Raw genomic sequence first — 57,671 nt, 5'->3', positions numbered from 1 at the left:
TCACCGCGGAGCGCGAGTAGTAGCCGCCGGACTGCAGCAGCACGAGCCCGATGGTGTGGCTGCGACCGGAGGCGAGCACCCGGGCGGCGTTGTTGAACCGGTAGCCGAGTTGCCCCGCCGCGGCGAGCACGCGCTTCCTGGTCTCGGGTCTGACGTTCGGCGAGTCGCGGAGCGCACGCGAGACCGTCTGCGCCGACACCCCGGCACTCCGGGCGACGTCAGACATTCTCGGCGGCCTCGCGGGACGCGCGGTGGCCTCGGCCATGGCGCTCCTCTCCCGCGGCCCGACCCGCGATGTCGCCACCAAATGTTATCCACTCGAGGAGAATGGCATCGGTAACATCGCCCGCCGGCGACAAGGACGCCACCATCGCGTGCGCGACGATCACCCAGCAGCCCGCTGTCGCGCCGCCTTTCCTGGCAAGGGAGCGGCGTCACTGAACGTTGCCATCTCCGGACAGAACACGTTGACGGCACGTGCGCCTCGACTAGCCTCGCGTCGAACGGAAGCTCACTTCCGTACCACGGAATGGTTCCGTGAGCGGATCGATCCACGGGGATGACTACCGTCCGTCCCGCCCTGAGACCGATTCGGCACACCGAGGCAACGTGCTGCCCTGTCTGGGCTTTCCGGTCCGTCGACGGGTCCATGCCACCGCCGTCCACCGTGCCGGCCCTGGCAGGTGGTCCCGCCAGTCCGATATCCAGGCAAGGCCACGAGTCGAACGGGCGCAGCGGATGGCTGGAGGGAGACCGGACGAATGACGTCGGCCAGACTGACTCGGCAGGAGTTCCTGAGGCTCGGCAGCGGGTTGGCTTCAGGTGCACTCCTTCTCAGTGGCTGCGACCTGCTCTCCACGCAGCCGGGGGAAGGTGACAGGCAGCAAGGATCACGCGCCAAAAAGGGTGCGGAAGCGCCCATGCTTGCTCGACAGGTCAAGGACGGCAAACTGCCGCCGGTGAAGGACCGGCTGCCCACGCGGCCGCTCGTGCTCGAGCCGATCGATCGAGTCGGCACGTACGGCGGGACCTGGAACAGCTACATGTTGGGAGCCACCGACACACCGATCCTCGGCCGCACGTTCTACGACCGCCTTGTCCACTGGGATCCGACGTGGCAGGAGATTGTCCCCAACCTCGCCGAGAGCTTCGAGGTCAACGACCTGGGGACCGAGTACACCTTTGCCCTCCGGGAAGGGCTGAAGTGGTCGGACGGCAAACCGTTCACTGCTGACGACATCATGTTCTGGTACGAGGACGTCTTCCTGAACAAGGAGTTGACGCCTGCCTACGCCTTCTCTCTCACCGCTGGCAGCGAGCTGGATCCGGTCTCCGTCGAGAAGCGCGACACCACCCGCTTCCGCTTCGTCTATCCGGAGCCGAACGGTCAACTCCTGCACTGGCTCGCGACCTACGACACGGCGTTCAAAGAGCTGCCCGCCCACTACCTGAAGCAGTTCCACAAGAAGTACAACCCCGAGGTGGACACGCTCGCCGAGAAGGAAGGTTTCTCGGACTGGATCGGGCTCTTCTTCGCCAAGGCAGACTGGTGGGCCAATCCGGACATGCCCCGGCTCCACGCCTGGATCCCCACCAACGCCGTGGGCGAGGGCGGCGGAGGACGCGTCGAGTTCGTACGCAACCCCTACTACTTCAAGGTCGACCCCGACGGAAGCCAGCTGCCCTACATCGATCGGGTGGTGTTCAGCATCTTCACCGAAGAGGAACCCATGTTGCTGAGTGCCTCGGGTGGAGACATCGACCTGACGTTCCGCACGATCAACACCTCGAACAACAAGCCAGTCTTCGCACAGAGCCGAAGCCAAGGCGAGTTCGAGTTCTTCGAGATGGAGCCGAGCCAGCTCAACACCACCTGGATCACGCTCAACCTCACCCATCAGGACCCGGTCAAGCGCGCCATCTTCCGCAACCGGGACTTCCGCATCGGACTCTCGTACGCCATCGACAGGGCCGAGATCATCAAGTCCGTCTACCAACGCCAGGGCGAGCCGTGGCAGATCGCCCCACGGCCCAACGCGCCGTACTGGGACGACGGCGGGGAAATGGCCAAGCAGTACACCGAGTACGACCCCCAGGAAGCGAACAAATACCTCGACCGGGCGGGGTACGCCAAGCGAAACCCCGAAGGTATCCGGCTCGGACCGGACGGAAATCCCATCACGTTCGTCATGCTGACCAAGACCTTCTACTTCGGCATGATCGACACGATGGAAATGGTGCGGAAGTTCTGGCGCGAGGTCGGCATCGACATGCGGGTCAGGGCGGCGGAGGACTCCTACTTCGAGGCCACGACAGAGGCCAACAAGCACGACGGGGCAGTGGACACCGGGGACATCGGCTACAAGGACGTCCTCATCGACCCGCGCTGCTTCATACCGGGATTCCTGCAGGGCGCGTTCTGGGCGATGCTGTGGTACCGCTGGTTCGTCGGCGATCCGGGAGACAAGGAAGAGCCGCCACCTCCGATGCTGAAACAGATGGAGCTCTACCGGCAGACCTTGCGTTCCAAGGTGTCGGTCGACGAGCAGTACGAGGTGATGTCGCAGATTCTCCAGATCTCGAAGGACCAGTTCTGGAACATGGGGATAGCGCTGCCGCCCGTCGGCTATGGCACCGTGACCAACCGCATGAAGAACGTGCCCACGCAGATGTGGGATGCCTTCCGGTGGCCCACGCCCGGGCCGACGAATCCCCCGCAGTACTTCCTGACCGAGTAGCGGCTGGGCGCCATCTCAGGCGGGCATGGCCGGCACACGGCGACGAGGGCGCCGCGACGAAGAGTTGGTGACATGACGGACGCAAACAGGCAGTGGCACGACCGGCCCCTGAGAATCGTGCAGACCGTCCTCAGGGAAATCGACATCATCGGCTACGACCCGCAAGCGGTCGTCGACTACGTCAAGCGGCTGCACGGCAACGTCCTGATCGTCAACGGTGGCGGTCTGTGGGCGTTCTATCCGAGCGACGTGCCGGGCCACCACCGGGTCGCCGGCATGGCCGGCGACATCCTGCGCGAGCTGCGGGACCTGACCGCCAGCGAAGGAATCCGACTGCTGGCCCGGGTGGACTTCCGCGGTGGGCACCCTGACATGTTCGAGGCGCACCCGGACTGGTTCACCTACGACCGCGACGGCCAACCACTGATGCTCAGCGGGCTGCACGCGTCGACACCATGCAGCCCGTTCCGCAACGAGGGTTACGGTTTCCCGATCGTGCGGGAGATCCTCGAGCGCTATGACGTCGACGGAATCTGGGAGAACGCACCGTCGTTCGGTCCGCTGGCCTATGGCCCGGACGTCGAAAGGCGCTTCAAGGACGACACCGGCCACGAGATGCCCGCCGGTGAGTCGTGGGACGATCCCGCCTATCGGGCCTGGCGGGAGTGGCGCATCGCCTGTGTTCAGCGCCATTCCGAAGACATCCACCGGCTGATCAAGGAGTTCGGCGACGACAAGGCCTACGTCGCCGAGGGACCGTCGGGGTTGGACGCTGGCTGGTTGGACCGGTCAGCCCTGGATCTGCAGGGGCTCGGGCCCTTGTGGGACATCGTTGCCGCCCCCACGTTCGACCTGATCAAGGGATCGTACGGGTCGGGCCTGTTGCCGACGCCGGTGTGGCGGGCGGAGGAGGCGACGAAGTACCTGCGCGCCGCCGCACCCGGCAAGCCCGCGACGATCCTCTTCGGACCCTTCGACAACTCCTCGCGCTACACCTCCGTCGTCACGCCCGAGCTTCGGCTCTGGCTCGCGGGTGCGCTGGCGAACGGCGGCGGGTTCTGGGACTGCACGTTTGTCGGTACGCATGGCTTGGACTTTCTCGACCAGCGTGGCCAGGACGACATCGGCGAGTTCTTCCAGCTGCTCGAACGTCATGAGGACGTGTTCGACGAGGTCGAGTCCGTCGCCGACGTGGCGGTGGTGCACTCCAGGCTGTCGCAGGAGCGGTTCGGATCGAACGATCCGAAGAATGACAGCTACATCCAGCACGTACGCGGTGTGGAGCTCGCCATGTTGGAGAACCACATCCCCTTCGACCTGATCCTCGACACCAGGATTTCCGCGGAGACGCTCGGCAGATACAAGGTCGTGATCCTGCCCAACACCGCCGTACTCACGCCCGAGCAGGAGGCCGCGGTGCGCGCGTACGTCCAGTCTGGCGGTGGCGTCGTGGCGACGTACGAGACCTCCCTGTACGACCAGGACCTCCAGCGCAGAGACGACTACGGGTTGAGCGACGTGTTCGGTGCCCGCAGTCTCGGGGTGAAGCGCGGGCCACTCGTCTACGGCTACTCGTGGATCGCCGAACGAACGCCGCTGACCGAAGGCCTGGAGGAGACCCAGGTCTGCACCAACAACGGCTACATCTGGCTCACGGCCGCCCACGGCGGCCAGGTCCCCGTCACGCTTCTCGCCGAGTTCGTTCCACAGCCGCCGGAACGCGGTTGGAGCCCGGCGGTGGCCGACCGCAGCGAGTCGCCGGCACACGCACCGGTCCACGCGTCCCTGCCCGTCCTGGTCAACCATCGGTTCGGGGCCGGCCGATCGGTGTTCTTCCCCGGACAGACCGACAAGCTCTTCGCCGCAGACGGTCACCCCGACTACGGCGTCCTGCTCCACAACGCCATCCGGTGGGCCGGTGGAGAGTCGGAGCCGCTGGTCGAGACCGATGCGCCGGCGGCGGTGCACGTGACCGTGATGCGGCACCGCGACGGGCGGCTGATCGTCCACCTGCTCAACTACTGCGGCGGATACCGCCGCCCCATCACGGCGATCCAACCAGTCACGAACGTCACGATCGACCTACGGTGTCCCGAACCGCCGGGTGCTGCTCGGCTGCTCCGCGGCGGCCGTGAGGTCGAGCTGAAGCACGCGGGCGGCCGGGCGAGGTTCACGGTTCCGGTGATCAACGACTACGAAGCCGTCGTGCTGGGGCTGGGCGAGGAGGACGCGTGAGGATCACCGAGGTGCAGGTGTTGCACGTACACGGACCGGCCTACGATCGCCCGGCCACGTACCGGCAGCACAGGATGCTGCACCACTATGCCGAGTACGCCCCGACCTCGGAGTGGCAGAGCGGCGGCGACCAGCCGCAGGTGTCGGCGTACTACCTGAGAATCGAGGCCGGCAGCCAGTTCGGGCTCTACGGTCCGGTCGACCGCGCCGCGGCCGACCTGGTGCTCTCCGATCTGCGCGAGTTCCTGATCGGCAAGGACCCGCGCCAGTTCTCGATTCTCTGGGACCAGCTCTATCGCATCGACAGACACGCCAGGTCGAGCCACCCGATGATGGCGATCAGTGCCGTCGACAATGCCGTGTGGGACCTGCTCGGGCGTCACTACGACGCATCGGTGTGCCAGCTGCTCGGCGGTCCACGGTCAGCCGAGATCGAGGCGTACGCGAGCACGCTGGGATCCTCGCTGGCACCCGGTGACGCGGAGGAGATCGCCAACCGTCTGCGGGGGAACGGATTCCGGCACCAGAAGTGGTTCTTCGGCTACGGTCCGCGCGACGGCGCGGAGGGCCTTGCCGCCAACGTCGACCTCGCCCGCCGGCTACGTGCCGCGGTCGATGAGGATGTCGAACTGTCCTTCGATGCATTCATGAGCTGGACCGTGCCCTATGCCAGGGAATGGCTGCGCCGGGCCGCGCCCTATCGCCCGTACTGGCTCGAGGAGCCGCTGCCGGCCGACCAACTGGAGGCGATGGCGGCGCTGCGGCGCGAGACCGACGTCCCACTCACGGCCGGCGAGCACCTCTATGGCCGCTGGGAGGCCTTCCGCTACATCGAGGCCGGCGCCGTCGACGTGATGCAGTCGGACCCGGAGTGGTGTGGTGGGGTGACCGAGCTGGTCCAGATCTGCACGGTCGCCTCGCTCCGCGGAGTACCGGTCATCCCGCACGGGCACGGAGTGCGCGCCGCGCTGCACGTCGTCGCGAGCAGGCCGCCGAGTGTGTGCCCGAAGATCGAGTACCTCGTCAACCGGGTGTACCAGAAGCTGCACTTCGAGAAGGACTTTCCCACTCCGGTCGACGGACGAGTGGCGGTCGGGACCGCGCCCGGCTTCGGGATCGAGCTCGACGAATCGAAGATCGAGACCGTCGACACCCTCTGACCGCCCACGCAGAGCGGAGCGCCTCACCTCGCCTCGCGAGGGGTCGGCCTGGCGTACGGATCGGCGCGCATATTCCTCGGCTGCGCGGTCGGCAGTCGCCGATGTCAGCTCGATGCATCCCCCACCGTCGACGTGCCCGAGGACCCACGCTCACCGGTCTGCGCCAGCCGGCGAGGAGGCGTCGTGTACGCCGGCGCCTTACGTCCCCCGCCGTAGCCGATGGGGTGCACGGGTGGCCGGGCGATCAGGTCGGCGATGAACATCCTTCGGGCCACGATGACCAGCAGGGCCGCGACGGCGAACAGCATGGCGGCGACCCGCCAGGCAGTCTCGTATCCGCTCGCGGCGACCACCGCGCCGAAGAGTGCCGGTCCTGCTGCTCCACCAACGAAAGCTCCTGCCTGGAGATAGCTGCTCGCAGCGCCGGGCGCGTCCCTGCTGACCCGGACGACGGCGTACAGCAGCAGCCCCGGCCACGACCATCCGAACGCAAACGCGATCAGGCCGGCCGCCACCACGGTGGGTTCGGACGGGAACGACAACACCGCCAAGGCCGCCGCACCGATGAGCATCTGGGCCGCGACAACCGGCAGGTTGCGCCCGTGCCGACGGTCGGCGAGGTGCCCGGAGACCACCCGCACGACAAGGTTCACCGCGCTACCCGTCGCCATCAGCAGCCCTGCTACGTCCGGAGTCAGACCCACCCGGAAACCCCAGGAGGCCACGAAAGCGCCGAGAGAGTTGCCGGCAGCGCTGGCCAGGCTGACCGCGATCATCGTGGTCACCAGCGCCGCCGTGGAGGGACGATCGAGCGCACCGAGTGGGCGAGAGCCGGCGACCGTGGCGCTGGGAAGGCGCAGGCTCACGAGAGCGATCGCCAGGCCGCCGAAGCCGGTGAGCGCGAAGGTCCACCGCCACCCGAGCAGCGCGCCGACCGTCGGAACGGCAAGACCCGCGAGGGTGATCGCGAGTGGGATGGCAGCTTGCTTCACCCCGAAGCCGAGCCCCTGACGATGCGGCGGCACCACTTTGGCCATGGTGACGTTCGACGTCACCTGACATGCCGCGTTGGCGACCCCAAGGATGACCATCGCCACGGTGAGAACCAGCCATGACCGAGCCGCCCAGGCGACCCCGAAGCCACCGGCCGCGGTGAGAAGCCCTGCGACGGCGGTGCTGGTCCGACGTCCCCATCGATCGACCAGTCCACCACCAAGCAACACCGATGCCGCAGCGGCCACGAAGAACGCGCTCACCGCGACGCCGAATCTGCGTTCGTCGAAGTCGAGGTCCGCGCGTACGAACACAGACTGGGAGCTGAGCAGGAACACCGGCAGGATGCCCACCGTCGTCATGGCGCTGGCGCCAAGCACTGTCCAGGTCGTCGGCGGCACCCAGGAACGCTTCATCAGAAGGCGTGTCCTGCGCGCGACCCGCTGGCTCGGCGTGACGTCAGTTCCCCCGGCTGATGCGTACGACCACCTGGGAGTCGGTCACGCTCTCCGCGGAGACCGACAGACCACCGACCTCGGTGGCCGGCTCGCCGACGGTCAGCGTGACCCGCTCTCCGGCGACCTCGACGGTCGCCCGGTCGCCTTCTGTTCCGACGAACCGGGCGTCGACTCCGAGGACGCTCGCGTTGCCCTCGACGCCTCGATCGAAGGTGACCGTGCACTGGTCGAGACCACACTCGGTGGCGGCGCCTTCGGAGCTGCAACCGGCCAGGAGCGCTACGCCGAGGGCGGTGACCGCGACGAGACGCACGATCGTGGCGACGGGCGGCCAGGACATGGGGGGCATGTGCATTCGGTTCGTCACAGCGCCCCAGGCTACAAGGACGAGGTTGTTCGACCCGACGTGCTCCGGTCGGCGGCGAGTTGCTTGGCCAGGGAGGGGATCTCCAAGGCCCGTTCCCCGGCCGGGGTCGCGTGGTGAAGCAGGTTGTCCAGCTGATAGGGATCGCGGGTCAGGTCGTAGTACTCGCGGAAGAAGATCCGCCCGCTGCCCACCTCGTCGCCGGCGGAATTGGTGTGAAGGTCGTAGTACTCCACGTACTGCCTCGTGGTGCTGAGATAGGACGCCCAGGTCGGCCGTCCACCGCGAACATCGTCGGACCACCGCCAGCTTTCGAGCAGGATGTGCTCGCGGCGAAAGTTCGACAACAGCGACCGGCCGTCTTGTGGTGTCGTGGGGGCGACCTGCACGGCGTCCAGGATGGTCGGCGCGAGGTCGATGTTCGCGGCGATGCGATCGTCGACTGTGCCCGAGTCGAGGCCGGCAGCGGGCCAGGACAGGTAGAGCGGCACCTGGTGTGCCGGGCCGTAGGGAAGGGCCTTGTCCAGCAGCGCGTGGTCGGCCCAGAGGTAACCGTGGTCGGAGCAGTAGATCACCAGCGTGTTGTCGAGCTGACCGGTTTCGACCAGCTTGCCCCTGACCGCTTGGAGCGCATCATCGACCGAACGCAGCGACTGTAGCTGCCGCGCCCGCAAGTCCTCGCCGTCGGCGAACGTGTAACGCGAACTCCGAACGAATGGCGGCTTGTCTCGCTTGTCCTTCTCCAGGACCGAGGGCCGACCGCTCCAGGACGGGACCTCGCTTCCTTCGTACGGCGCGTCGGCGGTGGAGGGCCGGTGCGGAGCGTTGGGAGTGAAGACCGCGAACCATGGCCTGCTGTCGGCCGCCGCCCGATCCAGAAATCCCAGGAGCCGATTCTTCAGCACCGTGGTGGTGTATCCGGGAACCATCTGGACGACGCCGTCGACGTTGTAGTGGGCGTCGACGTAACGGGGCCGCACAACAGTCCACTCGTCGAAGTGTGGTGGCGGGTTCTTCACCCCCCAGTTGTTGACGTACTTTCCAAACAGCGCGGTCCGGTATCCAGCCTGTTGAAGCTGCCGCTGCACTGTGGTGTTCTGATCCAACTTGGACGGATGCCCGTTGTCCAGCACTCGGTGGTTGTGCGCATAACGACCGGAGAAGATGGACGCACGAGACGGCGCACAGAGCGGCGTGGTGGCGTGGGCGTTGCGGAACCGAATTCCTTGACCTGCAACCCAGCTCACGGCAGTCGGTGTCGCCCACTCCGTGTGCAGGGGTTGGTCATCGGTGATGATCAACAAGACGTTTGGCTTTTCCGATGCGCCGCTTCCCGTGACCTTGGTGGAGATGTTGGGTCTCGTGCTGGCCGAGTACAGTGGCCACGCCACCGTGGCCGCCGTGGCGGCCGCCGCGATGCCGGCACCTTTGAGCAACCGTCTCCGGCTGACGTGTCGCCGACCCACGAACCTACGGTCCCCCGACATGCACACCGTCCTGACAGCTTCGTTCGGCACCCCCGCTACCACGGGACACCCGAGTACCAGGTGGGTGGACCCCATGGGCACGGCCCTCGTTATATCAGCGGGGCAGCCAGCCGATGACGGCGGCGTTCACTCCTCGACCCACTCCAGCAGGTCGCCGGGCTGGCAGTCGAGCACCCGGCAGATGGCTTCCAGGGTGCTGAAGCGCACCGCCTTGGCACGGCCGTTCTTCAGTACCGCCACGTTTGCCGGCGTGAGTCCGACCTGCTCGGAGAATTCGCCGACGCTCATCTTGCGCTTGGCCAACTCGACGTCGATGCGCACCACGATGGGCATCAGATCACCGCCTCCATGTCGGTCCGCAGCGTGGTGGCCTGCCGCAGCAGCGCACGCATCACCACCATCAGGAGACCGAGCACAGTGACACCTATGACCATCAAGAAGAGCAGGAGCGGTACGCCCGGGTCGTCCGCGTTGAGACCGACGTAGACAAACACGCCCAGAAGCACGATCCACGCCGCGGCGATGGCCCACACGATCGCATCCACCCAGGCCAAGGAGCCCGGACTGAAGATGCGGTCGTGTTTGACCATGGTGAGCAACTTCCAGGTGGAAACGATCACGACCTGAACACACAGCACCCAGAACACCGCCACGGCGGTCATCGGCCACCTCAGGTACGCCTGGTCCGGGGACTCCTCGGCCATGTGCGCGAACTGTCCAGGCAGGGAGAGGACCTGGAACACGACCAGGACGCCGAACAGCAACACGAGGAAGACTCGGAGAGGGGCTACCGCCCGATGCGCCGCAACCATGTATCGAGTATGGGCTGTTCTATATCGACTGTCAATCGATACCTGCCGTTTCGCGTCGGCTCCCCTCGTACGGAAGCGGCGGCCGCTCCGGTTTCCTCGACTTCGGGCGGTGCGGAGCGGTGGAACCCAAGTGGAAGTCGGCGATCCGGAAGGCCGACGGCAGGCCTGCGCGACGCGGTGGTTCCTGATAGGCGACGGAGAGTACGCCGTCGAGGGCCAGCCGCGAGCGGTCGATGATCAGCTCCGACACGTTGCGGACGTCTCCGGCGGCGAAGACGGTCCGCCAGTCGGTCCACCTGCTCGCTGCCGTCGCGGCCATGATGCGTGCGTCGGGCAGGATCACGTAGGCGGTGTCGTCGTTCCCAAAGACGATTTTCGTCCGTCCGGAACTCCCCTGCCGGGTGGGCAGCGAGGTCTCGTGCCAGGCGCCGTCATCGTCACGCCAGGCGTGGTACGGGCGGGCGAACCGCCTGCGGTCGGTGTAGAGGTCGCGCGCACAACCGCCGAGTTGATCGAGATCGCTCGCCCGCACCCGGCTGGTCATCACATGGAGACGCCCCTCATTGTCGAACGCTTGGGACTCCTGGTTCATCAGACCGCGGTCGATCGGGATGCCTCGCACGATGTGCGGGTCGTGGACCGCGATCAGGTCCCGGGTCCCGGTACGCCCGATCACCCGGCCGTGGTTACCGGTCCAGGTCATTCCGCCGTCATGGCTGACCGCGTAGCCGGTGTCGTGGTTGCCGACACTGGCGCCGTCGCATGAGCCGCTGGGATGTTCCCGCCAGGTCCACGTGATGGCCAGGTCACCGGTTGCTGGGTCGGCGGTGAAGCCGTGCAGGTAGGCGTTGCGCGTGGTGCTCGTCCCGTATTTCGAGCTGTAGGTGCCCTGGCTGGACGTGTAGCTGCCGAGGAAGGACCAGGTGCCGGCAGGCGTGTCGTCGTAGCGCAGCAGCACCTGCTGGCCGTTGCCCGAGATGCCGTCGCGGTACGTCAACAGCATGCGGCCACGGACCACCTCGAACCGCGGATAGGTGAGAGTCTTCGGAGCCTCCGGTGCGCCGGGCCACGATGGTCGCGTGCGCTCGAAGACTCGCGACGTCCACGGGACCTCGCGCGGCGCGCTGGCGACCCCTGGACGTGTTCGCGTGTAGCGGATGCCCTCGTTGTGCGTCGGGAGCGCGACATGCAGGCGACCATCGGACGCCGTCACGGCCATGGCGATCGTGTTGTGCGAGTCGTCGCGGTAGAGGTCGACGTCCAGCTCCGTACTCTGCCAGCGTCCGGAGGGGAGCTTACGACGTGCGATGACGGCGCGTTCGCTGTCGCGATACCAGCCGGTGTACTGCCAGCCGCGGTAGGTGAGGATGCCGTCCTGCTGGTAGCTGGCGATGTTCGCGGTGTTCTCGTACGTGATCACGCCGCGTGCCGCCGGATCGAGGATGGCATCGCTGCGCCGCGAGACACCGGGCTGGTGCGGACCTTCCGACGTGGATACGACGATGAGGAACGCCGCGAGCACAGCGCCGAGGAGCAGGCACCCGCGGTGGAGCCAGGCCATGCGTGTGAACCTCTCGCCTTGAACACGACCAAAAGAGATCGATCGGCACTGCACAAACGTCGGTACCCATGCGCGGCCTTCTGCGAACCAGAAAGGGTTGTGCGCGTGTTATTCGACCTTTGCGGCCGGCGCCGCGCCCTCCTCGGCCTTGCGCCACGGCCACCGCCCCGTGACCTCGAGTTCGAGCGAGAAGCTGAGGAACGTACGGATCGCCACGATCAGGGCAAGCACTCCGACGCTGGTGAACGTCGGTTGGACCGCAACGGTCCGGATGATGTCGCCCGCGACGAGGAACTCCAGGCCGAGCAGGATCGACCGCCCGATGCGGCGACGGTAGACGCGGTACGCACCTGCCTCGTGGCGAGCGAGCTGGATGGCCGCGAGGACGGTCGAGACGAGCGTTCCCACCACGATCGCGGCGACGCCCACGCAGTCGACGCCTATACCGACGAGCGTCACGACCTACTGGAACTCCACCATCCCCCCTCTGTTCGCCCGTGCTCGACTTGTACCCGTCCATAGGTGTCGACGATCCGCGGACCAGCGGACCAGCGGACGAGCCCGCCCGACAGGAACCCTTTGAGGTGTGGCTGATGCCCAGAAGGGCATCCCGTAGTCATGAACGAGCGGTTCGATGCGATCGTGATCGGAATGGGACCAGGCGGGGAGACCGTCGCCAACAGGCTGATCGCGGGGGGTAAGCGCGTCGCCGTGGTGGAGAAGCAGCTGATCGGCGGGGAGTGCGCTTATTGGGCGTGCATGCCGTCCAAGACCCTGCTCCGGCCGGTCGAGGCCCGGGCCGAAGCCTCCCGCGTCGCCGGGGTTGGCAAGCCCTCGATGGAATGGGCCAAGGTGCGGGACTATCGCGACGTCATCGTCCGTCACCTCGACGACAGCGCCCAGGTCGAGGAGTACCGCGCGAATGGTGCGACCGTGATCAAGGGTGAAGGTCGACTGGCTGGGCCCGGCCAGGTCGCGGTGGACGGAGAGGTGCTGACCGCGGAAAACATCATCATCGGTACCGGATCCAAACAAGCCTGGCCCGACGTCGAGGGGCTGGACCAGGTACCAGTCTGGACGAACCGGGAAGCCACCAACCTGAAGGAGATCCCCGAACGTTCGTTGCTCATCGGCGGCAGTGCGGTCGGCGTCGAACTCGGCACCTTCCTCCACCGGATGGGCAGCCGGGTCACGATCGTCCAGCGCGGACCGCATCTGCTGGGCCGTGAGGTCCCGGAGCTGGGTGAGGCCGTCGAGGCCCACCTGGCCAAGGAGGGCGTCGACGTCCGTACGAACTGCCAGGTACGCGCGGCCCGCCGCGACGGGTCCGACACCGTGGTCGACCTCGACGACGGCACCAGCGTGCGGGTCGACATGATCGTGCTTGCCTCCGGCCGGACGGTCGCCACCACCGACCTCGGCCTGGACACCGCCGGCGTTCGTACCGGCCCACGCGGCGAACTCCAGGTGGACCAGCACTGCCGGGTCGGCGACGGCTTGTGGGCGGTCGGGGACATCACCGGCGTCGCGCTGTTCACCCACACGGCGCTGTACCAGGGTCGCGTCGTTGCCGACAACATCCTCGGCAAGCCCCACCCCGCCAACTACACCGGCATACCGCGGGTCGTCTTCGGCGAGCCCGAGATCGCCGCCGTCGGCCTCACGACCGACGCGGCCCGCCAGCAGGGAATCGACGTCGCCACCGCGCAGATCGACCTGGCCGAGTCGATCCCCAGGCCATGGACGTTCGAGACCGAACCGCGCGGCACCCTCGGCCTCATCGCCGACCGGCAACGACGAATCCTGATCGGGGCGTGGGCCTTGTCGCCCCTCGCCGGGGAATGGATCCACACGGCCGTCCTGGCCATCCGCAACCAACTGCCCATCGACGTACTGCTCGACGGGATCGCGCAGTTCCCCAGCTACAACGAGGCCTACTACGAAGCCGCCGCAGCCCTTGGACTGTGAGCGGACCAGTCCTGCACCTCCCGAGGTTTCAGGCGTACACCACGATGAGGGTCGCGTCAGTGGCCGCGGGTGAGGTCGGTGAGCGCTCGCCGTAGTGGTACGACCCCGGATTCGAGATGTCCTGTCTGGCCACTGGTGAGCAGCCACCGCAGGTAGCCGATTGCCCTCATCATCAGTGCCCGCGAGATGGTTTGACGTAGCGCGGGATCGCGAGCCTCGTCTCCGCTGTGCCCCTCGAGTACGGCGTCGAAGTCGGCCCTCGGGTGGCGCATGGCGACCTCGGCCAGATCATCCTCGGCGGCCCCGGCACTCCACATTCCCCAGTCGATGAGCCCATGCACCCGAAACTCCTGGTCGACAAATATGTGGTCGGGCGACAGATCACCATGACAGAGCACGGGTGCGGGTCGACGGACCGGTTCTCCCAGCGCCCGGTGGAGTAGACCACGAGCGTCCTGGATCTCCGTGTCGGTCAGTCCAGCCTCGCCCAGGTGATCGCAGGCGGCGATCACATTCGTGATGTACCGACGCTGGTCGGTGGCCTGGTCGGGCCAGTCACCAGTGCCGTCGGGCATGCCGCGGCCGGGCATCGAGACGGTGTGAAGCCTGGCCAGGACGCGGCCGAGGTCGCGCATGGTGCCGGCCCGCCGACCGGTCGGCATCGACGGCAGCAGGCCAGTGAGTTGCCGGCCGCCCGCCGCGGCGACCACCATGGCGTGCCGGTCCCCTTCGTTACTGGCGATCGGCTCCACCGTCAGGACATCGGGGACGGGAACGCCTGCGCGGCGGGCGTGTTCCATGGCCCACGCCTCCCGATAGAGGCTGAGCGCGGGTGTGTCTGGACGGCCTATGCGCACAAACACCGTGCCGCCTTCGGCGAGGTCGGCGCGGTAGACCTCATTCTCATCGCCATGGATGAGTCGCTCGATCCCTGCGACCTTCTGTCCGCAAACGCGCTGGATCAGCTCCATCACCGCCGGACGTGGGACGGCGAACTGCGCGTGCAACTGGTCCAGGAATGCGGTTCGATCCATCGACATTCGCCTCCGTGGCGAAGCTTGACCGTCCAACTCAACGGCTAGGCGGCAACGCATGGCGGAACGCATGACGGTACCCCGCATGGCTCTCTGGCACAGCAGCCCGCCGCTCCCGCCGGCCGACTACCGCCTCGATCTCAGCGGCGACTCACGCAACTCGTCCTGGCCCCAGCCCCAGCCCCAGCGATCGATCGTCGATCCAACCATTGCGCAGACCTGATACCTGGAACTACTATGCATCGTACTTCTAGGGTAGGTACGGTGTGTGGAGGTCTCGTGAGGATCACCAAGGATCTTGTCGCCGCGTCGGCGACACCGATGGTGCTCGGCATCCTGGCCGAGGGCGAGAGCTACGGCTACGCCATTCTCAGGAGGATCAACGAGCTGTCCGGTGGAGAGCTGGACTGGACCGAAGGACTGGTCTACCCGTTGCTGCACCGGCTCGAGCGGCTCGGGCATGTGGAGTCGAGTTGGCGGTCGGTCGCTGGGGAGCGGCGGCGCAAGTACTACCGCGTCACCGACAAGGGCATGGCCGAGCTTGCCGAGCAGCGGCGCCAGTGGGGCACCGTCGTGGACGCACTGGACGAGATCTGGATCGGCCGCGGCGATTTTGTCCGGCAGTTGACGGCGATCCCGATGGGGGGCCGGGCATGACAGCACTAGGCGGTCAGGACGAGCTGGAGGCCCAGTTCGCGCAGTGGCGTGACTACGTACGACGCCGCCCAGAGCTACGGCAGTCCGACGCCGACGAGCTCGAAGACCATCTCCGAGGTTCCGTCGATGAGCTCATCGCCGTGGGCCTCCGCGCCGACGAGGCATTCCTGGTCGCGGTCAAGCGCATGGGTAGCTTGGACGACTTGTCCCGCGAGTTCGCCCGGGAGCATTCGGAACGGCTGTGGAAGCAACTGGTCCTGACCGGCGAAACCGGCGGCGAGGTGGCGAACGCCCGTTCGCGGCGTGACCTCCTGGTGATGGTCATCTGTGCGGCGGGCGCGGTGGTGTCCATCAAGGTGCCGGCCCTGTTCGGGTTGAACTTCGACGAGGACGCCGCGTTCTACGCACCAAACTTCAGTCTGTTCGCGCTGCCCTGGCTCGCGGGCTTCCTGGCCTGGCGCCGCCAGGTCAGGCCCCAGCTGATCGGGGTACTACTGGCGTTGTTCGCGCTCGGCGCCGTGGCAGCCAACATCTATCCGCTCGCGGAGGACTCCCAGTCGGTGGTCCTGACCGCCATCCATCTCCCCATCGCCCTGTGGCTCGTAGTTGGCCTGGCCTATGTCGCCGACGACTGGCGATCGTCACGCCGACGGATGGACTTCATCCGCTTCACCGGCGAATGCTTTGTCTACTTCGTTCTCATCGCCCTCGGCGGTGGCGTGTTGACCGCGTTCGTGGTCGGCACCTTCCAGGCCATCGGGATCGAGCCGGAAACCTTCATCTCCCAATGGCTTCTTCCCTGCGGCGTCGTGGCCGCCGTCGTGGTGGCCGGGTGGCTCGTCGAGGCCAAGCAGAGTGTTGTCGAGAACATTGCCCCCGTGCTCACGCGGCTGTTCACACCGCTCTTCACCGCCGTGCTGCTGGCGTTCCTTGTCGCCCTCGGGTGGACCAGCGCCACCATCGATGTCGGGCGGGAAACGCTGATCCTATTCGACCTCCTGCTGGTCGTCGTACTCGGTTTGCTGCTCTACTCGCTCTCTGCCCGCGACCCGCTGGCCACACCCGGCCTGTTCGACAAGCTTCAGTTCGCCCTCGTGGTCAGCGCGCTGGCCATCGACGTGCTGGTGCTCCTGGAAATCACCGGACGCATCACTGAGTACGGCGCCACACCCAACAAGGCGGCGGCCCTCGGGGAGAACGTCATCCTGCTTGCCAATCTCGCCTGGTCGGCGTGGCTGGTGCTGGGTTTCGTCCGCCGACGTACTCCGTTCGCCACGCTCGAGCGGTGGCAGACCGGCTACCTCCCGGTCTACGCCGCGTGGGCCTGGATCGTGGTCCTGGTCTTCCCTCCGTTGTTCAGCTACCTCTGATCGACTTCACGGTGGCTTCCAGCGAACCTCTTGCGGCTTGGCCCTCGGAGGCCCTGCCTCAGGTCGATTCGTTCATGAACGTGGTGAGCACAGGGCGAAACCGTTCGAGGTGCGCCGTGAGCAGTCCACCGGATGGAACAGCTCAAGTCGGCCAGCCAACCGGTCGGCCCACTCCTCGGCCACCCGCGCGGGATGACCCTGGTCGCCACGCTGACCCACCACCAGGACGTCCGTGCTCGTGGTGGCGACCCGTGCCGGCTTGACTGTCGAGAGCGTTTCCAGCCATGACCGGTACCGACCGGCCGCGGTGCCGCCCGGGGGAAGTATCAGCGCTACCCGGTCGAAGCGTCCCGGCTCCTCGGCCAGCACTCCGAGAATTGCTCGTGCTCCCCTGGACATGCCCACCGCCTGGGTCGCGTGGTAGTCGTCGGCCACGGCACGTAGCTCGTCCGCGTCGCGATCGGCTTCGCGGCGTGGGCGCTTCGGCGTCGAGAAACTCGCGGAGATGGGGACGTCCCACGGGGCGATGCTCTCGTTGTCGAAGAATGCGGGTCAGTGGAGCGCGTCCTGGAGGCGGTTGCGTTCGCGGGCGAGCCGCTCGACACTGGCCTCATGGTTCGGGGTGGAATGACAGCCGCATCACGGCCCGCTTGCCGGTGTCGCGGATGGTGACGAACCCGCGCGCCTCGAACGACTGGCGGCGCCCCATCCAGCTGGCGTTCTCCTCTGCCCGCCGGTCAGTCAAGGCGTGCTGCGCGACGTCGACTTTCGGAAAGGCGTCGACAGCCGTGGCGCCCGAGGCACGGGCGTATTCGATCGCCGCGTCGAGCAGCGCGCTCGACACCCCCGTCCCGCGCAGTGCACGATCGACGTAGAAGCAGGTCACGGCAAAGACGCCGCGGTCTCCCGGGCAGGGCCCGTACCAGCGAGATCGCTCGAGGCTGCTGTGGTCCTCACGTGGCGCGACCGCGACCCAACCAACCGGGCGACCGTCGGCGTACGCGATCAGGCCAGGGACGCGGCCATCGTCGACGGCAACCTTGAAGGCTGCCTTGTTCAGCGCACGTACGCCCTGCCTTTCACGCCAGCACGAGCACCAGCAGGACCCGGGTATCGGCGTGCCGCCGCGCGGGCCCTTACGCTCGAACAGCTCCACGAGGTCGTCCCAACGATCGGGCGTGACCGGATGGATCTCCACGCCGGTGTCGTTGTCTCGAACCGTTCGCCACACGCCCATCGCCCTACTGCTCCCTTCCAGCCGAAGCAGCGCCACGTCCTTCGTCCCGTAGCAGTCGGGCAGCGAGCTCGGCATTGCGTTGCGCGAACGCACGCCAGCGGGCGTGGGTCGCCGCCACCCGGTCGCGTGCCGCCTTCTCGGCGGTGGCTCGTTGCGTCCACCTGCACAGTCGGCCTGCGCGCATCGTGAACCGTACGAGAATGCCGTCGGCCCAGCCGTACACGTCGGCATCGTCCGGCTCGAGTAACGACACCTTCTGCTCGGCCATGATCCAGTCGAACGCGGTGATCTCGTCCTGCAGCTTCGCCGCGAGCTCGAATCTGAGCTGCTCGGCGGCGCGGTCGCGGCGACGCACCAGCTCCGCTCGCAGCGCCGTCACCGCCGCCGGATCGCGTTCGAGCACGGCGATCGCTGTCTGTGCGAGCGTGTCCCGGTCACTCGGACCGATGCCGAGCTGGTGAGCGAGCTCGCGTGCCGAACCGTTGGCGGCGGTCGCGTACGACAGGGGCAGCACCCGGTGGAGCGCGGAGATCGCCTGCCGGATCCGCAGGCCGCCGAGGAAGGGGCCGAAGTGCGGTGCGGCCGTCGTCGCGTTGTACGCGAGCCGCAGGCCTGGTCGGGACCGCCCGGCGTCGACGCGGATGTATCCGACGACTCCCAGGCCGCCTTCGGCGCGGTTCCAGCGTGGTTTGGACCGCTCGAGCAGGTTGCGTTCCAACCAGGCCGCCTCGTGCTCGGAATCGCACCAGACTGCCTCGACTCGCCCGATGCGGGCCACCATCGCCGCCAGGTGCGGGCGATCGCCGAGGTTGGTCCAGTACGACTGCACGCGGCGGCGCAGGCTGCGGGCCCGGCCGATGTAGAGCACCTTGCCGGCCCCATCGCGGAAGCGGTAGACCCCCGGCTCCAGGGGAAGCCGACGGGCGACGGCGCGCGGAGACGTCATGCCACCTCCACCTGCGGCCGCCGGAGATCCCGCAGCCGGGTGGTCTCGGCGATGCGCGGCTGCTGCATCCAGATACCGGAGCCGGTCATGCCCGGACAATAGGCCGCTTCGCGGTCAGATCTCGGCCGCGAAGCAGGAGAGAATGACAGCCATGGATCCGGCCGTCCGCCTGCTGCGGCTGTTGTCACTGTTGCCGTCCCGACCCTGGTGGCCCGGGCCAGACCTGGCGACCCGCCTGGACGTCTCGCCCCGCACCCTGCGCCGCGACATGACGCGGCTGCGTGAGCTGGGCTATCCCGTCCAGGCGACCGGCGGTCAGGCAGGCGGTTACACGCTCGGCGCGGGCGGTCGCCTGCCACCGCTGCTGCTCGACGACGAAGAGGCGGTCGCGACCACCCTGGGGCTTCAGCTGGCCGCGGCGAGCGCGGTCGCTGGCATCGAGAACTCTTCCGTCGCAGCTCTGGCGAAGCTCGACCAGGTGTTGCCGCCGCGGCTCCGCGAACGGGTGCGGGCGCTGCAGGAGGCGACTGTCCAGCTGCCCGGGCCGGTACTGCCGGCCGTCGATCCCACCGTGCTCACCGCGCTGGCAACGGCGTGCCGACGTACTGAAACGCTCCGGTTCTCCTACACCGACCATGCCGGCCGGATCAGTGCACGCATTGCGGAGCCGTACCAGATCGTGCAGGCAGGTGAGCGGTGGTACCTGGTTGCCAAAGACCGCGACCGGCAGGCATGGCGGACGTTCCGGATCGACCGAATCACCGGCCCGGTACCGACCGGGGAGCGCTCCCGGATCACCGACCCGCCAGACGCCGCCGCTCTGGTCTTGGAGTCAACCAAGCTCGCCGTCTACCGCTACGAGGCACGGATCCTGCTCGACCTGGCCCACGAGAAGGCGGCGCGTGCGTTCCGCGGCCGCATCGTCGAGCCAGCACCACACGGGCGGTCCATCCTGAGAGTGGCGGCCGACGACCTCGCCTCACTCGCGTCCTACGCGGCCGGCCTGTCCTACGACTTCGAGGTGCTCGACCCGCCCGAGCTACGCACCGAGGTGCGACGCCGGGCGTGGGAGATAGCCGCCCGTCACGCCGGGTCGGGCCCCGCCGACAAGTAGCATGTGCCGCCACCGGCGGCGGGTCCTAGACGGAGGAGAGACATGTCTGAAGCTTCCGCGCAACGACGTCCGGTGGCCCGCCCCAGGATGGACGGCGTGGTCGCTGTCCTCGTGACGCCCTACCTCGACGGGACGCGCGCGGTGGACGAGCCCGCCGTACGTCTGCTCACGCGTCGACTCGAGGTGGCTGGTATCCGCACCCTCACCGCCCTGGGTAACACCGCCGAGGTTCACCAGCTGACGCCGGACGAGCGGGTAAGTGTGCTGCGGGCCGTCGCGGCGGACCGGCAGGAAGCGACCTTGATCGCCGGACTGGCCGGCAGCCTGGGTGGCGCACTCGATGACGCCGCCCGCGCCCGCGATCTCGGATACGACGCCGTCATGATCCACGAACCAGCCGAGCCGTTCGGTGACGGCGGTGGTGTCGCTCGCTACTTCCAGCAGATCTGTGAGCGCGTCGCGCTGCCGGTCGTGTTGTACGTACGCTCGACGAGACTCAGCCGTGAAGCTTTGACGGAACTTGCGTCGAGCCCGTCGGTCATCGCGGTGAAGTACGCACGACCGGACCTGACCACCTTGGCGGAAATGCTCGACGGTGGTGCGGCTCAGCACTGCGCGTGGATCAACGGCTCGGCGGAGGGACGGGTGGCGGCATTCGCCGAGCTTGGTGTCACCGCCTTCACCTCCGGCATCGCCAACGTACGACCTGATGTCGCCTTGGCCGTGCACGCCGCGGTGGCTGGCGGTGACCAGGTTCGGCTTCGCCGGTTGATCGACCTCGTCGCCCCGGTCGAGGCCCTTCGCACCGAGGAACATGGACGCTTCAACGTCGACGTTCTCAAGGAAATGCTACGTGTGGAGGGAATCGAGGCCGGTGACGTCCGTCCTCCCCACTCACCGCTGACCCCCGCGGCCAGGGAAAGCCTTCGTTCCGCTGTGGCGACGTGGCCTACGGAGGCGGATCTTCCTGCGTGGCTCGCCGGCGACGCGACGACGTTCCCACAAGTGGGAACTTGATTTACCACTTGTGAGAATGTCGGTAGTGCCCGTTCGGGCACACCCGCGGAATCACGCACCGACAAGCCGTGGTCCACATCAGGAGAGGTGATCGCCGCGTGTCCGACCGTCCGAACATCGTGTTGATCGTGGGGGAAGACATCGGTCGGATCGCTGGCTGCTACGGCGCCGACTATGTGCACACACCCCACCTCGACCGGCTGGCGGCGCGCGGGTGTCGCTACGACGAGGCCTACTCCACCTACCCCGTCTGCGCTCCGTCGCGGTCGACGATGGTGACCGGTCAGTACCCGATGAAGATCGGCACGCACCACATGCGGTCCACACTGGCAGACCCGCCGCGGCTGTTCACCCACGAACTCCGTGACGCGGGCTACTACGTGAGCTGGCCGACGAAGCTCGACTTCAACCTCGAACCGACGAGCGGCTGGCGCGATGACGACCAGCCGTGGATCGACAGACTGCGGGCGGGCGCGATGCCGGACCAGCCCTGGCTCGCCTACATCAACATCGCGATCACGCACGAGTCGTCCATGTGGCCGGACGAGGGTGAGTACCCGGGCCGGGACCACCTGGAGCACTGGAGCCACGAGAAGCCACGCCCGGCACGCATCACCGCCCCGGCCGCCGTGCCGGTGCCGCCGTACCTCCCCGACACACCGGTCGTACGCGGCGACATCGCACGGCATGCTGACAACATCGCGGAGCTCGACCGGCAGGTCGGCGAGATCCTCGACGCGCTTGACACCTCCGGCGTTGCGGACAACACCGTCGTGGTGTTCCTGTCCGACCACGGGCGCGGCCTGCCGCGGGAGAAGCGCTGGCCCTACAGCGCAGGGATCCACATGCCGCTGCTGATCAGCTGGCCCGGCGTCCTCGACCCCGGCAGTGTCAGCGATCGGCTGGTGTCATGGGTCGACATCGCGCCCACCTTCCTTTCGGTCGCGGGCGCGCCCATCCCGGCCGACTACGACGGTCAGGCGTTCCTCGGTGCCGCCGAAGCACCACCGCGCGACTACGTGTTCGCCGCACGCGACCGGATGGACGAGGCGTTCGACCGCGTCCGGGTCATCCGCGATCGACAGGTCCACTACGTGCGCAACTTCTATCCGCAGATCCCGTACTGCCAGCGCAACCAGTACATGGAGAACATGCCGACGATGCAGGAGCTTCGCCGGCTCAATGCCGCCGGAGCCCTGAGCGGCACCGCAGCGGTCTTCATGCCGCCGGCCAAGCCCGCCGAGGAACTGTACGACCTGCGCACGGATCCCGAGTGCGTGCACAACCTGGCCGATGATTCCCACCACACTGACGTGCGCGACCGCATGGCCGCAGAGTTGGACCGCTTCCTCACCGAGATCGATGACCTTGGCGCCTACCCGGAGCGCGAGCTGGTAGCCAAGGGTGTTGTCACCGACCGGATCGAGGAGTTTCGCGCCCGGCTCGCGCCACTGCCCCCAGAGCAGCAGCGCGGCTACCCCCTGGCGGTCTTCGCGCCGGCCGACCTACCAGGCGCCGAACCTGTCGATGTGACCACCCGGTAGACGTCCGCCGGACCTCTCAGTGCGTAGAGGTCAAGTCGTGCCGATCACGACCCACATCTGCCTTGGCGAGCGGGGCGATCCGATCCCGATAGAAGAGCTGCGACAGACGCACCTGCAGTCGCTGCGGCAACCTTGTCTGCCCGTGCACATCGCGTTGGAGGGGGACCGGCGGGTGGTCCTCGTAAGCAGCCAGACGCTGGCGCTCGCCCGCGTCGACGGCCAGGTGCACCTCGACGTACCCGCCGCTTCGCGTCCGGACGAGCTGTCCGGTCTCACGCCCGTGAAGCACGATCGCCCGGTCCCGTCGCTGCAGGCCGATGCAGATCCGCCTTGCGATGTCGAACCCCGCCACCGGGCCGAGAACGAGCAGCACCTGCAGGGCGTGCATGAAACCCTCGACGGAGATGCCGAACACGACGGCGATGGTGTTGGAGCCGGCGGCCGCCCACAGCACGCCGTAGAAGACGATGCCGGCCACACCGATACCGGTACGAGTGGGGTTGTTGCGCGGGCGCTCGAGCAGGTGATGGTCCTCGCTGTCTCCGGTCACCCATTGCTCGAGGTACGGATAGGCCGCCACGATCGCGAAGAACAGCGTGCAGACAAGCACCGGGAGCAGGACGGCAACGGACCAGGTCCGGCCCATCCAGACGAACTCCCACCCGGGCGCGAGGCGGAGCGCGCCGTCGAGGAAGGCAAGGGACCAGTTCGGGCTCGATCCGGCCGTTGCACTTGCGGGGTCCGCGGGGCCGTACTGCCAGATCGGATTGACCGTGAGCGTCGCGGCCATCAGCACGATCACGCCGCTCATGGTGAGGAACAGGCCCACGCTCTTGGCCACGAACGCTCGGTGGGTCGTGCCTCTTGGGTTGTCCTTCGTTCGCTCCCGTCCAGCGTATTCCGCGGGCTTGTGGCGGAGTCCGACGATTGCCTTTGCCACCAACGCGATCGCCAGCGCCGCGGGCAGAACCACCACGTGTACGGGGTAGAAGAGCGCGTTGACGTCGCCGGGGAACGCGCCGCCGAACATCAACCCCGACAGCCACGTACCGACAACGGGCGTTGCGGTGAGCACGCCGTCGAGGACAGCCATGCTCGTGCCCGACAGCAGGTCGTCAGGCAGCGCCAGGCCCGTCATGCCAGCGGCCATCGTCACGACAAGGAGCGTGACGACGATCAGCCAGCTCCGGCGCCTGGGCCCCCGGAACGCGCCGGCGAAGAACAACCACAGCAGATGCAGGACGATCGCGGCCGTCATCACCAGTGAGCTCCACAGGTGTACCTGACGCAGCAACAGACCGCCGCGGACCTCGAACGAGATGTCCAACGTGGACGCGAATGCCCGCGACATCTCCACACCGGTGAGCGGTCCGTACGACCCGGCGTACGTCACCCGCTCCATCGACGGATCGTAGAAGAACGTCAATACGACCCCACTGATCGTGACGACGACAAAGCTGAAGACACTGATCTGCCCAAGCAGGACAGACCAGTGATCGGGGAATACCTTCGCCCGCATTGTGGCGAGAATCCCCGCCATGCGAGATCTAGGCCAGATGTCCTGGAATCGGCGCACCACGGCCTCCCATCGTGAGCAACGTCCGTCATCCCTAGGACGAGATTCACGACCGGAACGTGACAGCCGATCGGCCTACCGGAGGGAGATCCACCTCACACGTCGGCAGGCGCGTCTTCGCCGACGAGCCCGTCCACGGACTCGCGGATCAGGTCGGCATGTCCGGTATGCCGGGCGTACTCCTCGATGAGATCCGCCAGGATCCGCCGCAGATTGAGCGTCGCGCCCCAGTGCGTGGGCTTGGTGGCGAGCGTGCCGAGCCCGCCACCTGCGAGCGCCTCGGCGACGGCCGCGCGCGACCGGGCGATGGCGCCGCGCCACAGTGCCATCAACTCCTCGGGGGTGTCATCGGAAGCCGTGCGCCACTCCCAGTCATCGCCGCCGTAGGCGTGCCAGACGTCGGGCATCTCTCGGCCGGCGAGCATCGCGGTGAAGTAGTGGTCCTCGATGAGCGCCATGTGCTTGACCAGGCCACCCAGCGTCATCGTCGACGGGCTCAGGCGCGCGGCCATGCCTGCGGCGTCGAGCCCGCCACACTTCCAGGCGAAGGTCCGGCGGTTCCGGTCCAGAGTGCTCACCAGCGTCTCGGCCTCATCGCCGGCGGGGGTGAACGGCACGGGCTCGTTCGGGTCGATCTCGCTCATGCGGCTGACCCTACGATGGTTTCCGGACGTTCTACCTCCGGATTGGCGCCGACGATGGCGAGAGGCAAAACGGTCCCCACCGGCGGCACCGTTGTGCTCCGTGATCGCGGTTTGTCAGCCGAAATATGAGGGTCCGCGGTCAGCCCTCATTGCGAGTGGAACTTTTCCCGCAGGGACTTCATGAGAGAAACGTCCGACACGTGGACAGCAGTCGGGTTCTGTCCGTTTGCTGTCGCCACCACGCTCACCTGCTCACCTTCCCTGATCGAACCGATGCCTTCCCGGCCAGAGTTGACCAGGGTGTCCTCGCCGACGAGGTAGCTGTCGCGGAAGCCGTCAGCGCTTCGCAAGGTGATCTCGGAGGAGCTCACCTCTTGGACCGATCCTCGCTGGATCACCATGGTCTGGTACCCACCACCAGCCTTCGGAAGTACGAACTCACCGTGCAACATCCGACCGAACATGCCGTGCATGTCATGCATGTCTTGCATGTCGCGGCCCGCGAGAAGTTCGGGGCTTCTTGGGGCAGTCTGTGCCGTCAGAGTGGTCTGGGCGTTCGTACCCGCAGCCGAGTTGTCCGCAGGGGCAGCGCCGCCGACCGCGAGTGCCACGACCGCGACACCGGACCCGACGAGACCGCCGAGAGTCAACCTGTTGAATCTCATGGCGCACTCCTTCCTGTCGCAGGAGTCTCCGACCCACTCTTCCCCATGCCAACCTGATCTCGGACGCGGGTGTTGTTAGCCATGGGCGTTGTCATCTGGCAATGCCTTCTTGTCGGCAGTCCAGCGAAGATCACCGCTTCCATTGCCGGGTGAGGGGAATGTCGACCTTCGATCCGGCCGCCACGTCGTACTGGTAGCCCTTGCTGAAGTCGTCCGGGTCGACGTAGCCGCGCACCGTGGTGATGTCCCCGATCTCGAGCACCACTGTGGTGTCGTCGATGAAGCGTGCGCTGTGGATGCGGTAGACGGCGTTGCGAGCGCTGCTGCCCTCGCCGGTCGCTCTGGGGTTGATAACGAAACTCGGCGAGTTCGACTCCGGCCGCCAGGCGGGTGACTCCGTATCCTCGAAGTCTGCGTTCTCGATGGTCGTTCCCGAGATGGCGACGTCGTCGAACATCGCGGTGACGCCGAAGTTGCCAACGCCCTTCTTGCTGATCAAACGCAGTGTCAGCACCGCGGTGGTCTTGCCGGCCAACTGCCCGGTGACGTCGGCGGTCACCTCCCGCCACTGGGTCGCACCGGCAACGTCCTGCTCGACAGCGACCTCACCGTCGATCAGCACCTGGATGAAGTGATAGCCGGCGGTAGCTCCCGTGAAGTCGTCGTTCACGTTCAACGCCAGCTGGTGTGAGGCCGCCTGCTGGACAGTGATCTGCTGACTCAACGCCCCGTACTCCCCTGCTTTGGAAGGAGTGCTCCACGGGAACGCGATTCTCGCGTGTGTGGACCGGGGGACGTGGACATAGGCGTAGCTGCCGTCGAGCTTGGTCTTGTCCGGCAGCTCGCTGTCGAGCTTCACGACGAGCTCGTTGTCGACCGACAGGTCGCGGGTGAAGTCCTGCAAAGTACCGGTTGCGGCGGCTGGTCCCTGCATCTTCGGCAGTGAGCCGAGGAAGCTCGCTCCGTGGGTCCAGGCGTACTCCGGCTCACTGCCATGCATGGAGTAGACACCGAAGGAGCCACGGAACGTGAACGTCTTGCCGTTGCCCACCTCGACGCCCAGCATCACGTCAGTCCTGGTGGCGTTGACGATGTAGTCGACACGTCCGTTGGTCAGTTCCACCCGCACCGCGGCCACCTCGTGCGGGGCGATCGTGCCGTCCATTGCCCGTACCTCCACAGTGGACACCGACCGCACCACCCGCCGGTCGACGTAGGGCTCGAGCAGCGAGACGAACTGGCTCGCCAGGCTGGTGCCGTGGCGGTGAGCGACGAGGTATCGAAGCTTCTCCGGATTGCCCGGCTTGTTGCGTGGCGGGGTGCCGTCGCAGATCGCCACGTCGTCCACATCGGACAGCATGGTGAGCCGGAGGTGGAGGTTCGGGTCGGGGTCGTGCACCCCCCACGTATCCGTGATCTTCCAGTCCACACTGAACGGTCCGGTCGGGTCGGTGTCGCGGGAAACCTTGTCCAGCCAGTCGAAGCCACTCGCACCTTTGCGGTATGGCGCGTCATCCGGGGGCATCGGCACGTCCGGGCCGGCGTAGGTGCCGGTTGGTTGCTCGACCAGCGTGAGCCCGTCCACCGTCGCGGGGCCCTCCGCGGCGTGGAACGAGAAGTGGTGGTCGGTGCCGCCGACGATGCGGAAGACATCCAGTGCATAGAAGTTCTCGTCGTCGACCTTCACCATCGCCGTGAGCCGGCGGTAGGTGCTGGTCTGGACGTACGCATGGGGCGCCGACGTGTCGCACACCCGCACGCGGTCACCGACCGCGAACCCTTGCGGCGTACCGACCCATTGGCCTGCTTGCGGCTTCTTGTCGACCACCACTGTGTTGTGGGCGATGGTGTTCTGGTTCCACTCCTGGGTGCGAATGCTGGTGTCGGCGAACTCCGGATATCCGAGGTCCGGCAGCAGGTCCACGCCGAAGCCGTGCATTCCGAGGTTGAGTGCGTCGAGGTCCCCGTGCCCGGTGGTGCGGCCGTAGTAGACCCAGATGTCGCGCGCTTTGCTGCCGGACCCGTCCCGGAGCATCGCGAGGCCGTACCCGGTGAGGTTCTCACTGGGTGGCTGCCAGGTCCCGTGCTCGGCGATGACGTCCCGGATCCGTTGCTGGGTACCGGGAACGTCCGGGCTGAACAGGTCACCGTAGAGGTTGTCGGCGTTGTTGCCGCCCATCAGGTAAGCCATCTGGGCGTACTCGGGGAGACCGAGCTTCTCGAAGAAGTAGAAGAACTCGTTCGCGGAGCCGAACAATCCGGGCATGCCGGTGGCACCGGTGTCACCGATCTGCGGCACGTACGCGCCCAGCATCACCAGCGGGTGCATGCCCTGGAACATCTTCCGGAACTTCGGGTGCTGGTACAGGTCGGCCGCTGGGTAGCCCGAGTATCCGGACAGGAGGTCGGCGATGCCACGGATGTGGCCGATCCACAACCGGTTGTATCCCGGCGAAGCCTCATTGCCCATGCCGTCGCGGTCCACGACGTCTACGAGCGTGCGGTACACGTCGCCGCCTGTCACTCGGTAGTCGGGTGCGGGCGTCACGCCACCAGTCTTGAAGACGAAGTCGATCCACTCCTTCGTCTCGGCCGGGGCGTCCAGCACCACACCGGCGAGCGTGGTCGACCGCTGGTGCATGCCGAAGTTGCCGCGGATCTTCCCGGCCTGCACGCTCGGGTACACCTGCCGCAGGATGCCGTTCTCGATGTTTACCCGGATCGCGGCCGGCGTGTCCTTCGCGGACAATCCGTACTGGCGGGCCTTCTCGGACAGGAACGGCACCACGTTCGCTTCGTCGGAGTCAGCGATCGCGGGAAAGAATGCGTCGTACGCATCGCAGATCCGCTGCGAGAGGCCGGTCTCCCAGATGCAACCGACGACCTTCCCCTTGCCACTCAAGCCATCGGAGTGGAAGTAGCCTTCCGATCGCTTGTACGGAGCGGTGTCCATCGACGGGTACACGTCGGCGATCCGGTCGAGCAGGACCAGCCCCGCGTGGGCGTACTGCAGGTCGCCGGTCGTGATGTACGCATCGCGGAGCGCGGGCAGTCCGTTGAAGATGGACGCTGCTTCGGCGTAGAGCGCGGTCGCGCTGTACCAGACCAACCAGTGGTTGTAGTACGGGATGAACGTCCACTTGGCGCCGTTGTCGTCGATCCAGCCGAACCCGTCGTCGACTCCCCACGTCGGGCCCATCTCCGGGTACAGCTCGTTGACCAGCAGGCTTCGGTCAGCACGCGCGCGATCGAAGGTGCCGTGCTCGTCGAGACCGCTTGCATAGAACTTGCCGAAGTCGTTGGTCGGGTAGATCCGCGGCTGCCCGGAGCCTTCCGGCACGGATGGATCGATCAGCTTCCACGGCTGGTCGAGCGGGTCCGCAAGCCACGGGTAGTTGCCGAACCGGTAGATGTCCTTGCCGGTGATGGGCGAGCCGAGGTCCTGGTTCACCGCATAGCTGCGCGGCACACCCTGCCCGCTGACCAGCCGCCAGAGCCACTCATCGCCCTTGGCGACAAGGGAATCGGCCTTCGCGACCGCGGCGTCGCGGACCGCCTTCGCCCATTCGTACTGCTCGACGTTGCGGCGGGCAGCCGCCACCTTCTCGGTGGTGTAGACCGTCGCCTGGGTCTTGGTCGGTACGTCAGCGAGCGTGGGCGTCAATTCCGCTGCGGCGGCAGGACCGGGGCGGAGTGGCGGCAGCAGCGCCGCTGATCCGAGGAGCATGCCGTAGCGCAGCACATCGCGGCGGCTGGCATGGACGCCGGCTGCCGGTGTTTGTCGTGCTGGCCAAGGTGGGAGGAGGTCATTCATGGACACCTCAGTTCTGACCTGGGTTTCGACGTGCCCGGCAGGGTGTTTCACGCAGCCACTTCGTGCATGAACATAGGTGTGACGAGAGTTCCGGTCAAGACCTAAACTGGTCAGCTCGCGGCCCCGGTCGAAAGCAACCGATGACCCGAGATGAACGACCAGACCACAAGGCGTGCCACTACCGGCCAAGCGAAGGACGTCAGGTTGGGCAGACTGTTACCGGCCGTTCGCTTTCGCACGTCAGTGTCAGTGACCGTTCGGTCGGCCACCCGGGGCCGTCCGTCATCGGGAGGGGAACCATGCCTCGCACCGCGCGCCTCCGCGCCGCCGCACTCGCCACATTCGTGACCCTGCTGGCCGCACTCGGCCTCGCCACCCCCGTCGTCGCCGACACCGTCGTCGCCACCCCCGTCGTCGCCGACACCGAGCGGCCAGTCGACGTCATCGCCCATCGCGGGTCGTCCGGCGTTGCCCCGGAGAACACGCTCGCCGCCGTCCGGTTGGCCATCGCGCAGAAGTCGGACGTGGTCGAGAACGACATCCAACGTACCCAGGACGGTGAGCTCGTGATCATGCATGACACGACGCTGACTCGCACCACCGACGTCGAGCAGGTCTTCCCCGACCGCGCTCCCTGGAACGTCCGCGACTTCACCCTCGCCGAGATCAAGCAACTCGACGCCGGTTCGTGGTTCGCACCGGAGTTCGCCGGCGAGCAGGTGCCCACCCTTGCCGAATGGGTCAACGCCGTTGGTCAGCAGGCCGGAATGCTGCTCGAGCCGAAGTCACCTGAGCTCTACCCCGGCATCGAGTCCGACCTGGACAAGGAGTTGCGGTCGCTTCCGGCGTTCAACCGTGCGCTCAAGGCCGACCGCGTGGTCGTCCAGTGCTTCAACCACTCGTGGCTGCGCACCTACAAGGACCTGGCTCCCGAAGTGCCGGTCGGGCTGCTGTACGGCAACAAGCCGACCGAGACCGACATCGCTTCCGCCGCTACGTGGGCGCAGCAGGTCAACCCAGCGCTGGGGGCGATCGACCTGACGACCGTCGAGCAGGTTCACGCACAGGGCATGGAGATCCACGTATGGACCGTCAATGCCGGAACGGACATGCGCCGAGCGATCAACTGGCAGGTGGACGGCATCATCACCAACTACCCCCAGGTCCTACGCGACATCCTCCGCCGCGGCTGAGCCAGGCCGGGGCGGAGGCGACTTGCCCACACTGTGTCCTGGTCCCGCCGACGGCCATCCGCTCATGAGACGGCGTGCAGTGCGTCGATGAGTGCCGTCGGCACAAGCTCGCAGAGCTTCTTCCGGGGTACGACCACCTCGCCGATGTGCGCGGTGTAGGGCTGGTCGAGCACCACGTACACCTGCTGGTGCTCGGCGACGTCCAGCAGTCCGTAGCACGCCCCTGGATCGTTGCTGCGGGCGACGACGGCACGGAGCCCCTCGATGCTGAGCCGCCGAACGATCCGGTCCTCGATGCCCACCGCGGTGTCGAGGAAGGAGTCCACACTCTCATTGGTGACCGCGGTGACACTCAAGGTGATGCCGTCGTCATCGACGATCCCCGTGGCCGTGTACCTGGATTTGCCCAGGCGGAAGCAGTCCGTGTTCCCCGGGAACTGCAGCGACGGCGAGTCCTCGATCTTCCCGGCAGTCGAACCGAACCGGCTCGGTGGGATGGCCCGGCGGATCCGACAGGAGTCCGCCCGGGTCAGCGAGATGTGATGCGGCCAAGTGCGGGTGGGACTCGGTGTGGCGGTCGGCGTCGGACTCGCGGAAGCCGACGGGCTCGCCGACTCCCCTTGCGCGCCGACTTGCACGCCGGTCGGGCCTCCGTGCCCGGCGTCGTCCGTCCCGAGAGCCGCGCAGCCGACGGGAGTGAGCGCAAGGACCGCGAGTGCGGCCACGGCGCGCGTCAGCACGGTCGACTGGAAGGTCCCCGGCACGGCACTGATGGAAGCCATGCCTCGGGACACTAGGCAGGCCCGATCACAGATCGCTGTCATCTGGCTGGTGCAACGACCGCGCGACGATGCCGCCCACCAACGCGCCCGGAACTGCCGGTGCAACGGACGACGGACGGGGTAGTGCGACAGAGGGGTCGCGCACCAAGAGAAGTGCGCGCTGACCCGCGCCGCCGGGCGGCTTACCATCCTCACGCCAACCTGGCCGCGGCCTGCAGCTGGCTCCGCGTCGCATCCTCCGTCAGTCCAGCTTGCATCCTGGCCTGTGGATAACTTCTGAACGGTCTGGGTTGAAGGTGGCAGCATCGCCAGTCGACCGAGTTCTCTCGTCCACGGGGAGCCTGATGACCGAGAACCTGTCGTCGACCGCGATCGACGGACTTCTCTCGCAGACACGACGCGCGTTCTGAGAAATAGATCTGGATGGGAACTCATGGCTGTCACACGCATGATCGTCGGATTCGGCGCTGACGATGAACTGGTCTTCTCGCAGGACTACCCCGAGGAGAAGTTTCTCGACCTCCGGCCGTGGTTCGACTACGGAGACGACGAGCTGATGTACGGAGGATCTTACGAGATCACGGAGGCCAACCGGTCCCGAGTCGCCGCCATCCTTGGCATCGAACTCAAGCCAGACGTCTTCTACTACCTCGAAGCGTGGGAGTCGGACTAGCGCCGCTGTCCATGACAGGTGCCGAGCGCACAATCGACGGCACGACCACCAGCTGCACCACGAGCTTCTCCCGTGCTCGGCTGGGATCGGTCTCTGTGGGCCCCGACCCCGGGGTCGCATCGTTCGCCGCGAAGCTATACCACCGTGGTCTCTTCTCCCACTGCTGGTGTTCACAGGCGCCAACAGCGCCGACACCCTCACCTGGTTCCCTCGCGGCGAAGCGGTGCAGAACGGCGAGTCCGCGATCGAGCTCGGCGTCCCAGCGGAGGCAGTTCTGATCGAACGTGAGGCCACCAACACCGGACAGAACATTTCCCGGTCCCGTGAGCTGCTCACCGATGCCGGGGTCACGGTGGACAGCGTGATGCTGATCTCGATGCCCTACATGCAACGACGAAAAGGTCCCTGACAACGTGCTTGCCACGTACGAGCGCCTCGTCGCCGCCGGCTACACCAGCCGCCATGCCGAGGCGTCCGAGCCAACATGAGCCAGCAACCGTCTTCCTGCGCCGTTCACCAGCTTCCCCCGGTAGAGCCATATGGGTAAGGACGCCATGCCAGTCATCCGTGAAATCGTCGGATTCGACAAGGACGAGGAACTCGTGTTCACCCAGGAGTTCCCGGAGGAGAAGATCACGAACTCCGACCTCTGTTCGACTACGGCGATGACGAGGGTCTACACGCCGGTTCCTACGAACTCACCGATGCCAACCGTGAACGAGTGGCCGCCATCCTCGACATACCGTTGGACCCGGCCATCGACTACTTCATCGAGTCGTCGATGCACGCATAGCCTCCGCTCCCGATACGTCTATGGAAGAAAGCGGAGGTCCGAGATAGCCGTGAGGTCGATGCCGTAGCGGGCGTACACCTTGATCGTGTTCTCCCCCGTCAGGCTGGACTCGTCGTAGCCAAGCATGGCTGCGGTCGTCACAACCTGCTCCCGGTCGTCGGCCTCGATCTCGAGGTAGGCGGGGATACGCGGCCACTGGTCGATCTCGACACGGGCGGTGCCGAGGCGGAAGCTGGTGCGGGTGTTCTCCTGGTACGACTTGGGCGTGTAACCGAGGCGGCCGAGGAGCGCGTTGGTGATGTCGAAGTCGTCGACGGCGACCTCCCACTCATGGGTGCCGTCGATACCGTCGTGCTCGATCTCCTTGACGGTGAGCGTGACCTGACCGCCGGCATCTCGCAGCCGAATCCATCGAGATCGATCGCCGGGAGCGATGTCGTAGACATAGCGACGCATCAGGACCGGCCCCTCGCTGCACTGTGTACCACCGGCCTCGAGGATGGCTGTCGCCAAAGCGGACGGGTCGATGTCGAGGACCTTTGCCTCGAATTCGGTGGGCACTTTGCTTCTCCGGAGCTTCCGCCGCGCCTACGCGGCGTCTGCGGCAAGTTGTCGGTATTCGGCCTCGCGGAGTTCGAGTATCTCAGTCCTCAGATCGCTGCCCGCGAACTCCTCGAGGGTCATGCACAGATCCATGCGCTGGATACACACGCCGACCTGGAAGCCACCGGCACGGTCACGGTAGAGGCGTACGCCGTAGTAGCCCTCCTGGCAGTCGCGGTCGTTGTTGAACCGGCAGCCCGTGCAGGTGACCGGAAGACGGACCGGCCGGATCTGCTTGAAGTAGATGACCCGACCGGAGTCGAGACGGTACGCATCCCGGAAGCCCGACGCGCCAGCGGTGATGTGGCGCTCCACCCGAACGCCACCGAGATCGTCCAGAATTCCGTGGATCGCGTCGATCGAACGCTGGCCGTCATCGAGGGAGTTCAGCAGCCGTACGGACAGATCGGGTGTGAACTCCTCCAGGAGCCTCCGCACCCGCGCAGCGTGGGTCTGATCCGGAACGACGATGTTCGCCGACGCCTTCACCCCATGGTCAGCACATGCCTGGATCGACGCACGCAGAGCAGCGATCTTCGCGGCGGCACGCCTGGGATTAGCGTACTTCGACGCCTGTACCTGTGCCAGTTCGTCCGGTGTCGTGCCGAAGATCGAGAAGTTCACGCGGTCCAAACCTGCGGCGGCGCACGCGGGGATCGTACGTGCACCATTCTCACCATTGGACGTCATGCAGACGCGGTAGCCCGCGCTGACGCCGAGTGCGACGACTTCGGCGAGCCTTGGATGCAACGTCGGTTCGCCGCCAGTCAGGTGCAGCTCGCGCAGGTCCAGCGCCTCGGTCATGGTGTGGAGAGCACGGAAGAACTCGGCATTGGGGGCGACTGTCGCGGGAAGAAAGCTCACGCCGTTGGAACCGAGGTAGATCGACACCCGGCCGGAACGCCCTGTCGAGGTGAACGCCTGGGGCACGCGGCCGAGGTTGTCAGTCACCACCGGCGTACCTTCGTTGTGGCAGAACGTGTAGGTCAGGCCGCAGGTATCGACGACCTTGACGCGAAGCGTCCGGTCGGCGGACACGTAAGTGGGAGCCCGATCGGCCCCGTCCCGACGGCCGCTCCCGCGACTCGCGATGTGACTCATCGCTGCGCTCCTCCGGTCACGACCCACCACAGGACGAGACCGGTCAGCGCAAACACCGTGAACGTCGCCACTTTGTACCGCAGCACCGGTCGTCTCCTTCGTCAGTGGGTCAGGTGGAGCGGCCGGGAGCAAGGGGTCAACCGGCCGCCCCACCCGTCTTGGGGGAATCGGCACCCTCGCGATAGCGCGAGTTCGTGATGCATCAAGTCAACCAACGGCGACGCACCCGAGGAACGACGTCGAATGTCCACCCACCAGGCAGGTCGTAGGCGCCTACTAGGCATCCGTTGTCGCGACAGCGGCGAACGCGTACGGTACGCCCAAGATCACGGGGAGGTGGCATGCCGAAGCGTCCGCGCGAGGCGATACCGAACGCGACGCTGTACAACCTGCGGGACGCTCGCGGGATGACGCAGCTCGAGGTCGCCCACGCGCTCAACGAGTTGGCGGCGAAGCACGACAAGGCGATCCACATCGACAACGTGACGGTCAGCCGGTGGGAACGAGGCGTCATCGAGCGACCATCGCCGCTGTACCGCCGACTGTTGGCCGAGCTGTTCGACGTCTCGCTGGATGAGCTGGGGTTCACCCGGCCGGCGAGCGTCGCGACGCCGCACGTTGCCGGAAACGCCGTCGGCATCGGGGCCCTCGTGATAGACCAGTCGCCTATGAGCGTGGAGCCCCGGGTCCAGGCCGACCAGGACCAATGGCGCGCTACCCGGGCGTTCCTGAACCGCCATCGCGCTGAGCTTGGTCGCGTCGCGGCACGCCTCTACGATCCGGACCAACGCTTGGACAACACCGGACTTCTCACACGTTCGGGCTGGCTACCCGACTACCCGGTGTCCCTGACGTCCATCGAGCTTGATCTGCTCGACGATGCCCCAGGTCCGACAGTCACGGGCACGGCGACCGAGGCGCGTGGTGTCCGTCCACTTGCGACTGTCGCCAGCCGGTACGAGCGCTACAGCCACGGTATCCGCGACCTCGCTCACCCGGTCCTCTTCGAGAACCGTCTGAGTTACCGACTCCTGGGCGCCGGGCTCACGTCGACGACACCGAGGATGTCGTTCTCGCACACGACCTACTTCGAGGGCATCGACATTCACGAAGCCCTCGGGCACGAGCTGGCGACCGTCGTCGACCGATCCTCGGACGATGAGGTCTCTCGTCGGACCCCATCGTGGCGTGGCCTACCGCTTCGCCGCCTCATCGGTGACCCGTGCGACTTCACCAGGCGGTCGAGCCTCGTCTCCCTCAGTACTCTGACCATCCGCGACGACGGCAAGGAGCCCTCGTTCGTTCTGCATGACCGATCGGCCGCACGAGTGGCCATCGCCGGCGGAACACTCCATGTGATGCCCGCGGGCACGTTCCAACCATCCAGCATCCTGCCCGGCGCCCAAGCCGAGGACTTCGACCTGTGGCGCAACGTCATGCGGGAGTACAGTGAGGAGTTCCTCGGCAACCGCGAGCACGGTGGTGACGGCGCTCCCGTTGACTACGGCAGCCAGCCTTTCGCGAGCCTGGACGCCGGCGTGCGAGACGGGAGAGCGCAGATCTACTGCCTGGGGCTCGGCCTGGATGCACTCACACTGAATGCGGAGATCTTGACCGTTGCCGTGTTCGACGCCGACCTGTACGACGACCTGTTCGCCGAGATGGTGGCCAGCAACGACGAGGGCACGATCGTCACGGTGGACGGGACCATGGCACCCACCAACGCCATCCCATTCGACCGATTCACGGTCCCTCGACTCATCGAACACACGGCCATGGCGCCGGCTGCTCGGGGGTGCCTCCAGCTTGCCTGGGACCACCGGAAGGCGCTGTTCGGCGAGTGACAGACTGACTAGATGCACGTACTGGTCACGGGAGGTCTCGGCTTCGTCGGGAACGCCGTCGCGCACGTCCTCCACGACGCGGGGCACCAGGTCAGCGTGCTCACCCACAGCGCGCGGTACGCCGAGAGGCTCCCCGCCGGGGGTCAACTCCTCCACGCTGACGTCCGGGACCTCGATGCCCTCCGAACTGCGCTGAGCGGTCAGGACGTCGAAGGCGTCTGCCACCTCGCCGGCCTGGCCCGTGTCCGTGACTCGTTCGAGCATCCGCTCGACTACTTCGAGATCAACGTCGCGGGCACGGCCAATCTGCTGCGTGCTCTCGCGGACACGACCCAGGGCACGCCCGCCGTCGCGCTCGCCTCGACCGGCGCCGTCTACGGAAGCGGCGCGAAGGGCAAGCTCACCGAGGACCTGCCCGCCATCCCGGACACGCCATACGCTGCGTCGAAGCGTGCTGCCGAGCAGGTCCTGGAGTACCACGCTCAAACAGGTGCCGTCGGAGCGATCACTCTGCGGTGCTTCGCTATCAGCGGTGCCTCCAACGGCGTCGGCGACCAGGACGACACCCGCATCATCCCCAAGGCGCTCCGCGTCGCCGCCGGCGAAGCGCCGAGCATCACCATCAATGGCGACGGCAGCGCGCAACGAGAGTTCACCCACGTGCTCGACGTCGCCGATGCATGTCGACGAGCGCTCGAAGCAACGCGTCCAGGTGCACATGCGTACTACAACGTCGGAACTGGCACCGGCATCAGCATGACCGATGTGGTGGCAGCGGTAGGCGACATCACAGGTCGTCAGGTGCCGGTAGAGCATGGTCCACCGCGGCCAGAGCCCCAGATATTGGTCGCCGATCCGTCGGCGATCCAACGAGACCTCGGATGGTCGGCTCCCCGCTCTGGACTCACGACGATGATTCGGGACGCCTGGGGCGCTCTTGGAGAGCACGTGCGCTGATCATGTACGTCCAGCCCGATCTCGACACGGCACTCGGACGCGCCACCGCTGCGCTCTCATGAGATCGACGCGCCTGGACGTCGTGGTCGTCGGCGCGGGCGTGATCGGCCTGACCACTGCCATCACTCTCGCCGAGTCCGGACATCAGGTCCTCGTGAAAACCGCCGAACCACCGTCGGAAACGACCTCCGCGACCGCCGGGGCTCTCTGGGGGCCCTGGCTGGTCGAGCCGCTCGACCGGGTGCTCCCCTCGGCCGCCCACACACTCCACGTCCTCCGTGAACTCGCCGACCAAGCCGACACCGGCGACGCATCGCTTCCGGGATCGAGGTCTCCCACACCCTGCACCAGCCACCGGAGTGGGCCGCCCTTCTCGACGACCGCCGACCCTGCCGGCCGGACGAACTCCCGCCCAGCTACCGGCATGGCGCCCACTACCGCGCCCCCTTGGTGGACATGCCCGCGTATCTGGCCTACCTCACAGAGCGCCTCCGCTCAGCCGGCGGTCACCTCGCGATCGAGCAGGTCGCGACGCTGGACCCGACCACTCACGGCGTACCTGTCATCGTCAACTGCACAGGGATAGGCGCGCACGCTCTCGTCCCCGACCCAGGGGTGTATCCCGTACGTGGACATCACGTCGTGACCACCAATCCTGGTCTCACCGACTTCCTCGAAGCCGACACCGGCGACTCGACGGATCTGATCGCGATCTACCCCCACCGCGAGCACGTCATCCTCGGCGGCACCACAGAGCGCGCGGTCTGGAACCGCCGCGCCGAACCTGACACTGCCGAACGTATCCTCGCCCGCTGCATCGCCGTCGAACCCCGCCTTGCCGAAGCCGAGGTCCTCGACCACCGCATCGGACTCCGCCCCCACTCGACGCCACATCCGCCTTGATGCCGAGGACGTACGCGGCGGCACAGTCGTCCACAACTACGGTCACGGCGGCGCAGGTGTCAGCCTCGCCTGGGGTTGCGCGAACACGATCGCTGGCATTCTCTAGACGAACGACGACCGGCCGTGAGTGCGATCCGGCAACCACACAGATCGCAACGCATAGTCGTCCCTACCCACAAGTATTCCAGGGAGCAGATGGTGTCTCGAGCAGTTGGCCTGATCGGAGCCGGAAACGTCGGCGGCCGCATGGCGAAAGACCTTGCCGCAGCTGGCTATCGGGTCACGGTCCTCGACCCGTCGGAGAAGGCGCAGTCTCGCGCGAGAGCCAACGGTGCGGCATGTGCCGCCGACCTCGCCGAGCTCGTCGCGGCCTCCGAGATCGTCCTGTTGTCTCTGCCGAACTCCGACATTGTCGACGAGGTCGTCGCCGGAGATGGTGGCCTCCTGAGCCTGTTACCGCCCGGGCGCCTCCTGGTCGACATGAGCACAAGCCTCCCGGCACGTACGCTGCGACTGGTGGAGCTGTGCGAACGCGCGGGCGTACGCATGATCGACGCGCCGATCACCCTGGGCAGCCCGCACGGCATGGTCATCATGGCCGGCGGGCCACAGGAGTGGTACGACGAGGCGAAACCCCTCTTCGACGTCGTGGGATACAAGTCCACACTGGTGGGGCCGCATGGGCACGGCCATGTCACCAAGCTGGTGCAGAACATGATCTCCGGCGTCAACACAGCGATCGTCGCCGAAGCAGCCGCGTACGCCGCGAAGGCGGGCGTCGACATCGGCCGCATAGTGGAGGCTCTTCGGGACACGAGCGCCAACTCAGGGGCGATGGCCAGCATGATGCGTCGCGACTTCGGCGACGGGGGACAGCTGGCGTTGCACCACAAGGATCTCGGCTACGCACTCCGTAGTGGTGCCGATGTCGGCGCGGCGATGCCGTTCACCGAACTGCTGCGCGACGTGTTCGGCGACACCCTCGAGCACGGCGACACACACTGGTCGCAGGTCGCATGCGTGACGTACTGGGAGCGGCGCATGGACGTCGAGGTGAACGCCGAGCGGTAGGTTCCACCATCGCCGCGCAGCGGAGCCCACAAGCTGCTCGCGTCAAGGTCACCCGAACGAGACCCGGCCGGCGGCGTGCAGCACTTGCAGGGCGTTGAGGGTGATCATCACGTTGGGTTGGCCTGGCTGTCCCCAGTCGATGACCTCGGGCGTGGTGGAGCTGTCGGCAGGGTGCCACCATCGCCCGTCGGCAGCCCAACGACCGTCCGGCAGGCGACGGCGTTCGAGTTCGTCGAGAGCGTCGCCGGCACGGGGGTCACCGAGCTCGCCCATCCGGGACAGGATGAGGAGCACCCGCAGAATGTCGTAGTGCCAGTACGACGGGTACCGCAGCTCCAGCCACCGCGGGTTGATGACCTCACCTGCCGGGCGTCGGTGCGCGCGGCCTCGCCGCCGTACGCCGGTACCCAGGCTGTACAGCAGTCGGTGTTCCAGGAAGAGCGCGACAGCGCGTTCGGCGGCGGCTCTGGCGGCCTGGTCACCGGTTGCCGCTGCGTACTCGTGCAACGCCCATGCCGTGGAGAGCGTCTCGTGGAACGACGAGCGGCGGCCCAACGCCTTGCTGTCGCAGTTCCACCCGCCGTCTGGCCATTGAGCGGAGATCAGCGTCTCGGCGACTTTCCGTGCCCGTGGATCGGCGGCCAGGCCCAGGCGTGAACTGACGGCCAGTGCATTCCCGCCGACGGAGCCGCACAGGAGGGCCAGCCCGCCAACCTCGGCAGGCTTGTCACGGTAGGGCGCCTGGCGGGCGATCCACGCGAGCTCGTGCTCGGCGGCGGCTGCGACGCGAGGCTCTGCGGCCGGGACGGCGAGCTCGACCAGCGAGACCAGCCTCCAGTGCGCGCCCGTCCACTTGGCGTACGGACCACCGACACCCCCGAACCCACCGTTCGGTTGCTGACCGGACAGCAGCGCGGTCACCGTCGGACCGGTCAGGATTCTCTCGGCGTCTTCCTCGGCCGGCTCACCAAGAAGGTCGCGGCGAACCGCCAACCGGACCGCCGGCTCCGCGGAGTCGAGCAGCCACTCCACAGCAGCCTCGTCCATGGTTCACCTCCCGGCTCGTGCGGTGTAACGGACGATTATCCGTTCGCACCGAAGATCGCGTCGAGCACCCGGTTCAACGAGATCTGCTCTGCACCTTCCGCCGGCGGGACGGTGAAGCGGCCGGCAACAGTCGCCGGCAGGCTACGCGTCGTGTGTTTCGATAGGGCGATGACCAATCACCGTGAGGATCTCCGCGTCGTCAGCGCCAGCCGGGAGATTTCGGCCGGTGCCGGGCACGTCTTCGAGTTCATCGCTGACCCCAGTCAACAGCCTCGCTGGGATGGCAACGACAACCTGTCGGAGGCGGCCGCTGGGCAGCGAGTCAGCGCTGTCGATGATGTCTTCAGCACGACCCTCACCAGGGGCCAGGTCCGGGAGAACCACGTGGTCGAGTTCGTGGAGGGCCAGCGCATCGCCTGGAGACCGGCCGAGCCGGGTCAGCAACCGCCGGGCCACCTGTGGCGATGGGAGCTCGAGCCGATCGACGCGTCGCGTACGCGGGTGACCCACACCTACGACTGGACCGGGCTGACTGACGAGAGTCGGATCCCACGCGCTCGGGCGACCACGGCAGACATGCTGCAGCGCTCACTCGACCGACTCGCCGCACTTGCCGAGCACGAGGGATCTGACCCCTCTTGAGCAGGTAACACCCTCCCGCGCGGCATCCTCGCCGGCTCGGATTGAACCGGCCGCCCACCTGGCGCGTGTGTCACAACAGGTGCTTGTCGAGGAGGCCAACGTTGCACAGCGCATCGGCGCGAGTCCTACGCCCGCACCCTGCTCGGGCGGTTCCGTGACGCGGCGGTCCTGGACGTGGGTACGAACGCTGGGCGGCGCGGCGGTCCTCGGGTTCCTGGTCTGGCGACTGGGGACCGGCCCGTTCCTCGACGGACTCCGCCTGATCGACGGCAGCGCCGTCGCGGCGGCCTCCGTCCTGGGCTGCCTGGCAACTGTGAGCTCTGCCTGGCGCTGGAGCCTGGTCGCTCGAGGGCTCGGCGTCCAGTTGCCCATCGGCGCGGCCGTGGCCCGCTGCTACCGGTCCGTGTTCCTGAACACGCTGTTGCCCGGTGGAGTGCTCGGAGACGCCGACCGCGCGGTGCGCCACGGACGGGATGCCGGCGACATCGGCCGCGGCGTCCGCGCGGTGGTGTGGGAGCGCTCCGCCGGTCAGGTCGTGCTGGTCGTCCTGGCGATCATCGTGTTGTTCGCGTTCCCCTCGCCACTACGACCACATATGCCCGCCCTGACCGCGGTGGTGCTGGTAGGCGGTCTCGCCGTCGTACTCGTGGCGCGTGCCGTGCCACGAGACAGCCTGCTGCGGCGGCTCCGGGCGCTGCGTACGGCAAAGGCGGACATCCGCGACGGGCTGCACGCGCAGGGCACCTGTCTGGGGGTCGTGCTCGCCTCCGCCGTCGCCGTGGCAGCCCACCTGGCGACGTTCCTGGTCGCGGCGCGTACTGCGGGCGCGACCGCACCACTGTCGCAGCTCGTTCCCCTGACCTTGCTGGCTCTCCTTGCCATGGGGCTGCCGGTGAACGTCGGTGGTTGGGGACCGCGCGAAGGCGTGGCCGCATGGGCGTTCGGCGCCGCCGGGTTGACTGCCGCTCAGGGAGTCAGAACTGCCGTGGTGTACGGAGCGTTGGTGCTCGTCGCCAGCGTTCCCGGCGCCGTCGTCCTCGCGTTCCCGAAGCTCAGCCGCTTTCGGCGGGACCGTCTGACCAACGGACGGGAGGTTCCGTACGTCAAGGAACGCTTCGTCGGTGTCGAGGTCGACCAGCTTGTCGGCACCGCTTCGAGGCCTGCGGCGGCGGGGGCTACTTCGCAGGAACGGACAGCGTTCGTGGTTCAGGAGCCGTCGAGTTCGGCGACAGCACGGGCGAGGGCTTCCTCGAGCTCCCGCCAGTCGGACGGCCGGTCGTCGCGCAGCTCGTCCAGGTAGCCGATGGTTCCGACGAGATCGGCCCAGGGGTTGAACCGTTCGCCGGTGAGGCGTTCCCAGTACCTGGTGAATCGGTCGGCCAAGTCCAGGCCGTAGCGAAAGAGGTTGCCGCGACAGTTCGCCACATCAACAGACGGGGATCCGATGCTGGCAGCTTGCCAGTCGATCACACCTGTGACCGACGCCCGGTGCCAGAGCAGGTTGCCGGGGTGGAAGTCGCCGTGGATGAACGTTCTGGTGTCTTCAGGCACTGGCTGGTGGAAGATCTCGGCCGCTCGCTGCCACAGTTCGGGCCGTTGGGTCCAGGCGGGTGGCTCGTCATCGCGCGGAGTGTCGGGGACGTGCTCCGGGAACTGCTCTGGCGCGGGAAGGGTGGCGGTGTGGATCGTCGGCAGCACTTCGGCCATGCGGCGCAGCCACGGATCCACATCCTTGGGCACCCACTCGACGCGGCCGGGCAGGCAGGTCATGAGCAGGGCAGGCGTCCCGGCTTGGGTTCCGGTCGGGTCGACGGCAAGCAGCCGCGGTGTCGGCGCGGCGATGGACTCTACGAAGGACAGGGTGCGCGCCTCCCGATCGGCAAGGTCTGGCCACTCGGCCCGGCGTCCTGGCCGGACGTAGCGGCGTAGCACCACCGTCCGGAGTCCTGTCCCGCGGCGGAGCCTCAGCAGGTGCATCGCCGAGGACAGTCCCCCTTGCAGGACCTCGACCGACTCGACGACGCCGCTCAGAGCGTGCTCTGCCCACGCCAGCGCCTGCCTCGGCGGTGCGGACCGCAAGAGTCGGACTGTCGTCTCGTCGTCGTCGAAGCCGTACGGCACCGTGTCGGCCTTATCGGCGTCCACCGGCCCACCCCGCTGGAGATGTCCTGCACAACACGGCCGTGACTCTAGCTCGCCCAGCCAGCCGCACCTCACGTCCTCGTGACGATGCCCGACGGTGCCGCCACCTGGCAGCATGGCGGGCGTGGACAGAGACGCTGTCGAGAGGTGGGTCGCCGGGTACGAGCGAGCGTGGCGCACACCAGGTACGGAGCCGCTTGCCGAGCTGTTCTCGCCGGACGTGTCCTACCGGCCGTCGCCGTGGGCACGCCCGATCGTGGGACTCTCCCGGCTCGGCGCATGGTGGGAGGCCGAGCGCGACGGCCCCGACGAGTCGTTCGCGATGACGAGCGACGTTGTGGCGGTCGACGGCAACACGGCGGTGGTGCGGATCGAGGTCGCCTACCTGGGGGACGACCCGACGCGCTGGCGCGACCTGTGGATTCTGCAGTTCGACGCCGACGGCCGTTCCGTCGGGTTCGAGGAGTGGCCCTTCGCCCCGGACCAGCCCGACGGGCACTAGAAACCGAGCCATCCTGTTCGGTTGTGACAATGTCCGCCGCTTCGCAGATGGGTGACAGTCGCGCGTTGGAGCGTCGTCTCCTGCGGTAACTCATCCAGGAGGGCGAGGGGCGGGTGCTTCCCCTCGTAGCGGCGGTGGAAGAGATGCTGCAGAGGTGCCCAGTCCGCGAGCTCACGGTCGGTGAAGCGATCGAATCGGCGTGGGAACTGGATGATGTTCGAGCGTTCAGGCAGGTACGCGGCAAGAGGCGCGATGTCACTCCGGATGTCGGGTGGTCTCATCAGACCTTGCCTTCCCATCGCCTCCGGTTGCGGCGATCTCATCCAGCCACGCACGGGTCGCGGGCCATCCATGGGAAGTGAGGTGTTCGCCCAGCTTCAGCCACGCGTCCGCAGTCGGCGCGATGCCATCGACCCGTCCATGGCGGTCCAGTGAGTAGACCGCCTTGACCCGGCGTGCCGTTCTCTCGTCGACGCGCTCCGGATACTCGACGTCATGCGCGACCTCACGAGCGAACCGGTCCAGCCCGTTGCCTTCCCTGCCGGGCCCCAACCTTCGCCGCCGGCTGAGGGATCGGCCATCCTCGGGATGCGCGTCGAAATGGCGTAGCAGGCAGGCGACCTCCACGCGCGTCCCGTAGCTACGGCTGTACGACAGCTGCTTGACATCCAGAGCCGGCACCTGGCTGGAGAACTCCGTGACAAGCTGGCGGATCGTCGTGGAGGTAGGCCCGTTCGCCCCTTCCACCGTGTAGGTGCCGGTCCTCGTCGACCCGCCTCTGCCCGCGTGGTACAACAAGCGAACCTTGGCACCGGTGCGCTTGGACAACATCCAGAGCCGAGCTGCCGGTGACCCTAGGCGAGCGCTCCCCCGCTGCCTGTGGGCAGGCTCGCCGCAGCGTGGTGGGGATGTCGGTGGGCGGTGGCAGGGTGGCGCTATGAGTGGACGCTTCAACGGCTGGCCGGAGCAGGCGTTCGACGTGCTGCTCAAGCTCGAGGGCGATCCTCCGGCCGCCTTCCGGGAGACCCTTCGCAAGGAGCGGGAACAGCTGGTACGCCAGCCCATGATCGCCCTCCTCCAGGACGTCGCCGACGCAGACCCCACCTACGACGACTTCTCGGTGTGGGGCTTTCGCATCATGCTCTGGCCTTGGCAGCGGCAGGCCGCACGCGTCCTGATCGAGCGCGGCGTCGAGCTCGGCGTGATCTTCGACCTCGACGGGCTGCACGTCCACGGTGGCGGGTGGTACTTCGGTCCCGAGCGCGAGGCCTTCCGGGCAGCGGTCGCCGACGACACGTCCGGGTCCGCCCTGGTGACGATCGTCGAGGCACTGCGGACGCGGGGCTACGACATCACCGGCGACGTGATGAAACGGGTTCCGCGGGGCTATCCGGCCGACCATCCGCGTGCCGACTTGCTACGGCACCGCACACTGTCCGCCGGGCGGCCACTCGGATGTGACGGATGGCTGCACACCCCGGAGGCGGTCGACCGCGTGCTCGCGGCGTTCGAGGACCTGCGGCCGCTGATGTCGTGGCTCGCCGACCACGCAGTGGTGGACGCGGAGGTCACGTGAGTTGACCCTGGGCCGTCGCGAAGCGCCGTCCCGGCGTCGGGTCGACCCCGAAGCGCTCGGCGTAGCGTTCGTGAATCTCCGCCCACTGCTCGTGTGCGGCCTCTTCAGAGACGTGCTCACCGACGAGATGGGGCTCGAGCCGCGAGAGGTAGGTCTCCCAGCCGGTTGCGGTCTGCGCTGCGAGCGCCGGGTCGTCGATGACGTGGGTGAAGATCAACCGGCAGCCGCCTTCGTGAGCGGTCAGCTCGAAACTCTGCGGCTGGCCGGCGTAGACCCAAGCCAGGCGATGGTGAGTATCGACCTCGGTCACCTCAAGGGTCGCGCCGGCGGCCTCGAAGGTCTCGCCCACCTCCGGCGTCCAGTTGACGGCTGCCGGAAACCAACGCTCGAGCTCTGCTGGCACGCTGACGGCCCGCCACACGCGCTCGGTCGGGTGGGCGAGCGTGCGCTCGAAGCGCAGCGCTGCGCGACCGTCGATCGTTTCCAGAGTTCCGTAGGCGGTGGGTTCGTTCATGAGTGCTCCTTCAGGTGTGGTTCGAGAGCGTGGAGGCGCCTCGCCCAGTACGCAAACAGTCGGGACCTTGTCGCGGCCCTCCCGGGGGCTCTCGACCAGGCCGGCGTCCCGTCCGCCGCAACACCCACACCATAGGCAAGCCGTCACTTGCCTGTCAAAGCGACACGTCCCCAGTTCTTCGCGGCGTCAGCGAGGCGTCGAGGCAGATCGGGGTCGGCGGCATCGGAAGATCAAGGTCGGCGGCATCGGAACCGACAACGCCGCGCCTCGCGGATCATCCCTACGCATCGAGCAGGTGCGGCACCGCGAGGTCGAGGGCCTTGCGTATCGCGCCCAGCGCGACGGCCCGCTCTCCGAGCGTCGAGACGGCGACCTGAGGTGGCTCGACTCCTGGCCCTGAGACGCCGTCCAGTGCCGCACGGATGGCCGGAAGGATGATGTCCCCGGAGGCTGAGGCGTTTCCGCCGATGACGAACAGCTCCGGGCTGACCAGCGTGGTGATGACGATGGCGACCGCGCAGGTCCTTGCCATGGCGGTCTCCACCTGACGGACGGCGGTCCGTTGGCGGCGCTGCGCGGCGGCGAGGGTCTTGTCGAGGTCGTCGACGTGCACGCCGTGCAGCGGTGCAAGGCCACTGAGGAGGGTACGGACCGGCTCGCCCTGGACCTGTCGACGCGAGATCAGCTGGTCGACCTCGGTGCGGACGACAGCCCGGAGGAGCTCCTCGATCGACTCGGACGAATCGGTGTTCCTGAGCAGCCCGAGGAAAGTCATCTCGCCGGTGCCGCCGCGCTTGCCGCGGACGAGTTCGCCGCCGATGACGATCCCGGCACCTATCCGATCACCAGCCAGGAGGAGTACGACGTCGTCGACGCCGTGCGCCGCGCCCTGCCAGCATTCACCCAGAGTGGCGAGGTTCGCGTCGTTCTCGACGGCGACAGCGCAGTCGAACCCGCGACCGAACTCGGCTCCCAGACAGAGACCGGACCAGCCCGCCATGGCGTTGCAGTAGGTCACGGTGCCGGTCTGGCCGTCGACGATTCCAGGCGTTCCCACACCGATGGCTCGAAGGTCGGACGGGCTGACGCCGGCGTCGTCCATGGCCGACGCGGCGATGCGACGCGCCGCGCGAAGGCGCCGCGGCCGACTCATGGCCGGATCCAGTGAGCGCTCTCGACCTCCGACGACGGTGCCGAGGAGGTCGGTGACGACGACCTCGAGCCGGTGTGCCCCGATGTCCACGCCGAGGAGGTAGCCGGATTCCGCGCGGAAGCGGAGCCGCCGAGGCGGGCGTCCCCGTCCTCGCGCACCATCGGTCGCCGACTTCGGGACCTCCGCCACGAGTCCGAGTCCGATGAGGTCCTCGACGACGGCGTCGAGGGTCACGCGCGACAGGCCGGCCTCGGCGGCGAGCTCCGCGACGTTGAGCGGTCCACCGGAGCGGAGTACGTCGAGGACCCGCCCGGCATTGAGGCGACGCAGCAGCGGCGGCGTCGCCGACTCGGCGCGTGACATCCACCTCTCCTCTCCGGCACTGTCGGCTCTCCGGCGCTGTCGGCTCTCCGGCGCTGTCGGCTCTCCGGCGCTGTCGGCGTCACCCTATGGTCCTGGCGGGATGAGACCCGGAGCAACCATTTTTTCATGGAACCCTTGACTTATTATCCGGATGCGTCCGACCCTTGTCGCGCAACCCTCCTCGTCATCTCCTCGCTCGGCTGAGTGAATGCGGCGGCTGGTCCTCGGGCTGGATCCGCCTCCGGAAGGACAGCGATGCGGACCAGAGCCCCTTCCCTGATCATCGTCATGGGACTCCTTCTGCTCCCCCTGGGCCCCCTCGCGCAGGCGAAGAGCGCACGGTTCGACGTCTGGGTGGAGAACGCGCTCAGGACCATCTACCGAACCAGCACCATCCCGCAGAACGCAGGAGACGCCATCCGAGTCGTCTCGGCGCGGAACGAGTACGAAAGCGCCCAGATCGCGCTGCGGAGCACCGAACCGCTGACGATCAGCAGAGTGCGGTTCTCCGACCTCGTCTCCGCCAGCGGCGAGGTCATCGACAACAAGCACCTGCGACATCACTTCGAGGAGTACGAAGACACCGCGACCGTCCAGCCGAACGCGTTCTTCCCCGACCGGGTGGGCCGACAGCTCTATCCCCAGTCGGCACTGCCCGACCCGCTCTCGAACGATCACACGGTCAAGGTGGAAGCCGACTCCACCCAGCCGATCCTCGTCACGAGCTACGTACCGTCCGGCACCTCACCCGGAACCTACGAAGGAACGACCACTGTCGAAACCACGCGCGGAAACCGCGTCGTTCCCATCCGGGTCAGTGTCTTCGACGTCACGGTGCCCGCCACCTCCGACGCCACCATCGATCAGTACCACTGGACGATGACGAACGGCTTCACCTGGGACGGGCTGAGGTGGAACGGCGAGGGTAGCCAGGCCTACGACGTGGGGCAGCACTACTACGGCGTGAAGGCCTACAGCGACAAGTGGTTCACGCTCATGGACAACTTCGCCCAGACACTGGCGGAGTACCGGACCACCATGGTGTGGATACGCACCGACCTACTCCTCCAGGCGACCGGCACAGAGCTCTCCGAGTTCACCGAAGGTGTTCCCGACGACCTGGACTGGTCCGTCTTCGACCGCTACGTCGAGACCTTCCGCCGGCACGGCATCACGGCCTTCGCCAACCAGCACCTGATCCACACGCTCAACAAGATGCCCGACAGCGAGAAACCGGACGCGTCGTGGAACACCGGACTCCCTGACGAGCTGCCCGTGACCGATGCGTACCTCGAGAACTATCTGACCGCACTGAACCAGCATCTGCAGGAGAAGGGCTGGGCGGGACCGGACGGCGGCACCTGGTACCAGCACATCCTGGACGAACCGATCACGGACGCCCAGAAGAACTGGTGGACCTACGTCGCCAGGAAGATCAAGCAGATCAACGCCCAGACCGGCGCCGAGTTCCGCACGATGGACGCCGACCCCAACGGGATCCTGCTCGGCGAGCAGACCAAGGACTACGTCGACACCTGGGTGCCGCTGACCCCCGCCTTCGAGGCGAAGAAGGAGGAGTACAAGGCACAGCAGGCAGCCGGGCAGGACCTGTGGGTGTACACCTGCGAGGTCAACACGCCGCCGTGGCTCAACCGGTTCTGGTCGCAACCGACCCTGACCGGACGGTTGCTCTTCTGGAACCTCCAACGCCAAGGCGTGCAAGGGCACCTGCACTGGGCGTGGAACGCATGGTACGTCGGCCCCTGGAACGGTGACTCCTACATCGTCTATCCCGACAAGGAACACCTGACGGTGAAGAGCAGCCTGCGCTACGAGGCACACCGCGACGGCCTGGAGGACTACGAACTCCTGCACCAGCTGCAGCAGAGAAACCCTGAACTCGCGCGGAGGATCGCCGACAGTGCCGTGAGCCCGGAGGACCCGCGGAAGTACACGCTCGATCCGGCGTACATCAAGGCTCTTCACGACTACGTGGTCCAGGCGGCTGCCGGCGTGGACGCCGGAGACGTCCCCGACCCGACGAGCCCCTACCCCGACCAGGAGATGCCCTCGACGTACCTGGTCGACGACACCGACACCTCCCTCACCTACGACGGAGACTGGTTCTCCCGCAAGCGGCAGTACGCCTACCTGGGTGCGGTCACCATGAGCGAGACCGCCGACGACGCACTGGCGTACACCTTCGACGGGTCCGGAATCGACGTCATCGTCGAGAAGGGCACGACGTCGGGAAAGGTGTCGGTATCCGTCGACGGCGGGGAACCCGAGATCATCGACCTGTACGAAGCCGTGCGGTACGACTACGCCACGGTGTTCGGGTCACGCGCCCTGACCGCCGGGGTGCCGCACACCATCAGGGTCGTGAACCTCGATGGCAAGGAGCTCCGCCTCGACGGGCTACGCGTCCACCTGCATCCCGGCCAGCAGCACGGCGACGCGTCGCTGGAAAGCCTCGACATCCCTGGTGTCAGGGACTACGTCTTCGACGGTCGACTCACGACCTATCGACTCCTCATTCCGGAGGAGAGGGATTCGGTCACCGTCACACCGTCGCTGACCGACCCCGAGGGTTCCCTCACGATCAACGGTACGCAGGTGACTGATGGCGCCACGGTCAGTGTCGATGTGCCGGTGGGCAAGAGCACCCTTCGCATTCGTACGACCGCGGGCGACGGCACGACCTCGATGATCTACACGGTCGAGTTCGTCAAGGGCGCCGTGAACACACCCGGCACCAACGTCTCGAGGTCGTACTCCACCGTCACCGCATCCGCAACCCGCTCGGGTGAGGGCGCCGTGGTCTACGGTCCACAGAAGATGGTCGACGGTGACTCCGGAACGATGTTCGCCGCCGAACAGGGCTACACCGACGCCCATCCGTTCCCCCACGAGATCGTGACCACCTGGGACCAGCCGCAGAGCATGAACACCCTCGTCATGCAGACGCCGTCCGGAGTCCTGCAGGGCATCACCGATGTCGACGTCCAGACGTCCACCGACGGGTCGACCTGGACCACGGTGGCGCGGGGCGTCCAGCTCCGATGGACACGGGATGAGGACGACGGCGTGATGGAGTCGGTGGCCGCCGACCTTCCCGAGCTCGACAACGTGACGCACCTTCGGATGAAGATCAACGACGCCAACTACACGACGTGGAGCATGTACGCGGTGTACGAACTCGAGCTTTACGACCTTCCCGACCACGGCGAGATCGCCATCGGCTGAGCGCAACGTCGAAGGTGGAAACCCGGAGGCACTCGCCTCACGCCATGCCGTCCCGGACGGTACGGATGCCCGCCGGTGCGCCGTTTCGGGCAAGCTCCAGCAGGGCGTCGACATCGAGGTGTTCCTCGACGGTGTCCGCCAGTCGGTCGATCCGCTCCTCGCGCAGCTGTGCGAACGACGCGCTGCCGGGCTTGAACCCGTCCGCTCCGCGTAGGCGGGCGACCTCGGTGAGCCAGGCCTGCCGCAGCGCGTCCGCCTCGAAGATCCCGTGCCACAGGGTGCCGAAGACCCGACCGCGGCGGGCTCCACCGAGGAACGCCTCACCTCCGGACACGGTGACCCGCCCGTGGTGGATCTCGTAACCCGACGCCGGCGCCCCCAGCGCCTCTCCGGAACACAACCGCACCACCTTGTGGGCCTCGAAGCACGTGTCGGCCTCGAGCAGCCCGAGCGCGGACACCGCGGCGCCGGGTCGACCCTCCACACCGTCGGGGTCGGTAATACTGCGGCCGAGCATCTGGAAACCGCCGCAGATGCCCAGAACGACCCCGCCCGCTGCCACATGGTCGGCAACCGCTCGGGCCAGCCCGCGTTGGCGGAGCCACTCCAGGTCGGCGAGCGTCGAGCGGGTGCCCGGCAGCACAACGACGTCGGCGCCGGCGAGACTCCGTGGGTCGTCGACGAAACGCACCGCCAGACCGGGCTCGACGGCAAGAGCGTCGACATCGGTGAAGTTGCTGATCCGCGGGAACCGCACCACGGCGACCTGCAGCGTGTCCCCGACGGCCCCATCCATGCCACCGACGCCGCCGGGACGCGCCCGTTCTTCCAGTGCCAGGGCGTCTTCCGCGTCCAGCCACAGGTCGCGGATCCATGGCAGCACGCCGTAGACCCGACGGCCGGTCATCCGCTCCAGGTCGACAAGGCCAGGTCGCAGCAGACCGACGTCACCGCGGAACTTGTTCACCACGAAACCGGCCACCAGCGCCTGGTCGGCGGCCTCCAGCAACGCGACCGTGCCGAAGAAGGCCGCGAACACGCCTCCGCGGTCGATGTCCCCGACCACCACCGCAGGCATACCGGCATGCCGAGCCAACCCCAGGTTGACGTAATCGCCCGCGCGCAGGTTGATCTCCGCAGGACTTCCAGCACCTTCACACACCACAACGTCGTACCGACCGCGAAGGTCATCGAACGCATCGAACGCCGCGCGAGCAAGGTGCTGACGCCCGACCGCGAACTCCCCCGCCTCCAACCGGCCAGCCGAGCGGCCCATCACCACGACGTGGCTGCTGCGGTCGCTGCCCGGCTTGAGGAGTACCGGGTTCATCGCCGCCTCGGGCTCCGCGCACGCCGCCACCGCCTGCACCCACTGAGCGCGGCCGATCTCGGCGCCCTCCGCGGTGACCATCGAGTTGTTCGACATGTTCTGCGCTTTGTACGGCGCCACCCGTAGACCGCGCCGCGCGAACGCCCGGCACAGCGCCGTGGTCACCACAGACTTACCGGCATCAGAAGTCGTACCGGCAACCAGTAAGCCGACGCCGCTCACCCGCACATCTCCCACAACCGCCTCAGCGCCCGACCTAGCCACACCCGCAACATACCGACCGCCCGCACCCAGCCCGCCCCGGCCGGCCGCTGGGCTCCCGCACGCGGTGGTGATCGCGGCCCTTACGTCAGGGGCTGTAGCTCCTCGAGGAGTTGTTCGATCTTGGTGACGGTGAGCTGGTCGGCGATCAGCTGCTGTAGCTCGCCCTCAACGTAGGCTCGCTTCTCGTCGCCGATGGCGCTCCGCGCCGTGCAGAACTGGTCGTACGTCCAGTTGAGGTGCGCGGTGATCGTGAGCCAGAACGAGGAGAGGTTCAGCGGCGGGACAGCACCGGCCCGGTCGCGGTAGCCGGCAACGAGCGCTCGCGCGGTGCCCGGATTGGCCTGCCCGTACACCGTCCAATGCACGAGTACGTAAGCGAGCTCCCACTCTGGTCGGTGCGGGCCTGCGAAGTCCCAGTGGATCAGGGCCAGCTTGTCGTCGGGCGCCATCCGCACCGCTTCGATGTTGAGGTCGGCGATGCTGACCACCAGCGGCTCGACGGCCGGTCGGAAAGGGACGGACTCGAGCGCGCTCAGCGTGCCTTCTCGAAGGCGAACCAAGTCGTCTGTCCAGGGCTTGCCCGCTGCGGACGTTCCTGCGATGAGCTGATCCCACTCCGCGTCTGAGTGGCGGTACGTGAGATGCCCCGGTGCGAACGGCGTGAACACCTGGTCGCTGGGCATCGCCACCTCGTGCACCGTCGCGAGAGTCCGGCCGACCTGCCGCGCGACCGATGAACGCACTGGCTGCAGGACCTCGGGGCCGAGCTCCATCCACTCATCGACTCGCCAGCTCTTCCCGTCGACGCGCCGGACCAGCGCACTGTCAGCGGCGCGGACGGGCTTGGGGGCGAGGACACCCGCGGCACGTGCTCGCTCGCGCAGCTCCGTCGCGCGAGAGGCCTGGTCGTCCCCGATCCAGTCGAAGACGGGTCCGACCAGCCACACGCCCCGCTCCGTCTCCAGCCGCCACCGCCGGCCCATGAATGCGTACGAGATCGGTGTCATGGGCACCTTGACGTCACCGAGGTCGAACGCGTCAGCAAGGTCGCGGGCGAGTCCAGAGTCCGCCGTCGGCGGCATCGAGCGTCGGCGCTCGACCTCGGCCTTCAGGTCCGGCCATGTCCGAAAGCCGTACTGGTCGGCGACGGCGCGTTGCGCGGCGGAAAGGGCGGCCGTCGGATCGGTCTCGCGCAGCGCGACGAGGAGGTCTTTGGCTTCCTGACGGAGGAAGTCGAGATTCGGAGTGTCGGGCAGGACTCTCACTGCTACTCGCTCTCGTACCCGAACTCGCACGGGTGGTTCAGAGCGGCGGTGAGGTACCCACGCTGATCCAACTTCTAGTGGGGTGGCTTCTAGCCTTCCGGCGAGTCTCGACGCGCCCCTCGACACGTTGCCCGTATACAAGCATGACGTCCCCGATGCGTCAACGCCTGCCTCACCCGATGCACGACAGGGCTCGGTCAGGACGGCAAGCCCAGTGTCGGGCAGCATGCGGCGGTTGCAGAGCCCCGCCCAACGCCCGCATGAAGAACGGTTCGTTCGTCACAACAGGCGTCCAGAAATTGACCATCACCCCGCCGACTTCGGCGCGCTGGCCTATTCGCGGAAGTATTGCTCGGGGTTGGTAGGCCCTGGCTCGGGATAACTGCTCCCGTCGAGGAATGGGTCAGGGACGTTGTGAAAGTCGTTCTGGACGATGTTGTACTGCTGGGTCGTCCGTGCGGTCCCGATGACGTAGAACTCCTCGGCGGCGATCTTGAGGATCTCGGTGAACAGCTCGACCCGCTCGGCCTCGTCGAGGGTGGCTTTCACCTGATCGAAGAGCTCCATCTGGCGCTTCTGCGGCGCTGGCGGCTCCTCGCCCTCCGCGCCGCCGGAGTCGTACCACTGAGCCCACCTTATGGCCATCGACGATCCGGCGGCGGGTAGGTACCAACCGGGATTCAGGTACGGAATCAGGCCACCGTCACCGTCATCCATGATTGCCTCGTGATCGTTGGCGTCGATGCGGGCGAAGATCAGCTCGGCCGCCACCACCTCGACGCGCGCGTCGACACCGACCTCGCGCCAGTAACGCCCGGCCAGCTCGCCGATGTCGGCCCATGCGGGGTTGAAGTTGACTCGGACCTGGAGGTTGAAGCCCAAGCGCTTACCGTCTTCGCGAAGCCGGAACCCCTCATCGTCTCGCTGGCTGTACCCAGCCAGGTCAAGGTGCTCGTTGGCCTTGTCCAGGTCGTACTCGGTGTATTGCGTACCGAGCGGCTCGTAGAAGTACTTCGACTCCGGCCGCGGCGAGGTGTTCCAGGGCACGCCCTGGCCCTTCATGATGAGGCTGACAATCTCCTTACGGTTCAAGGCGTACGACAGGCCGATCTTGAAGTCCTTGTTCTGGAACACTGCCCGCATCGCCGGGTCTTTGTGGTTGTGGTTCAAGACGAAGGTGCCGAAGTTCATTCGGTCTTCGACCATGTCGACGAAGTGGTATTCACCCGCCTGCCGACCTCGTGCGAAGACCGGCTTGCTCTGCAGGGTGGCGATACCGGGCGTAATGACGCTGTAGCGCCCTTCGGTGATCTGCAGGGTGGAGACGTTGGGTTCCTCGACGATCTCCATGACTACCTTGTCGAGGTAGGGCAGCTGAGCACCGTTGGGGTCGGTCTTCCAGTAGAACGGATTGCGTTCGGCCACGAGGCGGTTGCCTTCACCGAGCCCTTGGACGATTCGCCAGGGGTAGACGGTCGGCAGCTCGGGGTTCTGCCAGGAGCCGAGGTTGCCTGGACCCAGGCCACCACGTGCGGCGAACAGCTCCATCCAGTTGGCGAAACCTTCGTCCTTCGCGAGGCTTTCCACATCGGGGTTGTACTTCGGGTGGAACTTCTCCAGGTAGTGACGAGGCAGGGACGTCAGGACCGTGCCGCCAGCGGCGATGTTCTCCAGGAAGATGCCGTTGGGCTCGGTGAAGACGAACTTGAACGAAACGTCGTCGAGCTTCTCCAGCGTCGCCGGCTGCCTGGCGGTCGTGAGCCACGTCGTGAATACCGGAAACAGGTCCTTGTTCTTCTGGACGTCCTCGTAGGCGAAGATGACGTCGTCGACGCCGAACGGCTCGCCATCCGACCACTTCATGCCCGCACGAAGGTGAAAGGTGTACTCGCGCGTGTCCTCGCTTACGTCCCACCCCTTCGCGATCCCGGGGACGATGCCAGTGCTCTCGACATTCCAGCGCACCAAGGGCTCGTACGACAAACACCCGACCAGGTGCGGGTCGGCGTCGACACTGGTGAGGAACGTGTCCCACTGCCCGCCGTACCGCCCGATCCGGTCGGTGGGCTGAACCTCCAGCGGTTCCCTCGGGAGTCGTTGCTTGAGTGGGGGCAGCTTCCCGTCCTTCACCAACGCGGCAAGGTCTGGTGCCTCCTTGGCGCCGCTCTTGCTTGACGCGCCGCCGCCTCCGCCCTCCGGATCGGTGGACAACAGGTCGCACCCGGAAACGGCGAGCATCGCCGTGGCCGCCGTGCCAAGTCGCAGTACGTCTCGCCTCGCCGGTCGCCGGTTCGCTAGTCCCATGTAGCTAGCACCCCATCCAAAGAGTCCACCAACCGTGGTGGATCGTTCGAGCCGGGAAGCCTGCCCAGGCGGCGGGCTCCACCTTCACCGCGACACCAGTCGGGAGTCCTCTGGACGGACGCCTACGTCGATGCCGGCCAGGATCGTGGTCATGCCTGTGCCGCCAGCGATGGCGCCTCTCAAACTCCGTTAGGTCCGTGAGTGCCAACGGAAACGAAGATCGTCACACTGAAAAAAGGACCCGGTCAAGCACTGCCCGGCAGGTTGTCCAGGACTGGAACCGGGCAAGGACACCACCCATTTGGCGGAGCGGCACAGCTCGAGAGGTGGCCGATCCCCGGGCAAGGCGACGAGGCCGAGTGAGGTCACGATGGCCAGAAGTTCCGGCGGTTGGTGCCCGCCGCTGGCCCGATCCGGCGGGAAGCTCCATGACCGTGAGCGGCTTGGTTAGCGTGTCCGGACCAGTGCCTCAAGTGTCTGGACCAGTGCTTCACAAGGAGGGGGATATGAAGATCACCGCGGTGGAGACGGTCGTGCCGGATCTGAATCTTTCCCGCCCGTTCGTCTTCGTGCTGGTGCGTACGGATGAGGGTGTGACCGGGCTCGGTCAGACCGCCGATGTGCGGACTATCGGGGTGTTGCGCGACCTCGCGGAGCGGTTTCTCATCGGTGCCGACCCTCGCCGGTCGACGCTGCACTGGCACGAGATGTTCGACTGGTCGGCGTACCACGGCTATGCCGGCGCGGAGTCGCGGGCGATCTCGGCACTCGACATCGCGCTGTGGGACATTCGCGGCCAGCTCGCAGGCCAACCGATCGGCTCATTGCTCGGTGGCCCGGTGCGCGAGGCCGTACCCATCTACAACACGTGTGGTGCGTACGCGGGAAACTCCGATGGAGAGCGAGCCCGGCGCGACCCGGTGGGGTTGGCCGAGGAACTGTTGGCGGCGGGGATCACCTGCATGAAGATGGCGCCGTTCGAACGCTTCATCGTGCCGTCCCGCGGAGCCTTGATCACCAAGGAGCAGTTGGCGGAGGGCGTCGCCGGTATCGAGAAGATCGCCGCGGCACTCGGTGACCGCATGGAGGTGATGGTCGAGGCACACGGCCTGTTGAGCCCGAACGTCGCGGCGCAGGTGGTCGCGGCTCTGGATGGGCTGCCCGTGCGGTGGATCGAGGATCCGATCGCACAGGACAACACCGAGGAATGGGTCCGGCTGCGGGAGAAGAGCACCGTGCCGATCGCCGGTGGAGAGCGGCTGCAGACCCGGCACCAGCTACGACGGCTGATCGAGCACGGCGGTGTCGACGTCGTGATCAGCGATATCACCTGGTGCGGCGGGATCACCGAGACGAAGCGTGTCGCCGACCTGGCAGAGCTGCACGGGGTGCCGCTGGCCACGCACGGCAACTCCGGGCCGGTCAACCTGTGGTCGGCCGCGCACCTGCTCACCTCGATCCCCAACGCGTACATGGCCGAGACCGTACGCGTCCAGCACGATCCGACCATCGGCTACTTCCACAAGGTGGTCGACGGGCCGTCGATCCTCACGGACGGCCACCTGCACGCCCCCACCGCACCCGGTCTGGGTATCACCCTTCGCGACGACTTTCCGACCCTCTCTTCCTCACGTGGGGCGACCGGCTAGCTTCCGCGACCTCGACGACCGTGCGAACCGCCGCTACACCGTCGGAGCGACGGGACAGCAGTTCGGGGTGACGGCCACAATTGGCCGTGGCAACCATGAACGTGGCGCTGGGAGAACTCCGAACCAGCATTGACGGTCGAGTGGGAACGTAGTACTCATCGCACTACCGCAGAGAGGAGCCAGGCGTGTCCTTTGATCTGAGTAGGCGGGATGTGCTCCGTGCCGGTGGTGCTGTGGTGGCGGTGGCCGTGACCGCCGGCTGTGACGTGCTCTCTACCCAGCCCAAGAACTCGGGCGACGGTGGCGGTAGCAGCGGTGGGCCGAAACCGAAGGAGGCACCGATGCTTGCCGAGCTGGTCA

The 57,671-nt window shown here is 66.9% G+C and carries 51 protein-coding genes and 1 pseudogene (1 of these 52 running past the window's edge); 24 read left to right on the top strand and 28 right to left on the bottom strand.

Annotated elements, in window-relative coordinates; genetic code table 11:
• Positions 1 to 265, bottom strand: partial view of a LacI family DNA-binding transcriptional regulator gene (locus tag ABN034_RS06705; protein WP_349690113.1) — the 5' portion only. It extends 614 nt beyond the left edge of the window; the window shows 265 of its 879 coding nt (coding positions 1–265); its start codon is at positions 263 to 265; its stop codon lies off the left edge, out of view.
• 655 nt (positions 266 to 920) lie between these two features.
• Between ABN034_RS06705 and ABN034_RS06700 the strand changes: the two genes are divergently transcribed.
• From ABN034_RS06700 to ABN034_RS06690, 3 genes are all read left to right on the top strand, one after another.
• Entirely contained in the window at positions 921 to 2,738 is a 1,818-nt protein-coding gene (locus tag ABN034_RS06700; RefSeq protein WP_349690112.1) for an ABC transporter substrate-binding protein, read from the top strand.
• Positions 2,739 to 2,810: 72 nt separating this feature from the next.
• The gene (locus ABN034_RS06695; RefSeq protein WP_349690111.1) at positions 2,811 to 4,973 is read left to right on the top strand and encodes a ThuA domain-containing protein; all 2,163 of its coding nucleotides are present in this window, start codon (positions 2,811 to 2,813) and stop codon (positions 4,971 to 4,973) included.
• Complete coding sequence (locus ABN034_RS06690) at positions 4,970 to 6,133, top strand: enolase C-terminal domain-like protein (protein ID WP_349690110.1); 1,164 nt, start codon at positions 4,970 to 4,972, stop codon at positions 6,131 to 6,133. The genes ABN034_RS06695 and ABN034_RS06690 overlap by 4 nt, the downstream gene beginning before the upstream one ends.
• 104 nt (positions 6,134 to 6,237) lie before the next feature.
• Here ABN034_RS06690 and ABN034_RS06685 read toward each other — a convergent pair whose 3' ends face one another.
• The 7 genes from ABN034_RS06685 to ABN034_RS06655 form a co-directional block, all read right to left on the bottom strand.
• Positions 6,238 to 7,542, bottom strand: coding sequence for an MFS transporter (locus ABN034_RS06685; RefSeq protein ID WP_349690109.1), 1,305 nt, complete (start codon positions 7,540 to 7,542; stop codon positions 6,238 to 6,240).
• A gap of 43 nt (positions 7,543 to 7,585) precedes the next feature.
• Complete coding sequence (locus tag ABN034_RS06680) at positions 7,586 to 7,951, bottom strand: hypothetical protein (RefSeq protein ID WP_349690108.1); 366 nt, start codon at positions 7,949 to 7,951, stop codon at positions 7,586 to 7,588.
• Between the two features lie 11 nt (positions 7,952 to 7,962).
• Positions 7,963 to 9,414, bottom strand: a complete 1,452-nt coding sequence (locus ABN034_RS06675; protein WP_349690107.1) for a sulfatase family protein — start codon at positions 9,412 to 9,414, stop codon at positions 7,963 to 7,965.
• Between the two features lie 147 nt (positions 9,415 to 9,561).
• Entirely contained in the window at positions 9,562 to 9,768 is a 207-nt protein-coding gene (locus ABN034_RS06670) for a helix-turn-helix domain-containing protein (protein ID WP_349690106.1), read from the bottom strand.
• Positions 9,768 to 10,247, bottom strand: coding sequence for a DUF2975 domain-containing protein (locus ABN034_RS06665; RefSeq protein WP_349690105.1), 480 nt, complete (start codon positions 10,245 to 10,247; stop codon positions 9,768 to 9,770). Before ABN034_RS06665 ends, ABN034_RS06670 begins: the two co-directional genes overlap by 1 nt.
• Positions 10,248 to 10,278: 31 nt before the next feature.
• Positions 10,279 to 11,808 (bottom strand): BNR repeat-containing protein, encoded by a 1,530-nt coding sequence (locus tag ABN034_RS06660; RefSeq protein WP_349690104.1) that lies wholly within the window; start codon positions 11,806 to 11,808, stop codon positions 10,279 to 10,281.
• Between the two features lie 108 nt (positions 11,809 to 11,916).
• Positions 11,917 to 12,267 carry a DUF1622 domain-containing protein gene (locus tag ABN034_RS06655; protein WP_349690103.1) on the bottom strand — a complete coding sequence of 117 codons (351 nt, stop codon included), beginning with the start codon at positions 12,265 to 12,267 and terminating at the stop codon, positions 11,917 to 11,919.
• A gap of 159 nt (positions 12,268 to 12,426) precedes the next feature.
• Here ABN034_RS06655 and ABN034_RS06650 point away from each other — a divergent pair, with 159 nt between their 5' ends.
• Positions 12,427 to 13,776 carry a dihydrolipoyl dehydrogenase family protein gene (locus ABN034_RS06650; RefSeq protein ID WP_349690102.1) on the top strand — a complete coding sequence of 450 codons (1,350 nt, stop codon included), beginning with the start codon at positions 12,427 to 12,429 and terminating at the stop codon, positions 13,774 to 13,776.
• Between the two features lie 56 nt (positions 13,777 to 13,832).
• Here the strand turns inward: ABN034_RS06650 and ABN034_RS06645 are convergent, their stop codons facing one another.
• Positions 13,833 to 14,810, bottom strand: a complete 978-nt coding sequence (locus ABN034_RS06645; RefSeq protein ID WP_349690101.1) for an aminoglycoside phosphotransferase family protein — start codon at positions 14,808 to 14,810, stop codon at positions 13,833 to 13,835.
• 279 nt (positions 14,811 to 15,089) lie between these two features.
• On the opposite strand from ABN034_RS06645, the gene ABN034_RS06640 reads away from it, so the two are divergent.
• Together ABN034_RS06640 and ABN034_RS06635 are read left to right on the top strand one after the other, a co-directional pair.
• Positions 15,090 to 15,467, top strand: coding sequence for a PadR family transcriptional regulator (locus ABN034_RS06640; RefSeq protein WP_349690100.1), 378 nt, complete (start codon positions 15,090 to 15,092; stop codon positions 15,465 to 15,467).
• Positions 15,464 to 16,837 carry a permease prefix domain 1-containing protein gene (locus tag ABN034_RS06635; RefSeq protein WP_349690099.1) on the top strand — a complete coding sequence of 458 codons (1,374 nt, stop codon included), beginning with the start codon at positions 15,464 to 15,466 and terminating at the stop codon, positions 16,835 to 16,837. The genes ABN034_RS06640 and ABN034_RS06635 overlap by 4 nt, the downstream gene beginning before the upstream one ends.
• A gap of 72 nt (positions 16,838 to 16,909) precedes the next feature.
• Here ABN034_RS06635 and ABN034_RS06630 read toward each other — a convergent pair whose 3' ends face one another.
• The 3 genes from ABN034_RS06630 to ABN034_RS06620 all read right to left on the bottom strand — a co-directional run bounded on the left by ABN034_RS06630 (position 16,910) and on the right by ABN034_RS06620 (position 19,020).
• Positions 16,910 to 17,272, bottom strand: coding sequence for an alpha/beta fold hydrolase family protein (locus tag ABN034_RS06630; protein WP_349690098.1), 363 nt, complete (start codon positions 17,270 to 17,272; stop codon positions 16,910 to 16,912).
• Between the two features lie 175 nt (positions 17,273 to 17,447).
• Positions 17,448 to 18,035 carry a GNAT family N-acetyltransferase gene (locus ABN034_RS06625; RefSeq protein WP_349690097.1) on the bottom strand — a complete coding sequence of 196 codons (588 nt, stop codon included), beginning with the start codon at positions 18,033 to 18,035 and terminating at the stop codon, positions 17,448 to 17,450.
• A 43-nt stretch (positions 18,036 to 18,078) separates the two neighbouring features.
• Positions 18,079 to 19,020, bottom strand: a complete 942-nt coding sequence (locus ABN034_RS06620) for a GIY-YIG nuclease family protein (RefSeq protein WP_349690096.1) — start codon at positions 19,018 to 19,020, stop codon at positions 18,079 to 18,081.
• A 151-nt stretch (positions 19,021 to 19,171) separates the two neighbouring features.
• Here ABN034_RS06620 and ABN034_RS06615 point away from each other — a divergent pair, with 151 nt between their 5' ends.
• The 3 genes from ABN034_RS06615 to ABN034_RS06605 all read left to right on the top strand — a co-directional run bounded on the left by ABN034_RS06615 (position 19,172) and on the right by ABN034_RS06605 (position 22,695).
• Entirely contained in the window at positions 19,172 to 20,134 is a 963-nt protein-coding gene (locus ABN034_RS06615; RefSeq protein WP_349690095.1) for a helix-turn-helix transcriptional regulator, read from the top strand.
• Between the two features lie 42 nt (positions 20,135 to 20,176).
• Positions 20,177 to 21,151, top strand: coding sequence for a dihydrodipicolinate synthase family protein (locus ABN034_RS06610; RefSeq protein ID WP_349690094.1), 975 nt, complete (start codon positions 20,177 to 20,179; stop codon positions 21,149 to 21,151).
• Between the two features lie 98 nt (positions 21,152 to 21,249).
• Positions 21,250 to 22,695 carry a sulfatase family protein gene (locus ABN034_RS06605; protein WP_349690093.1) on the top strand — a complete coding sequence of 482 codons (1,446 nt, stop codon included), beginning with the start codon at positions 21,250 to 21,252 and terminating at the stop codon, positions 22,693 to 22,695.
• Positions 22,696 to 22,711: 16 nt separating this feature from the next.
• On the opposite strand, the gene qcrB is transcribed toward ABN034_RS06605, so the two are convergent.
• The 4 genes from qcrB to ABN034_RS06585 all read right to left on the bottom strand — a co-directional run bounded on the left by qcrB (position 22,712) and on the right by ABN034_RS06585 (position 29,394).
• Positions 22,712 to 24,235, bottom strand: a complete 1,524-nt coding sequence (qcrB, locus tag ABN034_RS06600) for a cytochrome bc1 complex cytochrome b subunit (RefSeq protein ID WP_502878992.1) — start codon at positions 24,233 to 24,235, stop codon at positions 22,712 to 22,714.
• 131 nt (positions 24,236 to 24,366) lie between these two features.
• Positions 24,367 to 24,915, bottom strand: coding sequence for a DinB family protein (locus ABN034_RS06595; RefSeq protein WP_349690091.1), 549 nt, complete (start codon positions 24,913 to 24,915; stop codon positions 24,367 to 24,369).
• A 146-nt stretch (positions 24,916 to 25,061) separates the two neighbouring features.
• Positions 25,062 to 25,580: a hypothetical protein gene (locus ABN034_RS06590; protein WP_349690090.1), complete on the bottom strand. Its 519-nt coding sequence runs from the start codon at positions 25,578 to 25,580 to the stop codon at positions 25,062 to 25,064.
• 130 nt (positions 25,581 to 25,710) lie between these two features.
• Positions 25,711 to 29,394, bottom strand: coding sequence for a heparinase II/III domain-containing protein (locus ABN034_RS06585; RefSeq protein WP_349690089.1), 3,684 nt, complete (start codon positions 29,392 to 29,394; stop codon positions 25,711 to 25,713).
• A 299-nt stretch (positions 29,395 to 29,693) separates the two neighbouring features.
• Here ABN034_RS06585 and ABN034_RS06580 point away from each other — a divergent pair, with 299 nt between their 5' ends.
• Entirely contained in the window at positions 29,694 to 30,587 is an 894-nt protein-coding gene (locus ABN034_RS06580) for a glycerophosphodiester phosphodiesterase (protein ID WP_349690088.1), read from the top strand.
• Positions 30,588 to 30,649: 62 nt separating this feature from the next.
• Here the strand turns inward: ABN034_RS06580 and ABN034_RS06575 are convergent, their stop codons facing one another.
• Complete coding sequence (locus tag ABN034_RS06575; RefSeq protein ID WP_349690087.1) at positions 30,650 to 31,369, bottom strand: hypothetical protein; 720 nt, start codon at positions 31,367 to 31,369, stop codon at positions 30,650 to 30,652.
• A gap of 433 nt (positions 31,370 to 31,802) precedes the next feature.
• Here ABN034_RS06575 and ABN034_RS06570 point away from each other — a divergent pair, with 433 nt between their 5' ends.
• Both ABN034_RS06570 and ABN034_RS06565 read left to right on the top strand, forming a co-directional pair.
• Positions 31,803 to 32,042, top strand: coding sequence for a hypothetical protein (locus ABN034_RS06570; RefSeq protein WP_349690086.1), 240 nt, complete (start codon positions 31,803 to 31,805; stop codon positions 32,040 to 32,042).
• A 166-nt stretch (positions 32,043 to 32,208) separates the two neighbouring features.
• Positions 32,209 to 32,451, top strand: coding sequence for an ElyC/SanA/YdcF family protein (locus ABN034_RS06565; protein ID WP_349690085.1), 243 nt, complete (start codon positions 32,209 to 32,211; stop codon positions 32,449 to 32,451).
• Positions 32,452 to 32,853: 402 nt separating this feature from the next.
• Here the strand turns inward: ABN034_RS06565 and ABN034_RS06560 are convergent, their stop codons facing one another.
• Positions 32,854 to 33,396: a class IV adenylate cyclase gene (locus tag ABN034_RS06560; RefSeq protein WP_349690084.1), complete on the bottom strand. Its 543-nt coding sequence runs from the start codon at positions 33,394 to 33,396 to the stop codon at positions 32,854 to 32,856.
• Between the two features lie 27 nt (positions 33,397 to 33,423).
• On the bottom strand, positions 33,424 to 34,539 hold the full coding sequence (locus tag ABN034_RS06555) for a radical SAM protein (protein WP_349690083.1): 1,116 nt from the start codon (positions 34,537 to 34,539) through the stop codon (positions 33,424 to 33,426).
• 341 nt (positions 34,540 to 34,880) lie between these two features.
• On the opposite strand from ABN034_RS06555, the gene ABN034_RS06550 reads away from it, so the two are divergent.
• The 5 genes and pseudogenes from ABN034_RS06550 (at position 34,881) to ABN034_RS06530 (ending at position 39,314) form a co-directional block, all read left to right on the top strand.
• Positions 34,881 to 36,383 carry a helix-turn-helix domain-containing protein gene (locus ABN034_RS06550; protein ID WP_349690082.1) on the top strand — a complete coding sequence of 501 codons (1,503 nt, stop codon included), beginning with the start codon at positions 34,881 to 34,883 and terminating at the stop codon, positions 36,381 to 36,383.
• Positions 36,384 to 36,395: 12 nt separating this feature from the next.
• Entirely contained in the window at positions 36,396 to 37,340 is a 945-nt protein-coding gene (locus tag ABN034_RS06545) for an NAD-dependent epimerase/dehydratase family protein (RefSeq protein ID WP_349690081.1), read from the top strand.
• 58 nt (positions 37,341 to 37,398) lie between these two features.
• A pseudogene (locus ABN034_RS06540) lies at positions 37,399 to 37,707 on the top strand (FAD-dependent oxidoreductase); the annotation flags it as partial.
• 89 nt (positions 37,708 to 37,796) lie between these two features.
• Positions 37,797 to 38,243, top strand: a complete 447-nt coding sequence (locus tag ABN034_RS06535; protein WP_502878979.1) for an FAD-dependent oxidoreductase — start codon at positions 37,797 to 37,799, stop codon at positions 38,241 to 38,243.
• A 123-nt stretch (positions 38,244 to 38,366) separates the two neighbouring features.
• Positions 38,367 to 39,314 (top strand): NAD(P)-dependent oxidoreductase, encoded by a 948-nt coding sequence (locus tag ABN034_RS06530; protein WP_349690079.1) that lies wholly within the window; start codon positions 38,367 to 38,369, stop codon positions 39,312 to 39,314.
• A 48-nt stretch (positions 39,315 to 39,362) separates the two neighbouring features.
• On the opposite strand, the gene ABN034_RS06525 is transcribed toward ABN034_RS06530, so the two are convergent.
• Positions 39,363 to 40,361: a hypothetical protein gene (locus ABN034_RS06525; RefSeq protein WP_349690078.1), complete on the bottom strand. Its 999-nt coding sequence runs from the start codon at positions 40,359 to 40,361 to the stop codon at positions 39,363 to 39,365.
• A gap of 168 nt (positions 40,362 to 40,529) precedes the next feature.
• Between ABN034_RS06525 and ABN034_RS06520 the strand changes: the two genes are divergently transcribed.
• The gene (locus ABN034_RS06520; protein WP_349690077.1) at positions 40,530 to 41,003 is read left to right on the top strand and encodes an SRPBCC family protein; all 474 of its coding nucleotides are present in this window, start codon (positions 40,530 to 40,532) and stop codon (positions 41,001 to 41,003) included.
• Positions 41,004 to 41,157: 154 nt separating this feature from the next.
• Positions 41,158 to 42,303, top strand: a complete 1,146-nt coding sequence (locus ABN034_RS06515; RefSeq protein ID WP_349690076.1) for a lysylphosphatidylglycerol synthase transmembrane domain-containing protein — start codon at positions 41,158 to 41,160, stop codon at positions 42,301 to 42,303.
• Here the strand turns inward: ABN034_RS06515 and ABN034_RS06510 are convergent.
• Positions 42,210 to 43,148, bottom strand: a complete 939-nt coding sequence (locus tag ABN034_RS06510) for a phosphotransferase family protein (protein ID WP_349690075.1) — start codon at positions 43,146 to 43,148, stop codon at positions 42,210 to 42,212. The two genes, ABN034_RS06515 and ABN034_RS06510, sit on opposite strands and share 94 nt — an antisense overlap.
• 121 nt (positions 43,149 to 43,269) lie before the next feature.
• Between ABN034_RS06510 and ABN034_RS06505 the strand changes: the two genes are divergently transcribed.
• Positions 43,270 to 43,647, top strand: coding sequence for a nuclear transport factor 2 family protein (locus ABN034_RS06505; RefSeq protein ID WP_349690074.1), 378 nt, complete (start codon positions 43,270 to 43,272; stop codon positions 43,645 to 43,647).
• Here the strand turns inward: ABN034_RS06505 and ABN034_RS34290 are convergent.
• On the bottom strand, positions 43,644 to 43,928 hold the full coding sequence (locus tag ABN034_RS34290; RefSeq protein ID WP_502878978.1) for a hypothetical protein: 285 nt from the start codon (positions 43,926 to 43,928) through the stop codon (positions 43,644 to 43,646). The two genes, ABN034_RS06505 and ABN034_RS34290, sit on opposite strands and share 4 nt — an antisense overlap.
• Entirely contained in the window at positions 43,903 to 44,445 is a 543-nt protein-coding gene (locus tag ABN034_RS06500) for a hypothetical protein (protein WP_349690073.1), read from the bottom strand. Before ABN034_RS06500 ends, ABN034_RS34290 begins: the two co-directional genes overlap by 26 nt.
• A gap of 139 nt (positions 44,446 to 44,584) precedes the next feature.
• On the opposite strand from ABN034_RS06500, the gene ABN034_RS06495 reads away from it, so the two are divergent.
• Positions 44,585 to 45,223, top strand: coding sequence for a DUF2461 family protein (locus tag ABN034_RS06495; RefSeq protein ID WP_349690072.1), 639 nt, complete (start codon positions 44,585 to 44,587; stop codon positions 45,221 to 45,223).
• Here ABN034_RS06495 and ABN034_RS06490 read toward each other — a convergent pair.
• Positions 45,216 to 45,737: an SRPBCC domain-containing protein gene (locus ABN034_RS06490; RefSeq protein WP_349690071.1), complete on the bottom strand. Its 522-nt coding sequence runs from the start codon at positions 45,735 to 45,737 to the stop codon at positions 45,216 to 45,218. The two genes, ABN034_RS06495 and ABN034_RS06490, sit on opposite strands and share 8 nt — an antisense overlap.
• Before the next feature lie 280 nt (positions 45,738 to 46,017).
• Entirely contained in the window at positions 46,018 to 47,253 is a 1,236-nt protein-coding gene (locus ABN034_RS06485; RefSeq protein WP_349690070.1) for an ROK family transcriptional regulator, read from the bottom strand.
• A gap of 255 nt (positions 47,254 to 47,508) precedes the next feature.
• On the opposite strand from ABN034_RS06485, the gene ABN034_RS06480 reads away from it, so the two are divergent.
• Entirely contained in the window at positions 47,509 to 50,499 is a 2,991-nt protein-coding gene (locus ABN034_RS06480; RefSeq protein WP_349690069.1) for a glycoside hydrolase domain-containing protein, read from the top strand.
• A gap of 37 nt (positions 50,500 to 50,536) precedes the next feature.
• Here the strand turns inward: ABN034_RS06480 and ABN034_RS06475 are convergent, their stop codons facing one another.
• From ABN034_RS06475 to ABN034_RS06465, 3 genes are all read right to left on the bottom strand, one after another.
• A complete protein-coding gene (locus ABN034_RS06475) occupies positions 50,537 to 52,051 on the bottom strand; it encodes a cobyric acid synthase (RefSeq protein ID WP_349690068.1) in 1,515 nt (504 codons plus the stop codon).
• A 122-nt stretch (positions 52,052 to 52,173) separates the two neighbouring features.
• Positions 52,174 to 53,358: an aminoglycoside phosphotransferase/kinase family protein gene (locus ABN034_RS06470; protein WP_349690067.1), complete on the bottom strand. Its 1,185-nt coding sequence runs from the start codon at positions 53,356 to 53,358 to the stop codon at positions 52,174 to 52,176.
• Positions 53,359 to 53,691: 333 nt separating this feature from the next.
• A complete protein-coding gene (locus tag ABN034_RS06465; protein WP_349690066.1) occupies positions 53,692 to 55,662 on the bottom strand; it encodes an ABC transporter substrate-binding protein in 1,971 nt (656 codons plus the stop codon).
• Between the two features lie 506 nt (positions 55,663 to 56,168).
• Here ABN034_RS06465 and ABN034_RS06460 point away from each other — a divergent pair.
• The gene (locus tag ABN034_RS06460; protein ID WP_349690065.1) at positions 56,169 to 57,311 is read left to right on the top strand and encodes a mandelate racemase/muconate lactonizing enzyme family protein; all 1,143 of its coding nucleotides are present in this window, start codon (positions 56,169 to 56,171) and stop codon (positions 57,309 to 57,311) included.
• Between the two features lie 185 nt (positions 57,312 to 57,496).
• On the top strand, positions 57,497 to 57,671 hold a 175-nt coding region (locus ABN034_RS34285), incomplete at its 3' end, for a twin-arginine translocation signal domain-containing protein (RefSeq protein ID WP_502878991.1).

Origin of the sequence: Actinopolymorpha sp. B11F2, assembly GCF_040195635.1 — a bacterium.
Taxonomy (GTDB): domain Bacteria; phylum Actinomycetota; class Actinomycetes; order Propionibacteriales; family Actinopolymorphaceae; genus Thermasporomyces.
Note: the sequence above shows the minus strand (reverse complement) of the source record. Positions and strands in the feature narration are given on the sequence as shown.

Bases quoted from the DNA above. Each gene is read 5' to 3' on its own strand.
- ABN034_RS06660 (WP_349690104.1), bottom strand. From the start codon at position 11,808: ATGGCCTGGCTCCACCGCGGGTGCCTGCTCCTCGGCGCTGTGCTCGCG.
- ABN034_RS06480 (WP_349690069.1), top strand. From the start codon at position 47,509: ATGCGGACCAGAGCCCCTTCCCTGATCATCGTCATGGGACTCCTTCTG.
- ABN034_RS06525 (WP_349690078.1), bottom strand. From the start codon at position 40,361: ATGGACGAGGCTGCTGTGGAGTGGCTGCTCGACTCCGCGGAGCCGGCG.
- ABN034_RS06465 (WP_349690066.1), bottom strand. From the start codon at position 55,662: ATGGGACTAGCGAACCGGCGACCGGCGAGGCGAGACGTACTGCGACTT.
- ABN034_RS06685 (WP_349690109.1), bottom strand. From the start codon at position 7,542: ATGAAGCGTTCCTGGGTGCCGCCGACGACCTGGACAGTGCTTGGCGCC.
- ABN034_RS06545 (WP_349690081.1), top strand. From the start codon at position 36,396: ATGCACGTACTGGTCACGGGAGGTCTCGGCTTCGTCGGGAACGCCGTC.
- ABN034_RS06670 (WP_349690106.1), bottom strand. From the start codon at position 9,768: ATGCCCATCGTGGTGCGCATCGACGTCGAGTTGGCCAAGCGCAAGATG.
- ABN034_RS06520 (WP_349690077.1), top strand. From the start codon at position 40,530: ATGACCAATCACCGTGAGGATCTCCGCGTCGTCAGCGCCAGCCGGGAG.
- ABN034_RS06620 (WP_349690096.1), bottom strand. From the start codon at position 19,020: ATGACGTCTCCGCGCGCCGTCGCCCGTCGGCTTCCCCTGGAGCCGGGG.
- ABN034_RS06490 (WP_349690071.1), bottom strand. From the start codon at position 45,737: ATGAACGAACCCACCGCCTACGGAACTCTGGAAACGATCGACGGTCGC.
- ABN034_RS06615 (WP_349690095.1), top strand. From the start codon at position 19,172: ATGGATCCGGCCGTCCGCCTGCTGCGGCTGTTGTCACTGTTGCCGTCC.
- ABN034_RS06650 (WP_349690102.1), top strand. From the start codon at position 12,427: ATGAACGAGCGGTTCGATGCGATCGTGATCGGAATGGGACCAGGCGGG.
- ABN034_RS06665 (WP_349690105.1), bottom strand. From the start codon at position 10,247: ATGGTTGCGGCGCATCGGGCGGTAGCCCCTCTCCGAGTCTTCCTCGTG.
- ABN034_RS06460 (WP_349690065.1), top strand. From the start codon at position 56,169: ATGAAGATCACCGCGGTGGAGACGGTCGTGCCGGATCTGAATCTTTCC.
- ABN034_RS06550 (WP_349690082.1), top strand. From the start codon at position 34,881: ATGCCGAAGCGTCCGCGCGAGGCGATACCGAACGCGACGCTGTACAAC.
- ABN034_RS06695 (WP_349690111.1), top strand. From the start codon at position 2,811: ATGACGGACGCAAACAGGCAGTGGCACGACCGGCCCCTGAGAATCGTG.
- ABN034_RS06580 (WP_349690088.1), top strand. From the start codon at position 29,694: ATGCCTCGCACCGCGCGCCTCCGCGCCGCCGCACTCGCCACATTCGTG.
- qcrB (WP_502878992.1), bottom strand. From the start codon at position 24,235: ATGGCGGGGATTCTCGCCACAATGCGGGCGAAGGTATTCCCCGATCAC.
- ABN034_RS06585 (WP_349690089.1), bottom strand. From the start codon at position 29,394: ATGAATGACCTCCTCCCACCTTGGCCAGCACGACAAACACCGGCAGCC.
- ABN034_RS06485 (WP_349690070.1), bottom strand. From the start codon at position 47,253: ATGTCACGCGCCGAGTCGGCGACGCCGCCGCTGCTGCGTCGCCTCAAT.
- ABN034_RS06535 (WP_502878979.1), top strand. From the start codon at position 37,797: ATGCCCGCGTATCTGGCCTACCTCACAGAGCGCCTCCGCTCAGCCGGC.
- ABN034_RS06570 (WP_349690086.1), top strand. From the start codon at position 31,803: ATGGCTGTCACACGCATGATCGTCGGATTCGGCGCTGACGATGAACTG.
- ABN034_RS06610 (WP_349690094.1), top strand. From the start codon at position 20,177: ATGTCTGAAGCTTCCGCGCAACGACGTCCGGTGGCCCGCCCCAGGATG.
- ABN034_RS06595 (WP_349690091.1), bottom strand. From the start codon at position 24,915: ATGAGCGAGATCGACCCGAACGAGCCCGTGCCGTTCACCCCCGCCGGC.
- ABN034_RS06700 (WP_349690112.1), top strand. From the start codon at position 921: ATGCTTGCTCGACAGGTCAAGGACGGCAAACTGCCGCCGGTGAAGGAC.
- ABN034_RS34290 (WP_502878978.1), bottom strand. From the start codon at position 43,928: ATGAGACCACCCGACATCCGGAGTGACATCGCGCCTCTTGCCGCGTAC.
- ABN034_RS06635 (WP_349690099.1), top strand. From the start codon at position 15,464: ATGACAGCACTAGGCGGTCAGGACGAGCTGGAGGCCCAGTTCGCGCAG.
- ABN034_RS06590 (WP_349690090.1), bottom strand. From the start codon at position 25,580: ATGAGATTCAACAGGTTGACTCTCGGCGGTCTCGTCGGGTCCGGTGTC.
- ABN034_RS06645 (WP_349690101.1), bottom strand. From the start codon at position 14,810: ATGGATCGAACCGCATTCCTGGACCAGTTGCACGCGCAGTTCGCCGTC.
- ABN034_RS06555 (WP_349690083.1), bottom strand. From the start codon at position 34,539: ATGAGTCACATCGCGAGTCGCGGGAGCGGCCGTCGGGACGGGGCCGAT.
- ABN034_RS06495 (WP_349690072.1), top strand. From the start codon at position 44,585: ATGAGTGGACGCTTCAACGGCTGGCCGGAGCAGGCGTTCGACGTGCTG.
- ABN034_RS06575 (WP_349690087.1), bottom strand. From the start codon at position 31,369: ATGGCTTCCATCAGTGCCGTGCCGGGGACCTTCCAGTCGACCGTGCTG.